The sequence below is a fragment of the Bradyrhizobium sp. PUT101 genome, from assembly GCF_052043945.1.
Taxonomy (GTDB): domain Bacteria; phylum Pseudomonadota; class Alphaproteobacteria; order Rhizobiales; family Xanthobacteraceae; genus Bradyrhizobium.
This window is the reverse complement of the sequence record NZ_CP197207.1, coordinates 2285740-2342858: the sequence shown is the minus strand read 5'-3', so window position 1 is coordinate 2342858 and position 57119 is coordinate 2285740. Positions and strand designations below refer to the sequence as shown.

49 protein-coding genes and 1 pseudogene (2 of these 50 only partly in view) are annotated in these 57119 nt (G+C 64.2%); 28 read left to right on the top strand and 22 right to left on the bottom strand.

Annotation, left to right across the window (positions count from 1 at the left end; all coding sequences use genetic code 11):
- Positions 1–512: the 3' portion of an ABC transporter permease gene (locus ACSHT2_RS11405; protein ID WP_319337608.1), read on the top strand. Its footprint begins 256 nt before the window's first position; 512 of the gene's 768 nt are visible here — the last part of the coding sequence; its start codon lies off the left edge, out of view; its stop codon occupies positions 510–512.
- 32 nt (positions 513–544) lie between these two features.
- The gene (locus ACSHT2_RS11400; RefSeq protein WP_440641651.1) at positions 545–1591 is read left to right on the top strand and encodes a peptidase M29; all 1047 of its coding nucleotides are present in this window, start codon (positions 545–547) and stop codon (positions 1589–1591) included.
- Here ACSHT2_RS11400 and ACSHT2_RS11395 read toward each other — a convergent pair.
- From ACSHT2_RS11395 to ACSHT2_RS11375, 5 genes are read right to left on the bottom strand one after another with little or no spacing between them, the layout of a single operon-like run.
- On the bottom strand, positions 1588–2580 hold the full coding sequence (locus tag ACSHT2_RS11395) for a 3-hydroxybutyryl-CoA dehydrogenase (protein ID WP_440641650.1): 993 nt from the start codon (positions 2578–2580) through the stop codon (positions 1588–1590). The genes ACSHT2_RS11400 and ACSHT2_RS11395 overlap by 4 nt on opposite strands.
- 3 nt (positions 2581–2583) lie before the next feature.
- Complete coding sequence (locus tag ACSHT2_RS11390) at positions 2584–3672, bottom strand: NAD/NADP octopine/nopaline dehydrogenase family protein (protein ID WP_440641649.1); 1089 nt, start codon at positions 3670–3672, stop codon at positions 2584–2586.
- A complete protein-coding gene (locus tag ACSHT2_RS11385; protein WP_440641648.1) occupies positions 3669–5204 on the bottom strand; it encodes a class I adenylate-forming enzyme family protein in 1536 nt (511 codons plus the stop codon). Before ACSHT2_RS11385 ends, ACSHT2_RS11390 begins: the two co-directional genes overlap by 4 nt.
- 2 nt (positions 5205–5206) lie before the next feature.
- Positions 5207–6496, bottom strand: a complete 1290-nt coding sequence (locus tag ACSHT2_RS11380) for an acyl-CoA dehydrogenase family protein (protein WP_440641647.1) — start codon at positions 6494–6496, stop codon at positions 5207–5209.
- A 12-nt stretch (positions 6497–6508) separates the two neighbouring features.
- Positions 6509–7324 (bottom strand): alpha/beta fold hydrolase, encoded by an 816-nt coding sequence (locus tag ACSHT2_RS11375; RefSeq protein ID WP_440641646.1) that lies wholly within the window; start codon positions 7322–7324, stop codon positions 6509–6511.
- 193 nt (positions 7325–7517) lie between these two features.
- Between ACSHT2_RS11375 and ACSHT2_RS11370 the strand changes: the two genes are divergently transcribed.
- From ACSHT2_RS11370 to ACSHT2_RS11355, 4 genes are all read left to right on the top strand, one after another.
- A complete protein-coding gene (locus ACSHT2_RS11370) occupies positions 7518–8279 on the top strand; it encodes an SDR family NAD(P)-dependent oxidoreductase (protein ID WP_440641645.1) in 762 nt (253 codons plus the stop codon).
- Between the two features lie 42 nt (positions 8280–8321).
- Positions 8322–9158, top strand: coding sequence for an enoyl-CoA hydratase family protein (locus tag ACSHT2_RS11365; protein WP_440641644.1), 837 nt, complete (start codon positions 8322–8324; stop codon positions 9156–9158).
- Between the two features lie 101 nt (positions 9159–9259).
- A complete protein-coding gene (locus ACSHT2_RS11360; RefSeq protein WP_440641643.1) occupies positions 9260–11611 on the top strand; it encodes a bifunctional salicylyl-CoA 5-hydroxylase/oxidoreductase in 2352 nt (783 codons plus the stop codon).
- A gap of 51 nt (positions 11612–11662) precedes the next feature.
- Positions 11663–12913: a flavin-dependent oxidoreductase gene (locus ACSHT2_RS11355; RefSeq protein WP_440641642.1), complete on the top strand. Its 1251-nt coding sequence runs from the start codon at positions 11663–11665 to the stop codon at positions 12911–12913.
- A 13-nt stretch (positions 12914–12926) separates the two neighbouring features.
- Here ACSHT2_RS11355 and ACSHT2_RS11350 read toward each other — a convergent pair whose 3' ends face one another.
- Together ACSHT2_RS11350 and ACSHT2_RS11345 are read right to left on the bottom strand one after the other, a co-directional pair.
- On the bottom strand, positions 12927–13379 hold the full coding sequence (locus ACSHT2_RS11350) for a cupin domain-containing protein (protein WP_440641641.1): 453 nt from the start codon (positions 13377–13379) through the stop codon (positions 12927–12929).
- A 30-nt stretch (positions 13380–13409) separates the two neighbouring features.
- On the bottom strand, positions 13410–14585 hold the full coding sequence (locus ACSHT2_RS11345; RefSeq protein WP_440641640.1) for an ABC transporter substrate-binding protein: 1176 nt from the start codon (positions 14583–14585) through the stop codon (positions 13410–13412).
- Between the two features lie 251 nt (positions 14586–14836).
- Between ACSHT2_RS11345 and ACSHT2_RS11340 the strand changes: the two genes are divergently transcribed.
- The 3 genes from ACSHT2_RS11340 to ACSHT2_RS11330 all read left to right on the top strand — a co-directional run bounded on the left by ACSHT2_RS11340 (position 14837) and on the right by ACSHT2_RS11330 (position 17674).
- Complete coding sequence (locus ACSHT2_RS11340) at positions 14837–15355, top strand: MarR family winged helix-turn-helix transcriptional regulator (RefSeq protein ID WP_440641639.1); 519 nt, start codon at positions 14837–14839, stop codon at positions 15353–15355.
- 147 nt (positions 15356–15502) lie between these two features.
- Positions 15503–17194, top strand: a complete 1692-nt coding sequence (locus tag ACSHT2_RS11335; protein WP_440641638.1) for a benzoate-CoA ligase family protein — start codon at positions 15503–15505, stop codon at positions 17192–17194.
- Positions 17195–17209: 15 nt separating this feature from the next.
- Positions 17210–17674 carry a RidA family protein gene (locus ACSHT2_RS11330; RefSeq protein WP_440641637.1) on the top strand — a complete coding sequence of 155 codons (465 nt, stop codon included), beginning with the start codon at positions 17210–17212 and terminating at the stop codon, positions 17672–17674.
- 40 nt (positions 17675–17714) lie between these two features.
- On the opposite strand, the gene ACSHT2_RS11325 is transcribed toward ACSHT2_RS11330, so the two are convergent.
- Positions 17715–18443, bottom strand: a complete 729-nt coding sequence (locus ACSHT2_RS11325) for a CBS domain-containing protein (protein WP_319337566.1) — start codon at positions 18441–18443, stop codon at positions 17715–17717.
- Between the two features lie 207 nt (positions 18444–18650).
- Here ACSHT2_RS11325 and ACSHT2_RS11320 point away from each other — a divergent pair, with 207 nt between their 5' ends.
- Positions 18651–20504: a PHA/PHB synthase family protein gene (locus ACSHT2_RS11320; protein WP_440641636.1), complete on the top strand. Its 1854-nt coding sequence runs from the start codon at positions 18651–18653 to the stop codon at positions 20502–20504.
- On the opposite strand, the gene ACSHT2_RS11315 is transcribed toward ACSHT2_RS11320, so the two are convergent.
- Genes ACSHT2_RS11315 through ACSHT2_RS11305 form a run of 3 tightly spaced genes read right to left on the bottom strand, consistent with a single transcriptional unit; the run spans position 20501 to position 24032 of the window.
- The gene (locus ACSHT2_RS11315; protein WP_440641635.1) at positions 20501–21475 is read right to left on the bottom strand and encodes a CHAD domain-containing protein; all 975 of its coding nucleotides are present in this window, start codon (positions 21473–21475) and stop codon (positions 20501–20503) included. The two genes, ACSHT2_RS11320 and ACSHT2_RS11315, sit on opposite strands and share 4 nt — an antisense overlap.
- A gap of 11 nt (positions 21476–21486) precedes the next feature.
- Positions 21487–23037 carry an AAA family ATPase gene (locus tag ACSHT2_RS11310; RefSeq protein ID WP_440641634.1) on the bottom strand — a complete coding sequence of 517 codons (1551 nt, stop codon included), beginning with the start codon at positions 23035–23037 and terminating at the stop codon, positions 21487–21489.
- 11 nt (positions 23038–23048) lie between these two features.
- Positions 23049–24032: a zinc-dependent alcohol dehydrogenase family protein gene (locus ACSHT2_RS11305; RefSeq protein ID WP_440641633.1), complete on the bottom strand. Its 984-nt coding sequence runs from the start codon at positions 24030–24032 to the stop codon at positions 23049–23051.
- A 177-nt stretch (positions 24033–24209) separates the two neighbouring features.
- Here ACSHT2_RS11305 and ACSHT2_RS11300 point away from each other — a divergent pair, with 177 nt between their 5' ends.
- The gene (locus ACSHT2_RS11300; protein WP_440641632.1) at positions 24210–25043 is read left to right on the top strand and encodes a universal stress protein; all 834 of its coding nucleotides are present in this window, start codon (positions 24210–24212) and stop codon (positions 25041–25043) included.
- A gap of 63 nt (positions 25044–25106) precedes the next feature.
- A complete protein-coding gene (locus ACSHT2_RS11295; RefSeq protein ID WP_440641631.1) occupies positions 25107–27800 on the top strand; it encodes a bifunctional acetate--CoA ligase family protein/GNAT family N-acetyltransferase in 2694 nt (897 codons plus the stop codon).
- A 58-nt stretch (positions 27801–27858) separates the two neighbouring features.
- On the opposite strand, the gene ACSHT2_RS11290 is transcribed toward ACSHT2_RS11295, so the two are convergent.
- On the bottom strand, positions 27859–28347 hold the full coding sequence (locus tag ACSHT2_RS11290) for a phage holin family protein (protein ID WP_440641630.1): 489 nt from the start codon (positions 28345–28347) through the stop codon (positions 27859–27861).
- Positions 28348–28623 (bottom strand): hypothetical protein, encoded by a 276-nt coding sequence (locus ACSHT2_RS11285; protein WP_440641629.1) that lies wholly within the window; start codon positions 28621–28623, stop codon positions 28348–28350.
- Positions 28624–28798: 175 nt separating this feature from the next.
- On the opposite strand from ACSHT2_RS11285, the gene ACSHT2_RS11280 reads away from it, so the two are divergent.
- Genes ACSHT2_RS11280 through ACSHT2_RS11270 form a run of 3 tightly spaced genes read left to right on the top strand, consistent with a single transcriptional unit; the run spans position 28799 to position 31812 of the window.
- On the top strand, positions 28799–29935 hold the full coding sequence (locus ACSHT2_RS11280) for an ABC transporter permease (protein ID WP_440641628.1): 1137 nt from the start codon (positions 28799–28801) through the stop codon (positions 29933–29935).
- Between the two features lie 2 nt (positions 29936–29937).
- On the top strand, positions 29938–30705 hold the full coding sequence (locus ACSHT2_RS11275; protein WP_199752408.1) for an ABC transporter ATP-binding protein: 768 nt from the start codon (positions 29938–29940) through the stop codon (positions 30703–30705).
- Positions 30706–30708: 3 nt separating this feature from the next.
- Positions 30709–31812: an ABC-type transport auxiliary lipoprotein family protein gene (locus ACSHT2_RS11270; protein WP_440641627.1), complete on the top strand. Its 1104-nt coding sequence runs from the start codon at positions 30709–30711 to the stop codon at positions 31810–31812.
- 6 nt (positions 31813–31818) lie between these two features.
- Here the strand turns inward: ACSHT2_RS11270 and ACSHT2_RS11265 are convergent, their stop codons facing one another.
- The gene (locus tag ACSHT2_RS11265) at positions 31819–32136 is read right to left on the bottom strand and encodes a c-type cytochrome (RefSeq protein WP_440641626.1); all 318 of its coding nucleotides are present in this window, start codon (positions 32134–32136) and stop codon (positions 31819–31821) included.
- A 150-nt stretch (positions 32137–32286) separates the two neighbouring features.
- Here ACSHT2_RS11265 and ACSHT2_RS11260 point away from each other — a divergent pair, with 150 nt between their 5' ends.
- From ACSHT2_RS11260 to ACSHT2_RS11250, 3 genes are all read left to right on the top strand, one after another.
- Positions 32287–33000 (top strand): helix-turn-helix domain-containing protein, encoded by a 714-nt coding sequence (locus ACSHT2_RS11260; protein ID WP_319337540.1) that lies wholly within the window; start codon positions 32287–32289, stop codon positions 32998–33000.
- Positions 33001–33092: 92 nt separating this feature from the next.
- Complete coding sequence (locus tag ACSHT2_RS11255) at positions 33093–33221, top strand: hypothetical protein (protein WP_271533768.1); 129 nt, start codon at positions 33093–33095, stop codon at positions 33219–33221.
- Positions 33222–33502: 281 nt separating this feature from the next.
- The gene (locus ACSHT2_RS11250) at positions 33503–34231 is read left to right on the top strand and encodes a Crp/Fnr family transcriptional regulator (protein WP_440641625.1); all 729 of its coding nucleotides are present in this window, start codon (positions 33503–33505) and stop codon (positions 34229–34231) included.
- A gap of 10 nt (positions 34232–34241) precedes the next feature.
- Here ACSHT2_RS11250 and ACSHT2_RS11245 read toward each other — a convergent pair whose 3' ends face one another.
- Positions 34242–35018, bottom strand: coding sequence for a cyclase family protein (locus tag ACSHT2_RS11245; protein ID WP_440641624.1), 777 nt, complete (start codon positions 35016–35018; stop codon positions 34242–34244).
- Between the two features lie 118 nt (positions 35019–35136).
- On the opposite strand from ACSHT2_RS11245, the pseudogene ACSHT2_RS11240 reads away from it, so the two are divergent.
- The 4 genes and pseudogenes from ACSHT2_RS11240 to ACSHT2_RS11225 all read left to right on the top strand — a co-directional run.
- Positions 35137–35616: pseudogene (locus tag ACSHT2_RS11240) on the top strand (TRAP transporter large permease subunit); the annotation flags it as partial.
- Between the two features lie 22 nt (positions 35617–35638).
- A complete protein-coding gene (locus tag ACSHT2_RS11235) occupies positions 35639–36445 on the top strand; it encodes an SDR family NAD(P)-dependent oxidoreductase (RefSeq protein ID WP_440641623.1) in 807 nt (268 codons plus the stop codon).
- Positions 36446–36647: 202 nt separating this feature from the next.
- Complete coding sequence (locus ACSHT2_RS11230) at positions 36648–38738, top strand: molybdopterin oxidoreductase family protein (protein ID WP_440641622.1); 2091 nt, start codon at positions 36648–36650, stop codon at positions 38736–38738.
- A gap of 129 nt (positions 38739–38867) precedes the next feature.
- Positions 38868–39650, top strand: a complete 783-nt coding sequence (locus tag ACSHT2_RS11225) for an enoyl-CoA hydratase/isomerase family protein (RefSeq protein ID WP_440641621.1) — start codon at positions 38868–38870, stop codon at positions 39648–39650.
- A gap of 311 nt (positions 39651–39961) precedes the next feature.
- On the opposite strand, the gene ACSHT2_RS11220 is transcribed toward ACSHT2_RS11225, so the two are convergent.
- Positions 39962–40390 carry a GlcG/HbpS family heme-binding protein gene (locus ACSHT2_RS11220; RefSeq protein ID WP_440641620.1) on the bottom strand — a complete coding sequence of 143 codons (429 nt, stop codon included), beginning with the start codon at positions 40388–40390 and terminating at the stop codon, positions 39962–39964.
- Positions 40383–43391 (bottom strand): FAD-binding and (Fe-S)-binding domain-containing protein, encoded by a 3009-nt coding sequence (locus ACSHT2_RS11215; protein ID WP_440641619.1) that lies wholly within the window; start codon positions 43389–43391, stop codon positions 40383–40385. Before ACSHT2_RS11215 ends, ACSHT2_RS11220 begins: the two co-directional genes overlap by 8 nt.
- A 204-nt stretch (positions 43392–43595) precedes the next feature.
- On the opposite strand from ACSHT2_RS11215, the gene ACSHT2_RS11210 reads away from it, so the two are divergent.
- From ACSHT2_RS11210 to ACSHT2_RS11190, 5 genes are all read left to right on the top strand, one after another.
- On the top strand, positions 43596–44795 hold the full coding sequence (locus tag ACSHT2_RS11210; RefSeq protein WP_440641618.1) for a pyridoxal-phosphate-dependent aminotransferase family protein: 1200 nt from the start codon (positions 43596–43598) through the stop codon (positions 44793–44795).
- A gap of 30 nt (positions 44796–44825) precedes the next feature.
- Positions 44826–45623 (top strand): enoyl-CoA hydratase/isomerase family protein, encoded by a 798-nt coding sequence (locus ACSHT2_RS11205; protein ID WP_440641617.1) that lies wholly within the window; start codon positions 44826–44828, stop codon positions 45621–45623.
- Between the two features lie 152 nt (positions 45624–45775).
- Positions 45776–46756 carry a tripartite tricarboxylate transporter substrate binding protein gene (locus tag ACSHT2_RS11200; protein WP_440642816.1) on the top strand — a complete coding sequence of 327 codons (981 nt, stop codon included), beginning with the start codon at positions 45776–45778 and terminating at the stop codon, positions 46754–46756.
- Between the two features lie 59 nt (positions 46757–46815).
- Positions 46816–47358 (top strand): tripartite tricarboxylate transporter TctB family protein, encoded by a 543-nt coding sequence (locus ACSHT2_RS11195; RefSeq protein ID WP_440641616.1) that lies wholly within the window; start codon positions 46816–46818, stop codon positions 47356–47358.
- A gap of 13 nt (positions 47359–47371) precedes the next feature.
- Complete coding sequence (locus tag ACSHT2_RS11190) at positions 47372–48889, top strand: tripartite tricarboxylate transporter permease (protein ID WP_440641615.1); 1518 nt, start codon at positions 47372–47374, stop codon at positions 48887–48889.
- Between the two features lie 202 nt (positions 48890–49091).
- On the opposite strand, the gene ACSHT2_RS11185 is transcribed toward ACSHT2_RS11190, so the two are convergent.
- Both ACSHT2_RS11185 and ACSHT2_RS11180 read right to left on the bottom strand, forming a co-directional pair.
- Positions 49092–50285 carry a CaiB/BaiF CoA transferase family protein gene (locus tag ACSHT2_RS11185; protein WP_440641614.1) on the bottom strand — a complete coding sequence of 398 codons (1194 nt, stop codon included), beginning with the start codon at positions 50283–50285 and terminating at the stop codon, positions 49092–49094.
- A gap of 131 nt (positions 50286–50416) precedes the next feature.
- The gene (locus ACSHT2_RS11180) at positions 50417–50641 is read right to left on the bottom strand and encodes a hypothetical protein (RefSeq protein WP_440641613.1); all 225 of its coding nucleotides are present in this window, start codon (positions 50639–50641) and stop codon (positions 50417–50419) included.
- A 289-nt stretch (positions 50642–50930) separates the two neighbouring features.
- On the opposite strand from ACSHT2_RS11180, the gene ACSHT2_RS11175 reads away from it, so the two are divergent.
- On the top strand, positions 50931–53867 hold the full coding sequence (locus ACSHT2_RS11175; protein ID WP_440641612.1) for a M10 family metallopeptidase C-terminal domain-containing protein: 2937 nt from the start codon (positions 50931–50933) through the stop codon (positions 53865–53867).
- A 121-nt stretch (positions 53868–53988) separates the two neighbouring features.
- On the opposite strand, the gene ACSHT2_RS11170 is transcribed toward ACSHT2_RS11175, so the two are convergent.
- From ACSHT2_RS11170 to ACSHT2_RS11160, 3 genes are all read right to left on the bottom strand, one after another.
- Positions 53989–54951, bottom strand: a complete 963-nt coding sequence (locus ACSHT2_RS11170; protein WP_440641611.1) for a UDP-glucuronic acid decarboxylase family protein — start codon at positions 54949–54951, stop codon at positions 53989–53991.
- Between the two features lie 167 nt (positions 54952–55118).
- Positions 55119–55868, bottom strand: a complete 750-nt coding sequence (locus tag ACSHT2_RS11165; protein WP_440641610.1) for a glycosyltransferase family 2 protein — start codon at positions 55866–55868, stop codon at positions 55119–55121.
- An 11-nt stretch (positions 55869–55879) separates the two neighbouring features.
- Positions 55880–57119, bottom strand: partial view of a capsular polysaccharide export protein, LipB/KpsS family gene (locus ACSHT2_RS11160; protein WP_440641609.1) — the 3' portion only. It continues 164 nt past the right edge of the window; only the last 1240 of its 1404 coding nucleotides appear in the window; the start codon falls outside the window, past its right edge — the gene reads right to left on this strand; it ends in the stop codon at positions 55880–55882.

The following is a 57119-nucleotide window of genomic DNA, read 5'->3' as shown; positions in this document are numbered from 1 at the left end:
CTGCCGCCAGTCCCGCGATCAACGCCGTGGTCCGTCCGATCGTCCGCGTGTTGGCGCCTTTGCCCAAGGTCGCGCTCTATCCGGCGCTTCTGCTTTTGCTCGGGTTCGGCCACGGATCGAAGATCACATTGGTGGCCGCGGACGCGCTCTTTCCCATTCTGCTCTCCACCTATTACGGTGCATCGACAGTCGAGCAGAAGCTGATCTGGTCGGCCATGGCGGCAGGAACGCCGCGCTATGAAATCCTCTTCAAAGTGGTGCTGCCGGCCGCGATGCCTTCGATTCTGACCGGATGCCGGATCGGCCTTGTCATTTCCTGCATCGTGGTGTTTCTAGCCGAGATGATCACGTCGACGGACGGATTGGGGCATGCGCTCGTGACGGCAGCCCGAACCTTTCAGGCGGTCGATATGTTCGTGCCGCTGATCACGATCTCACTGCTGGGATTGATCCTGAACGGCCTGTTGGGCGCCGTGCGCTCGTACTTGCTCAGGGGCTTCCCCGAAGCGTAACAAACAAGAATCTTGAAGACCGGGAGAGAACCATGCTGGCCGATCGCATCGAAGCAAAATGGATTGACGCATTTTGCGAGATCTTTGAACGTTGCGCCGTCAAGGCTGGCGATACCGCGGCGATCCTCTCGGAAACCCAGTCGCGTGCGTTGAACGTGCATCTGGCGGAGCTTGCGCTACTGCGGATGGGAGCGCGGCCATTTCATGTGGTGATGCCGACACCGCGTAACCGGAATATCGTTCCGGTTCGTTCGACCGGAGCGAGCGAGGCGATCCAGCGCCTTGGACCGGTGATCAGCGCACTGCAGCAAGCCGGTTTCGTGGTGGATTGCACCGTCGAGGGCTTGATGCATGCCGTTGAGACGCCCGAGATATTGAAGGCCGGGGCGCGGATTTTGGTGATTTCCAACGAGCATCCCGAAGCGCTCGAGCGCATGGTGCCGGATTCCGCGCTCGAGAAGCGCGTTCGTGCGGCGGCCAAGATGTTGCGCGCGACCAAGCGGATGCGGGTGACCTCGAAGGCCGGCACAGCGCTCGATGTTGATATGGTCGGCGCGTCCACGGTCGGCGTGTGGGGCTGGACCGACAAACCCGGCACGCTGGCGCATTGGCCCGGTGGAATCGTCGTCAGTTTCCCCAAGAGCGGGACCATCAACGGCACGCTGGTGATGGCGCCCGGCGACATAAATCTCACTTTCAAGCGCTATCTGACGTCGCCTGTGAAGATGACGTTGAAGGACGACTATGTCGTCGAGCTGGAAGGCGAGGGCACGGATGCCGCGATGATGCGTGCCTACCTCGCCGCCTGGGGCGATCGCGAGGCCTATGCCGTCTCGCATGTCGGCTTCGGCATGAACCCCGGTGCGCGCTATGAAGCGCTGTCGATGTACGACCAGCGCGACACCAACGGCACCGAGATTCGGGCCGTCTCCGGCAATTTCCTGTTCTCGACCGGCGCGAATGAATTTGCAGGGCGCTACACGGCGGGACATTTCGACCTGCCGATGATGGGAACGACCATCGAGCTCGACGGCATTGCGGTGGTCCGGGAGGGCGTGCTCCAGGATGTCTTCGGCTAGTCGCGGTCGAGCACCGGGGGGCGTGCCAGTCCGAAGTGCCGGAGCAGATCGACCATGGCCTGGAGCCGCTTCGCGCGATAAGCGTCGACGTCGAGCCCGGAATAATCGAGAAAGCCTGCGCCCGTGCGCAAGCCGATCCGGCCTTCATGCATGTTGCGTGAGATGACGTCCGGCGCCCGGTAGCGCTCGCTGCCGAGCGCGCCTTCCAGATACCTGCTCGCGTAGTAAAGGATGTCGCCGCCGCCCCAATCGATGAATTCGAGCAGCCCGAGCACGGCGTAGCGGAAGCCGAAACCATAGCGGATCGCCTTGTCGATCTCTTCCGCGCTGGCGACACCTTCTTCGACCATGCGAGCGGCCTCGTTCATCGCCAGCGCCTGGATGCGCGGGACGATGAAACCAGGTGTCGCCGCGCAGACCACGGGCACCTTACCGATGCCTTCGAGCTGTGCCTTGACTTCGTCGATGATGGCGGGGTCAGTGGCCTTGCCGGGGGAAATTTCGACCAGCGGGATCAGATAGGCCGGATTGAGCCAATGCACGTTGAGAAAGCGACGAGGGTTCACGATTGCGCCGGAGAGATCGTCCACGAGAATGGTCGATGTCGTCGATGCAATGATCGTGTCCGGGCCGACTTGCCTTGAGGCGGCCGCCAGCACCTCCCGCTTGAGTTCGACGACCTCAGGAACGCCCTCGAAGACCATGCCGGCCTCAGAGAGCGCTGGACCGCTTTCGCCTGCCGCGACCACCGAGACCTGCGCGATGAGCGGCTCGACATCTGCTTCGCTCAGTAGCCCCAGCTTCGACAGGCTGGCAAAGGTCTTCCTGACTTCGCCGAGCGCGTCCGCTTCCAGCTTGGTGAAATCCTCGGCGGAGCGCATCTTGACGTCGATCATCGTGACCCTGTGGCCGGCATAGGCGAATGCCACGGCGATGCCGCGCCCCATGCGGCCGGCGCCGAGGCAGGCGATATTGACGCGGTTGGTCATCGATCAGAATCCATTGCGAAGCAGCGTCTGCAATTCGGCCTTCCTGAGATTGCCGAGCCCCAGCGCTTCGAGCGTTCGGCCACCTTGCGCGAAATCCTCGCCGCAGACCGCACCGCCGATCGACAGGAACGCTTTGGCCAGCGGTGTGGCCACGCCAGCCAGGCCTGCGACGGAGACCAGCAGTGACAGCCCGAGCCGCAGATCCTCGCGCATGTAGCGGTGATCGGTCAGCACGATCCGTTCGCGCCAGTCGCCGGAATCGGTCAGCCGGTCGTGCGAGCCGCGGCCATACATCCAGATCTCGCCCTCCTTCGCATAATGGTGAGCGAGCGGGAAATGCGGTGCATCATAGCCGAGTGCCTCGCGCACCGCGATCCGTTCGGCATCGAGCGCGTCGGTGACCCGACGGATCGCGGATTGGGTGCCTTCCTTGTGTATGTCCCAACGTTCGAAATGTTCGATCGGCCCTGCGTTCATCACGATCAGCGGCGGATGGATCATGGGTCCTGCATTCATCAGCGCGCCTGACAGCGCATCCCCGCACGGTTCGATCACACCCGGGAAAGCGCGTCCAATGACTTCGAGCGCGTGCGGTGCTTGGTTGAGCGGGAACACGCCCACCGGAAGTCGCTTGGCGCGGATGGTGATCGCGACCTCGAACGGTCCGTGCTTGCGGGTGAGCCAGGGCAGCGTGCCGGTCTCGGCAAAGCTTGCCTTGGCATGGTTGCCGGCATCCCGCGCCGCTTGGGCGAAGACCATCGAGCCGAACGTCGCCGGCGGCAGAAACACGACGTGGCCGTCTCGCAGATGCGGGGCGAGCAGGCGGGCGATATCCGGCTGTGCGAAGGCAGGGGCGGGGCACAGGATCAGGTCCGTGCCGCTGACGGCTTCGGCGATATCGGTCGTGACCAGCGCGAGCTGCACGTCGTGGCGGCCGTTGTGATCCTTGACCAGGATGCGCGCCCCCGCGGCACGATGTGCCGCGACCTGATCGGCATCGCGGCGCCAAAGCCGCACCTCATGCCCCGACAGCGCAAAATCGCCCGCGGCCGCGAAAGAGCCGTTCCCCCCACCCAGAACCGCAATCTTCAAGATGCTTCTCCTTGCGTGCGGGACTGCGCATCAAGCTGCTTCAGCAGGAAATGCTGGACCTTGCCCAGCGCAGTCCGCGGCAGATCGGTGACGAAGACGATCTCGCGCGGAACCTTGTAGCGCGCGAGTTGCATTTGAAGATGCGTCCTCAATTCGTCCGCCTCGAGCCGGCAGCCGGATCTCGCAATGACATAGGCGATCGGCACCTCGTCCCAGCGCGGGTCCGGCCGGCCGATCACGGCGCATTCGCTGACATCAGGATGTTCGAGCAGGACGCGCTCGACCTCGGCCGGGTAGACGTTTTCCCCGCCGGATATGATCATGTTCTTCTTGCGGTCGCGGACCCAGAAATAGCCGTCGGCATCGCACAGGCCGATATCGCCGGTGCGATACCAGCCGTCGTGCAAGGCGTCGCGCGTTGCGGCCTCGTTGCCCCAATATTCAAAGAACACGTTGGGCCCGCGCACCGCGATCTCTCCCGGCGTGCCCGCGGGCAGTTCGTTGCCGGCCTGATCAATCACCTTTGCTTCACAGCACAGGCCGGCAAGGCCGGTCGATCCCAAGCGCGAAAGATCTCCGCCGATCCTTGTGTAGATTGCGATCGGGCAGGTCTCGGTCGAGCCGTAGACCTGAAGCACCGGGACATCGCGCGCGACAAAACGCTCGATCAGGTGCGGAGGCACGATGGTCGAGCCTGTTGCAACGGCCTTGAGTGACGAAAGATCGGTCGTCGCCCAGGCAGGGTGCTCGCTCACGGCCTGAATGATCGCCGGCACCATCACGGTCAGCGTCGGCCGCTCCCGTTCGATAGCGGAAAGCGCGGTATCCGGCGTGAAGCGGGCGTGGATCGTGACGGTTGCGCCGAGCTGGAGCGCGGGCGTAGTCTGGATATTGAGACCGCCGACGTGGAAGAACGGCAAAATCGTCAGCACATGATCGTCGGACGTCATGTTGTGCATGTGCTGGCTCATGACTCCGTTCCAGAACAACGCCTCCTGACGCAGCACTGCGCCTTTTGGTCGTCCAGTCGTTCCTGACGTGTAGACGATCAGGAGCGGGCAGGAGAGGTCGGTGTGCGGGTTGCGGTCGCTGCCCTGGCTGCGGTACAGCAGCCCTTCGAATGTCACCCCGCGGGGTGGCTCGAAATCAAGGCCGACGACAGATGTCCCCGGCGCGGTCTGCGCCAGTTCGGGAAGAACTCCCCCAAAAGTCTGCTCAAGCACGAGAACCTTGGCACCGGCATCGCTGAGAATGAACAGCTGCTCGGCGATGGCAAGCCGCCAGTTCAGCGGCACCAGGATAGCCCCGAGCCGCGCGCACGCGTAGAGCAGCACCAGATAATCGGGCCGGTTCAGGCTCAGGATCGCGACACGGTCGCCGCGGCCGACGCCAAGCTCCTGCTTCAAGGCGGTCGCGGTCCGTTCGATGCGTGCGGCGAATGCCGCATAGCTCAGCCGCTTTCCTTCGAAGGAAATGGCCGTCTTGTCTGGCGCGAACGCCGCGTTGCGGTCGATCAGGCTACAGAGGTCCACCGTCAGTCGTCCGTTTCGCCGGCCTCGTACAGCGCTTCGCGCCCGATCCGGTCGAGGCAGAGCTCGGCGGTCCAGGGCAGCATCAGCGAGCCGCAGCGGCTGTCGCGATAGATCCGCTCGAGCGGCAGCGACCTGAGCATGGCCTGACCGCCGCAGGTGCGGATCGCGAGCGCGGCGAGCTCATTGGCGCCCTCCATCACCGAATACTGCGCGGCGTAGGCGCGCAGAACCTGTTCCTTGCTCGGATTGGCGCGCGCTTCGGTCACAGCTTGAAACCAGATTGCCTTGATCTGCTCCAGCTTGATCTGCATCTGCGCGACCGCGATCTGCTTGGTCGGGTACATCCGCCGCTTGACCGGCGGCATGCCCGGAACCTCGCCGCGCAAGTAGCGCACGGTGAAGTCATAGGCCGCTTGCGCGAGGCCCATATAGGTCGGCGACAGCGTCAGGAACATGTGCGGCCAGCGCATCGCGGCCTGGAAATAGACGCCGCGCGGCATCAGCGCGGAATCCTCCGGCACGAAGACGTCCTTGAACAGAAGCGTCCGCGAGACCGTGCCCCGCATGCCGAGCGGATCCCAGTCGCCGACGACCGAGACGCCTTGCGATTTTGCGGGGATCGCGAGGTAAAGCGTGTTGCGGCGCGAGGCCTTCTCGCCTTCTTCGATCTCGGTGCAAAGCACGCCGTAATAGTCGGCGTGGCCGGAGAGCGAGGCAAAGATTTTCTTGCCGTTGACGATCCAGCCGCCTTCGACCGGCCGTGCTTCTGTGCCGAAAGCAACACCGCCCGCAGCCGCTGCACCACCTTCGGAGAAGGGTTGCGAATAGATCGCGCCGTTCTCGACGATGCGCTTGTAGTGGACCGCGCGCCGCCGCTCATGCTCCGCACGCGTCTCCGTATCCATGTCGAGATCGTCGGCGAGGGGGCCCGACCACAGGGTCGAGCAGACATGCATGTTCCAGGTGAGCGCGGTCGCGCCGCAATAGCGGCCGATCTCGGCGGCCGCCAAGGCATAGGTCTGGTAGTTCGCGCCAAGTCCGCCGTGCTTCTTCGGGACGGCAATGCCGAGCAGGCCGACGCGATGCAGGTCGCGATAATTCTCTGTCGGGAAGATCGCCTCGCGATCGTAGGTCGCGGCGCGAGCGGCGAACACACTCTGGCCGATCTCGCGAGCGCGCGTGATGATGCCGGCCTGCTCGTCGCTCAAGCGGAATGCGACGGGATCGAAGATTGGCGCATCGAGCGCGACGTTGTCGGTTGCGCTGATCGGCTTGCTGGCTTGCATGGTCATTGCGCAATCACCTTACGCTTTGGTCGTAACGGAGTTCAGGAAACGGCCGAGAGCTTCGTCGAAGGCATCAGGACGTTCCAGGTTGGCGAGATGGCCGACGCCGGCGAGTTCGACATATTCAGCCCCAGGAATATAGGTCGCCGTCTTTGCCATCATCGGCGCAGGCGCATTGTTGTCCCTGGAGCCGGACAGCAGCAGCGTCGGGACGGAAATATCCCCGAGTGTGCTACGCTGATCGAAGCCGATGAGAGCCAGCATCATGGCGCGATAGCTTGCCTCAGGCACGCTCCCCATACATTCGCGCGCCAGCTCCATCCCGTTCGGATCGGGATCATCGCCGACCAGCTCCTTCACCAGCGTTGGCGCCAGCGACTTCATCGTCTCCCCGCGATCAAGCGGCCCGAGCCGCGCCGCGATGAATGATTTCTGCCAGTCGCCATCGGTCTTGCCGAAGGCAGGGCTGGTCTGCGCCAGCACGACCGCACGTGCCAGTTTGGGGGACTGCACCAGCCACTTCTGGACGATCATGCCGCCGATGGAATGGCCGACCAGAATAGGCTTAACCGCACCAAGCTGCTCGATGAACTGCTGAAGCGCATCGGCCAGGGCAGCGATGCTGACGCTGGCGAGTGGCGCCGATCCGCCATAGCCCGGCATATCCCATGCGATCGCGCGGAAGCGGTCGCCGAATATGGCAAGCTGCCGCCTCCAGCTTCGCGCCGCGCCGCCAATGCCATGCAGGAAAATCAGGGGTATCGCGCCCGGATCGCCCGCGGCTTCATAGGCGAAGCGTCCGTCCTTTGTTATCATTGGCGCAGGCTGCGGCACGCGACATCCTTTTGCTTGGCCCATCGATGCTAACAGGCCTGTGGGGGATGGGAAGAGATAATTTTATACTTAAAGCAATTTCCGGGCCGCTTCTGTGCGGCGGCATTCCGGGGGCGAGCGCCGCTTTCGTTGCAAAAATTTGAAGGTTAAAATATATCGGAAGAACGATCACAAGATCCGAGGGAGTCGCCGCATGTCCGGATTGCCGCACTCGCCGCACGCGCTGGTGACCGGCGGCGGTCGCGGCATCGGCCGTGCGATAGCTGCCTCTCTCGTCGGCGCCGGCGCGACCGTAACCGTCCTTGGCCGCAATGCGGCGGTTCTCGAAGAGGCGGTGAATGCAGGTGCCGCGCACTTTACGGCTATCGCTGATGTCTCGAATGAAGCGTCTCTGAAAGCCGCCATCGCCGAAGCGAGTGCGCGCAAGCCGATCGACATCCTGATTGCCAACGCGGGCAGCGCTGAATCGGCGCCGTTTGCGAAATCGGACGCCGCTCTTTTTGCGCGCATGATGGATGTCAATTTCATGGGCGTTGTGCATGCCGTCCAGGCTGTGCTGCCGGGCATGAAGGATCGCCCCTATGGCCGTATTGTCGCGGTCGCGTCGACGGCCGGGCTCAAGGGCTATGCCTACGTCAGCGCGTACGCTGCTGCCAAGCACGCCGTAGTCGGTCTCGTGCGTTCGCTCGCTCTCGAGATTGCCGGAAGCAATGTCACCGTGAATGCGGTGTGTCCCGGCTTCGCCGACACCGATCTCGTTGCAGGAAGCATCGAGAACATCATCAAGAAGACAGGCCGAACCCGCGAGCAGGCGGTCGCAGAGCTCGCGAAACACAATCCGCAAGGACGCCTGATCACGCCCCAGGAGGTGGCAGACGCGGTTCTCTGGCTGTGCGGTGAGGGCGCTAGCGCAATCACAGGGCAGGCGATTGCCGTGGCTGGGGGCGAGGTCTAGCGTGCCTGGTGCAGTCGCGGAAAAAGAAGCCAAGGAGATCGCATGAGCAGACCCGCCAATCCCGTCACCGTGCCGCTTGCAGACTACTCGCCGCAACACTTTATGCTGGCTGTGGTCGACGGCGTTGCGACGGTCACGCTCAACCGCCCCGAGCGAAAGAATCCGCTGACCTTCGAAAGCTACCGGGAGCTGACCGATTTCTTCCGTGCCTGCGCCTTCGACGATGCAGTCAAATCCATCGTCGTCACCGGTGCCGGCGGCAATTTCTCGTCGGGCGGCGACGTGTTCGAGATCATCGGCCCGCTCGTGAAGATGGACACCAAGGGGTTGACCGCCTTCACGCGGATGACCGGCGAGCTCGTCAAGGCGATGCGGGCCTGTCCGCAGCCGATCGTGGCCGCGGTCGAGGGCATCTGCGCCGGGGCCGGGGCGATCATCGCCATGGCATCTGACATGCGCCTTGCGGCGAGCGGGGCCAAGGTGGCGTTCCTGTTCAACAAGGTGGGGCTGGCCGGCTGCGACATGGGTGCCTGCGCAATCCTGCCGCGGATCATCGGGCAGTCGCGCGCCTCCGAGCTGCTCTACACCGGCCGGTTCATGACCGCGGAAGAGGGCGAACGCTGGGGCTTCTTCAGCCGCATCGTCACGCCGGAGCAGGTGCTGCCTCAGGCGCAAATTCTGGCGAAGCAGATCGCGGAAGGGCCGACTTTCGCCAACACCATGACCAAGCGGATGCTGGCCATGGAATGGGCGATGTCGGTGGAGGAGGCGATCGAGGCGGAGGCCGTTGCCCAAGCGTTGTGCATGACCACGGCGGATTTCGAGCGGGCCTTCGAGGCATTCGCCAACAAGGTCAAGCCGGTCTTCCGGGGCGACTAGGCCGATCGCCTTGACGCCGGCCAGGCCAGCAACGAGGACTTGCGCCAAATTATTTTAGGCTTAAAATAGTTTCCATGGCCGGGTGAATTGGCGAGGCTCCCATGAAAGTCGCGATCATCGGTGGCGGACCTGCGGGTCTCTATGCTGCGATCCTGCTCAAGAAGCAGCGCCCGGCCGCCGACATCACGGTGTACGAGCGCAATCGGGCCGACGACACTTTCGGCTTCGGCGTGGTGTTCTCGGATGCGACGCTCGATAACTTCGAGAAGCACGATCTTCCGAGCTACCGCCGCATCACCCAGGAATTTGCCTACTGGGACGACATTGCCGTGCATTTCCGCGGCACGGTGCACCGGGTCGGCGGCAACGGCTTTTGCGGCTGCTCGCGACGCAAGCTGCTTCTGATCCTTCAGGAGCGGGCTCGCGAGCTTGGTGTCGTCCTGCATTTCGAGGTGGACATCGACGACGAGTCCCGCTTCGCCGATGCCGATCTCATTCTCATCGCCGACGGCATCAACAGCCGCTTCCGCGAGAAATACGTCGACCATTTCCAGCCTGAGGTCGACATCCGCTCCAACAAATTCGCCTGGATGGGATCGACCAGGCCGCTCGATGCCTTCACTTTCATCTTCCAGGAGACCGAGTGGGGGCCGTTCATCGCCCATGCCTATCAGTATGAGGCCGGGCATTCGACCTGGATCTTCGAGACCGATCCGGAGACGTTCGAGCGGGCGGGGCTGACGGGGCTGGACGAAGTTCAGTCCGCCGCGCGGATGGCAGACATCTTCGGCTGGTTCCTCGGCGGGCATCAATTGCTGACCAACCGCTCGATGTGGCGCAACTTCCCCATGATCCGCAGCAAGCGCTGGTTCAAGGATAACATGGTTCTGCTCGGCGACGCCAAGGCCAGCGCACATTTCTCCATCGGCTCAGGCACCAAGCTCGCGATGGAAGACGCGATCGCGCTGGCCGAAGCCATGGAGAAGGCGCCCAGCATCGAGGCGGCGCTGGACGTTTATGAGCACGGCCGCCGCGAGGAGGTCGAGAAGACGCAGCATGCCGCCGACGTCTCGCTGGTCTGGTTCGAGCATGTCGACCGCTTCTGGGATTTTGACCCCGTGCAGTTCGCCTTCGGAGTCATGACGCGCTCGAAGGCGATCACCTATGACAATCTGAAGCTCCGCGCGCCGGATTTCGTGGCGGAGGTCGAGAGGTCGTTTGCCAGGCAGGTGCGCAGCAGCGGCTTCGATGTCGATACCGATCGACCGATGGTGCCGCTGTTCCAGCCGTTCCGCTTGCGTGAGATGAAGCTCGCCAATCGCGCGGTGATGTCGCCGATGTGCATGTATTCGGCGAAGGAAGGCGTGCCGACGGACTTCCACCTCGTGCATTACGGCTCCCGTGCGATCGGCGGCGCCGGGCTGATCTTCACCGAGATGACCTGCGTTAGCCGCGATGCCCGGATCACGCCCGGCTGCGCCGGCCTGTGGAACGACGAGCAGGAAGCCGCATGGCTGCGCATCGTGGACTTCGTCCACGGCAACTCGGCCGCAAAGATCTGCCTTCAGTTGGGGCACGCCGGTCGCAAGGGCGCGACCAAGCTGATGTGGGACGGTATGGACCGGCCTCTGGACGAAGGCGGCTGGGAAACCGTTTCGGCATCGCCGCTGCCCTATTTCCCCGACAGCCAAGTGCCGCGCGAGCTCGACCGTTCCGGCATGAATGCGGTGAGGGATGCTTTCGTCGCGGCGGCCGAGCGCGGCGAGCGCTGCGGTTTCGACATGCTCGAATTGCACTGCGCCCACGGCTATCTGCTCGCCAGCTTCATCTCGCCTCTGACCAACACCCGCACGGACGAGTATGGCGGCTCGCTCGCCAACCGTCTGCGGTTCCCGCTCGAAATCTTCGAGGCTCTACGTGCGGTATGGCCGTCGCACAAGCCGATGTCGGTGCGGATCTCCGCCACCGACTGGGCTGACGGTGGCATCACCGGCGATGATGCCGTCGCCATCGGGCGCGCCTTCGCCGAGGCGGGTGTCGATCTCGTCGACGTCTCGACCGGCCAGACCGTGCGCGATGCACAGCCGGTCTACGGGCGCATGTTCCAGACGCCGTTCTCCGATCAGGTCCGCAACGAGGCGCGCGTGGCCACCATGTGCGTCGGCAACATCACCACGGCGGACCAGGCCAACACCATTTTGGCCGCCGGCCGTGCGGATCTCGTGGCGCTCGGCCGTCCGCATCTCGTCGACCCGTTCTTCACCATGAAGGCGGCGGCCTGGTACGGGGCAAACGACGCCTTCTGTCCGCCGCAATACCTGCCCGGAAAAGAGCAAATTTTCCGCAACAGCGTGCGCGACCGGCAGGATCTCGAGGAGCTGAGAATTAAGGCTAAGCCCAAGACCCGGGCCGAGCTCAAGGCAGAGGCGACAAAGCCGCTTGCGGCGGAGTGACCGCCCGTGCGACGTTGACCCATTGCCTGTGTTTCGAGTGGAGTTAGGGCGATGAAGGCGATTATCGTCGGTGGCGGTATCGGTGGTCTCACCACGGCATTGATGTTCCGCTCGCGCGGCCTGGATTGCGAGATCTACGAACAGGCCGACACCATTCGCGAGCTCGGTGTCGGCATCAACACGCTACCGCATGCGATGCGCGAGTTGGCCGGGCTCGGTCTGTTGCAGAGGCTCGACGACGTCGCGATCCGCACCGATCAGCTCTATTACCTCAACCGCCACGGCCAGGAGGTCTGGCGCGAAGCCCGCGGCATCGACGCCGGTCACGATGTGCCGCAATTCTCGATCCATCGTGGGCGCCTTCAGGGCGTCATTCATCGCGCGGTCGAGGAGCGGCTCGGGCTGGACGCAATTCACACCGGCTGCCGGCTTGGTGCGTTCACGCAGGATGAGGGCGGCGTCACCGCTTACTTCTTCGATCGTGCCGGCACGCACGTCCACACCGCGCGTGGCGATATCCTGATCGGCGCTGACGGTATCCACTCACGCGTCCGGGAGACGCTGTTCCCGAACGAGGGGCCGCCGTGCTGGAACGGCTTGATGCTGTGGCGCGGCGCCCGCGACTGGCCGCTGTTCCTCACCGGCAAATCGATGATCGTGGCCGGCGGTCTCAATGCCAAGGTGGTGATCTATCCGATCGCGGAAGGATCGAGCCCGGCGAGCCGCCTGACCAATTGGGCGGTGCTGGTGAAGGTGGGCGAAGGCAATGCGCCGCCGCCGCGGAAAGAAGACTGGTCGCGGCCGGGGCGGCGTGAGGAACTGATGCCGCATGTGGCACGCTTCTCCGTGCCGTATATTGACGTCAAGAGCCTGATCTCGGCGACGCCCGAATTCTACGAGTATCCGACCTGCGACCGCGATCCCTTGCCCTATTGGTCGTCCGGGCGCGTCACGCTACTCGGCGATGCCGCGCATCCCATGTATCCGGTCGGCTCGAACGGCGCCTCGCAGGCGATCCTCGACGCGCGCTGCCTTGCGGATGCGCTGGTGCGTGCCGAGCATCCGCGCCAGGCGCTGCTGGAATACGAGAAGAAGCGCCTACCGATGACGGCGGATATCGTTCGCTCCAACCGGCGCGGCGGCCCTGAGGGCGTCATCGACGCCGTCGAGCAGCTTGCGCCTGACGGCTTCGACAATGTCGACAACGTCCTGAGCTATTCCCAGCGCGAGGCGATCGTGCGCGGCTACGCCACCAAGGCCGGTTTTGCCGCTGTCCCGGGACTTGCGGCGGTACGAGCCTGACGCGCGCCGTTAGCTAGCCGGGCGGCGGCGGCAGGAAGTGGATGTTGAACTCGGCCGCCAGCGCAACCACGTCCTCGGGCTTCTGCTCCTTCATGTTGTGAAGGCCCCAGAACAGGTCGAACAGCTTCCGGCTTGGCGAGACCCAGAACAGCACTTTTGCGGTCTGCTCCGACTTGTTGAAGATGCCGTGCGGCACGCCCATGCCGAGGCGGATCAGGTCGCCGGCGGTTGCCTGCGCCTCCGAATTGCCGAGCATGAAATCGAGCTTTCCCTCCAGCATGTAGAGATACTCATCCTGGTCGGGATGGATGTGCGGCGGCACGAACGTGCCCGGCGGCAGCGTCGCATGCCAGGAGAAGCTGTGTTCGGCGTAGCTCTTCGGCACGTAGGTCTGGCCCAGGATGTTCCATGAAATGCCCTGGATGCCTTCATTGGCCCGGGTAATGCCGGTGATTTCGCTCTTCATTGCAGTCCTCCCGTAACGCGATACACGGCCTCACTTCGCCGCCTTGCAGTCCTTGGCATAGCGGTCGCCGTAATTCTCAAACACCTTCTGCACGATCTCGGTCTGGAACTTGCCGTCCGGACGCTTGGCGACCTTGGTCAAGTAGAAATCCTGGATCGGATAGCCGTTGGTGTTGAACTTGAAGGTCCCGCGCAGCGAGGTGAAGTCGGCTTTCTTCAGAGCGGCGGCGACTGCGTCCTTGTTGGAGAGGTCGCCCTTCACGGACTTGACCGCGCTGTCGATCAGCATCGCGGCATCGTAGGCTTGGAAGGCGTAGGTGCCGGGAACGCTCTTATAGGCGGCTTCATAGGCGGCGACGAACTTCTTGTTCTGAGGGTTGTCGAGATTGGGCGCCCAGTTCGCGCCGCCGAACATGCCGACCGCGGCGTCCTGCTGCGCCGGCAGGGTCGATTCATCCACCGTGAAGGCCGAGAGCACCGGGATGGTGTCGGCAAGGCCGGCCTGCCGGTATTGCTTGACGAGATTGACGCCGAGGCCGCCGGGCATGAACGTGAAGAGAGCATCGGGCTTCTGCGAGGAGATCTTGGACAATTCCGGCTGGAAATCCAGCGTGTTCAGCGGCATGTAGGATTCCTCGACGATCTCGCCCTTGTAGTCGAGCTTGAAGCCCGCCACCGAATCCTTGCCGGCCTGATAGTTCGGGACCATCAGGTACATGCGCTTGTAGCCGCGATCCTGCGCGACCTTGCCGAGGATCTCGTGAACCTGATCGTTCTGATACGACGTCACGTAGAAGAACGGGTTGCAATCCTTGCCGGCAAAGGTCGACGGCCCGGCATTGGGGCTGATCAGGAAGGTTTTCGATTCCGTGATGGGCCGGTGGATCGCCTGGAGGATGTTGGAGAAGATCGGTCCGACCACGAAATCGACCTTCTCGCGCTCAAGAAGGCCCTTGACCTTGGTCACGGCTGCGTCCGGCTTCAACTCGTCGTCGACGACGACGACCTCGACATCGCGGCCGCCCATCTTGTTGCCGAGATCCTTCACTGCGAGCGTGAAACCGTCGCGAACCTGTTGGCCAAGCGCGGCGGCAGGTCCCGACAGGGTCACGATCACACCCAGCTTGATTTTTTCCTGGGCGAGGGCAGGGGTCACCACAGTACCGAGCACCACGGCGGCTGCGGCCAAGGTCATTTGCGTCTTCATGATCTGTCCCTCGTAACGATCGGCTTGCGCTGCAAGCCTCGTACTCCAATCCAAGCTTATGCCGATGATGACCGCCGCGGCAAGCCGAGCTCGAGGCGTCGCATCCTGCGGGCAGCTGCGCATGCAAGCAGCGCGCCAATTATTTGAAGCCTAAAGAAATTGGTGGTGCGGTCGATTGTTGCAGCTTTGGACTTGCAGCCGGCTCCGATTTACTTGAAGCTCAAAACGTTGGGGAATCCGTGCCGGCGCCAATGCCGGCCGTGAGTGACTGCATCAACATGCTCGATTCCGAGACCAAGGCCGTCGAAACGCCGGAGGACCACGCCGAAGAGCTTCGGCTGTGGCTGCGTCTTCTGACCTGTACGACGCTGATCGAGGGCGAGGTTCGCGGTCGGCTGCGGCAGCGGTTCGAGGTCACCTTGCCGCGTTTCGATCTGATGGCACAGCTCGATAAGGCTCCGGACGGCATGACGCTGTCCGATGTCTCCAAGCGCATGATGGTGTCGAACGGCAACGTGACCGGCCTGGTCGAGCGTCTCGTGGAATCCGGCCATCTCGACCGGCGGACCTCGGAGACGGACCGCCGCGTCCAGGTGATCCGCCTCACAAAGCTCGGACGTGCCGAGTTTCGCAGGATGGCTGCGGAGCACGAAACCTGGATCGCCGATCTCTTCGCCGACCTGACGCCGAAGGATGTGCGCGAATTGATGCGGCTGCTGGCCAAGACCAAGGCCTCGGCGCAGAAATCGGCCGCGCGCCGCCGGCCATAAGAAGGCCGGCCGAGCAGGCCGCCGATCCCCTTTGCCGCACGAAAAAGCACGGCATGCCCAAAATCCACTATTGCGCCGAATTGTTTTAAGCATAAAATGATTCCAGATCGTGCTGCCGGGTGCAATCCATGCTGAAAGGAGCGTGCGATGGCCAACGCCGCCAAGATTCAAGTGACGGGCTCGCATGACGGCAACGCCGCGACGGCCCATGTGGACACGTTCGCGCTGGAGAATCTGCCGCCGCGCGAGCTCTGGCCCGAATTCGTTTTTGCGCGGCCGGAGTTGCGCTATCCGCCGCGATTGAACTGTGTCAGCTATTTTCTCGACCGCTGGGTGGAGCAGGGCCATGGCGACGCCCCTTGCGTCATCAGCCCCGTCGTCAGCTACACTTATCGCGAGCTGCAAGCACTCGTGAACCGCATCGCCAATGTGCTGGTCGGCCAGCTGGGTCTCGTCACGGGCGGGCGCGTGCTGCTGCGCTCGGCCAACAATCCGATGATGGTTGCGACCTATCTGGCCGTGATCAAGGCGGGCGGAATTTGCGTCGCGACGATGCCGCTGTTGCGCGCGAAGGAGCTGTCCTATCCGATTCAGAAGGCGGAGATCACGCTGGCGCTGTGCGACGGAAAACTGTCCGAGGAGATGGAAAAGGCGAAAGCTGAGGCGCCCAAGCTCGGCCGCGTCGTGTATTGGGGTAACGGCGCGACCGACTCGCTCGAGGCGCTCATCGCCGACGTCAGTTCGGAGTTCAAGGCCGTCGATACCGCCGCCGACGACGTTTGCCTGATCGCATTCACGTCGGGCACGACAGGCGATCCCAAGGGAACCATGCATTTCCACCGCGACATGCTCGCGGTCTGCGACGGCTATGCGCGCAACATCTTGCGCGCCGAGCAGCAGGATCGTTTCATCGGCTCGGCCCCGCTCGCCTTCACCTTCGGCTTCGGCGGCGTGCTGTTTCCGATGCATATCGGCGCCTCCTTCGTCGTGCTTGAGAAGACGACGCCGGACGACTTGCTGTCGGCGATCGAGCAATACAAGACCACAGTCTGCTTCACGGCGCCGACCGCATACCGCGCCATGATCGGCAAGCTTTCGGGTCGGGACATTTCTTCGCTACGCAAATGCGTCTCCGCGGGCGAGACACTGCCCAAGCCGACATTCGATGCCTGGCTCAAGGCCACCGGCATCAAGCTGATGGATGGCATCGGTTCGACCGAGATGCTGCACATCTTCATCAGCGCGACCGAGGACGAGATCCGCCCCGGCGCCACCGGAAAGCCCGTGCCGGGCTATGAAGCCAAGATCGTCGACGATGAGGGCCGCGACCTGCCGCCTGGAACGATGGGCCGTCTCGCCGTGCGCGGGCCGACCGGCTGCCGCTATCTGGCCGACGAGCGGCAGAGGAAGTACGTCCAGAACGGCTGGAACATCACCGGCGACACCTATCTGATGGATAGCGACGGCTATTTCTGGTACCAGTCGCGCTCCGACGACATGATCGTGTCGGCCGGTTACAACATCGCGGGCACGGATGTCGAAGCGGCGCTGCTCACGCATCCGGCGGTCGCTGAGTGCGGTGTGGTCGGCGCTCCGGACGAGGCGCGCGGCATGATCGTGAAGGCCTATGTCATCGCCGCACCTGGCGTGACGCCTGACGCTCAGCTCGTGGCCGAGCTGCAGGAGCATGTCAAACGCGAGATCGCGCCGTACAAATATCCGCGCGCCATCGAGTTCGTGACGCAATTGCCGAAGACCGAGACCGGCAAGCTGAAGCGCTTTGCCCTGCGGCAAGTGGCGCACGCCGCCGTGGCGTCCTCGGGCGTCGCGGCGGAATGAGAAAAGGATAGAGAATTGTCCGTGACGACCCCGGAAGGCCCGCAGCTCACGGTACTGCCGACCGTCGATGAGAGTGACGTCCGGTCGGTGGCGCAGATCCTCCAGCCGTCAGGCTGGCCGGCGCCGAAAGGCTATGCCAACGGCATGGCTGCCGAAGGGCGCATCGTCGTCACCGGCGGGGTGATCGGCTGGGACGCGAAAGAGCGCCTCGCGGAAGGCTTCGTCGCGCAGGTGCGTCAGACCTTGAGCAACATCGCCGCGATCCTGGCCGAGGCCGGTGCCCGGCCCGAGCACCTCGTGCGCCTGACCTGGTACGTCGTCGACATGGACGAGTACCAGGCCAACCTGAAGGAACTGGGCAGGGTCTATCGCGACGTCTTCGGAGCGCACTATCCTGCGATGGCGCTGGTTCAGGTGGTCCGCCTCGTGGAGAAGGCGGCGCGCGTCGAAATCGAAGCCACCGCCGTCATTCCTCGCTGAACTCTGCCGCGATCGGCTCGCCTTGATCAGCTCGCCTTGGTTAGCTCGCCTTGGCGAGCTCGTCGTCCTCGGGCGAGTTCAGATAGACGCCGGACATGGTGTCGACCCAGCACAGGTGGTCGTGCACCTTCTTCACGCCCTCGACGTTCTCCGCGGCGACGATCGCGGCCTGCCGTGCCCGCTCTTCGGTGATGACGCCGCTGAGATGAACGATACCGTTGCGCACGATCACGTTCAGCCCGAATGGGCACCAGTCGTTCTTCTCCATGGTATCGATGATGCGGCTGCGAATGTGGTCGTCATCCGCGGTGGGATCCGGCACTTCGCGGGCGAGCCCCGCCACCGCCTGCAGCAGATTGGCGCGGGATACGATCCCGACGACCTTGTCACCGCGCACGACCGGCAGCCGCTTGATGTTGTTCCGCTCCATGAGAGCGACGATCTCCGCGAGCGCCGTATCCTCCGTGATCGTCACGGGCGAGTCGGTCATCACTTCCGAGACCTTGCGGCCGTGCTCGTGGACGAAGTCGCTGGCGGATTTGCCGGGACCAAGGATGAACCGCAGCCAACGCCCGCGCTTGCGCCCGGTGCCGATTTCGCTGCGGCGGATGAAGTCTCCTTCCGACACGACACCGAGCAGCTTGCCGGTCTCGTCGACCACCGTGAGTCCGCTGACATGCCGCTTCAGCATGATATTTGCCGCTTCGACGATGCTGGTGTCGGGGGTTACCGAGATGACCGACCGGGTCATGATCTGGTGGGCGCGCATGGATAGCTCCGCTGGCTTGTTGAATTTCGATGCGCGAAAACTAACTCGGGTATCGAGGTGCGGTTTGACTCAAGTCAATCGGGCGAACATCGATCGAGCCCGATTGAGCAATTGTGATCCGGACCGGATTTGATGCAGCTCAACACGTCGTCGAGGCCGAGCCGTATCCTGCTGCCGACGTTGAACTGAAGCCCGCAGGATTTGACCATGAGCGTCGTGCAGATATTTCCACGGGCAGAAGAGCCGTCGGTTCAGGTTCTCCCCGCCCACCCCGTTGCCGGTCCGGAAGCCTCGACGGCGAGCCCCGAAAGGCGCGAACACATGCCGGTCGCCGCCGGTGCTCTGCCTGGATCGGAGCAATATCCTTTTGACCGCGCTTTTCACGCGATGCTGGCGCGGTTCACGGGCGGGATTTCGCCGCTTGCCTTGTCGCTCGCCTGGCTCGATTGGAGCTCGCATCTGGCCGCGGCGCCGCAGCGCCAGCTGGAGATTTCCCGCAACATCGTTCGCGACACCGGCCGGCTCGCGGAAGCCGCTGTGCACGCGACGTCACCGGGGCAAAAGCCGTGGTCCGTGATCCAGCCGCAGGAACGCGATCGCCGCTTCAGGGGGCCGCAATGGGAGCTCGCGCCGTTCAACCTGCTGGCGCAGGCGTTTCTGCTCGGAGAGCGCTGGTGGCGCGATGCTGCGACGGGCGTACGCGGCGTATCGCACGCAAATGAAGCCATCGTCGAGTTCTCGATGCGACAGATGCTCGACATGCTGGCGCCGTCGAACTTCGCTGCGACCAATCCGAAGGTGCTGGAGAAGGCGTTCCAGAGCGGCGGGGAGAATTTCGTCTTCGGCTGGCAGAACTGGTGCAGCGACTTGATGCGCCTGCTTTCCAACTCGAAATTGACGGACGACGGGCAGTTCGTGGTCGGCAAGACGGTGGCGGTTTCACCCGGCAAGGTCGTCTACCGCAACGAGCTGATCGAGCTGATTCAGTACTATCCGACCACCGCGCAAGTGCGGCCCGAGCCGATTCTGATCGTGCCGGCCTGGATCATGAAGTACTACATCCTCGATCTGTCGCCGCATAACTCGCTGGTCAAATTTCTGACCGGTCAAGGCTTCACCGTGTTCGCGATCTCCTGGCGCAACCCGGATGCGAGGGATCGGGATCTCGCCTTTGATGATTATCGCAGGCTGGGCGTCATGGCGGCCCTGGACGTGATCGGCCTGATCATGCCGGGTCGGAAGACCCATGCGCTCGGCTATTGTCTGGGAGGCACATTGCTGTCCATCGCCGCCGCCGCGATGGAGCGGGACGGTGATAGCCGCTTCGGCACCGTTACTCTCCTGGCAGCCCAGACCGACTTCACCGAGGCCGGGGAGCTGACGCTCTTCATCAACGAGAGCCAGGTGGCCTTTCTCGAAGACATGATGTGGCAGCGCGGCTATCTCGACACGACGCAGATGGCCGGCGCCTTCCAGTTGCTGCGCTCCAACGAACTGATCTGGTCGCGGCTGTCACATGACTATCTGATGGGCGAGAGCGTACCGCCGAGCGACCTGATGGCCTGGAACGCCGACGCCACGCGGCTGCCTTATCGCATGCATTCGGAGTATCTGCGCAAGCTGTTCCTCGACAACGATCTGGCGGGAGGGCGCTATCTCGTCGGAGGCAGGAGCATTTCGCTCTCCGATATCCACGCGCCGATGTTCGTGGTCGGCACGCTCGCCGATCACGTGGCGCCATGGCGATCCGTCTACAAGGTCCATTATCAGGTCGATGCCGACGTGACGTTCCTGTTGACCAGCGGCGGTCACAATGCCGGTGTCGTTGCGCCTCCACAGGAGCCCGGCCACAGCTATCAGGTGCTGACCAAGGCTGCTGATGCGCCCTATGTCGGTGCGGATGAATGGCTGAAGTTGGCTCCGCGAGTTGAAGGATCGTGGTGGCCGGAATGGGCCAGATGGCTGGCCGCGCGCTCCGGCGCACCCTGCGATCCGCCGCAGATCGGGCTTGGAGACGTCCCCGGCCTCCCGGATGCGCCGGGAGACTACGTCCACACCTAAACCTCCGGCTCGGAGCTCGGCGCGAGGTCCGAGGAGCGGAAGGGCTTGGCCTTGTCCAGCTTCCGATACGCCTCCGAGGCCGTTCGCAGCAGCTTCTTTTCCCGCTGGCGATCATGGAAGCGACTACTGACATCGAGGCCGGCGCCGTTCAACGACGCTGCCAGCGCTTGTCCTCGTGCATCGTCGTTCAATTGGCCGAGCGACCGCTGCGCCCTGCGCAATTGCTTGAGAATGGACTTCTGTTTCGTCAGCGTTTCCTCGGCGAACAGGTCCTGGAGCGACTCGATCGAATAGGTCAGCCGCTTGTTGAGAAGCCGCAGCTTGTGGCGTTTCTCGGCGTCGAGCTTGCGGAGCTTTCGTGCTCTCTTGAGCAGCCTCGTCCCCCACTCGGTCAGCCGCTCCGTCGCGTGGTTGGCGAGCGTGCAGCGGCGCAATCGAATGGCTTCCTTGCTGCGCCGGGTCGACCAGGGTCCGCTTTCGATCCATGTCGAGGTCAGCTCGACCAGGCGGCGGTACCGTGCCGATTGCAGCGCACGCGCCAGCAGCCGGTGGCTCTCGGCGCGTTTCTCGTCCCAGTGCTGAAGCTCGGCGACCACGGCGAGCTCGTCGCCACTCTCGGCGACGACCCGCTCGATCGCGACGTCGAGGTCCCGCACCATGCCGAGCTGACTGTTCAGCCATTTCAGTTCGGCCCAGACGTTCGGCCGCAGGGCATCGTCGACCATCGGCGAGAAGAAGCGGACGGCAGTACGCAGATGCGTCAATGCGATCCGGATCTGGTGCAGGGCTTCGGGATCGCCGCGGCACGTGCCGTCGTGCTGAGCGATCACGGCATCGAGGTGACGACGGGCGATGATCCGGAAGGCCGTGTCGCAGGCCATGCCGGGGCTGAGGCGCCCGGGCAGGGCATTGCGCCGCGTTGCCGGCTTTGCATGCGTGGTCGCCCTGGAGCTTGTGGTGGGTCGCGACATCCTTGCCCGCGTCAATCAGATTGCCTTGTTTGTTCCTCAGCGATCGCGTTCCGGCAGTTCTGGAGCGTCTGCTCTTCTGTCCCGGATGCATCGATGGTCGCCCAGCCGACATGGCCGATATTATAGTGCTCTTGCAGCGCGGCAACCTCTTGCGTGGCGTCCGACGCGTCTCCCCTGCGGCTTCCGATCCGCGCCTGCCGGGTCGCGAGGTCTGCGACCAGGAATAGACCGTTCAGCGACACGTTGCGCTCGCGCGCCAGCGCGGCGATCGCGTCGCGTTCGTCCTCGCGGGCGAATACGCCGTCGATGATCGCCGAATGGCCTTGCGCCAGCACCCGCCGGGCGTGCTGAGCCAGCGTGTTATAAACGCGGGCCGTGACCTCCGGCGTATAGGCGGATGGCGGCAGGCGGTGCGCGTCCTCGACCGCGAACATCTGCTTGCGGACGAGATCGCTGCGCAGCACGACGGCTCCCGGCTGCGGCGCGACGAACGGCGCGAGCGCGTATGCCAGAACGGTCTTTCCGGTGCCGGACAGTCCCCCGACCGCAATCAGACGCGGAGCAGGAGGACGGATCAGCATCCCGGCGAGGTCAAAATAGCGCTGTGCCTGGTCGAGAATGCCGGAACCATCGGAATGCGGCCGCTTTAGCCGCGCCAGGGCCACCTGGGCGCGGATCGCCGCACGCATGGACATGAACAGCGGCAGGGTCGAGAGCGCGTCGAGATTGTCGGCCGGCGTCGTGGCGAGATAGCGGTTCAGGACGATATTGGCCGCGCGTGGTTGATCGTACTGCAACAGGTCCATGAGGGTGAACGCGAGATCGTAGAGTACGTCGACCGTTGCCATCTGCGCATCGAACTCGATGGCGTCGAACAGCACAGGCCGATCATCGATCAGAACGATGTTTGCAAGATGCAGATCGCCATGACAGCGGCGCACGAAGCCCTGGCTGCCGCGCTCTGCAAGCAGGGGCCGAATACGTAGAAATGCCTCGTGCGAGGCCTTGCCGAGCTTTTCGATGTCTTCCGCGTTGAAATGTCCGCCGGCCAGAAGACCGTCACTGTTGCCTTCGATCAGGGCCGGGATGGATGAGACCCAGGCTTTTCCATCGGCGCGTGTCGCCGCCGCGTGCGACGCCACGATTGCGTCAGCGGTAGCCGAGGCGAGCTTCGCCTCCAGCGGGCCGGCCTTTGCCAGATGATCCAGCGTCCTGTTTTCGTCGAAGCGCGACATGTCGACCGCATACTCGATCGGCCGGCCGGCGCCGTCGACCTTGAGAGATCCATCCGGCTCTTCCGTGATCGCCACGACGCCGTGATAGATCTGCGGCGCCAGCGGCCGGTTGATCCTGATCTCCTCCTCGCAGGCCGCCTTGCGCTTCTCGAGTGTCGAATAATCGAGGAACGGAAACCGGACGGCGCGCTTGATCTTCAGCGCGCGCTTTGCGTCCAGGAACACCGAGGCTCCATGCGTGTCGATCCGCGTCACGCCGGGATGGCTGGTCAGCATCTGGAAGATGCGCTCCTGGGCCGCTGTTTCATCATTGATCGAAGCGGGCATCCGAAGCACCATCACGGCGTCAGCACGGCTGCGCCGAGGATCTGGCCATTCCGCAGCATGGCCAGAACCTCGTTGGCCTGATCGAGCGGAAACGCCGTCGTCTCGGTGCGCACGCCGGCTTGCGGGGCGACCTTTAGAAAATCGAGGCCATCCTGCCGGGTCAGATTGGCGACCGAGACCAACTGCCGTTCCTGCCAGAGCAAGTCATACGGAAAGCTTGGAATGTCGGTCATGTGGATGCCGGCGCACACGACGCGACCGCCTTTGCGGACGGCGCGCAACGCGGCCGGGACAAGCTCGCCGGCTGGTGCGTAGATGATGGCGGCATCGAGCGGCTCGTCGGGCACTTCGTCCGATGACCCCGCCCAGACCGCGCCGAGACGGCGTGCAAGGTCTTGTGCAGCGGCGTCGCCGCGCCGCGTGAATGCATGGACGGATCGTCCCTGCCAAACCGCGACCTGCGCAATGATGTGGCCGGCCGCGCCAAAGCCGTAGAGGCCGAGCCGGTCGGCGGGGCCGGCCAGGACCAGCGAGCGCCAGCCGATCAGCCCTGCGCACAGCAGAGGCGCAATCTCCACGTCGCTGCCGGCCTCACCGAGCGGAAAAGCGTAGCGTGCATCGGCGATGGTGTGGGTTGCGTAGCCGCCGTCGCGCGTGTAGCCGGTGAACAGCGGTGCGTCACACAGGTTTTCCATGCCCTGCTGGCAGAAGCGACACTTTCCGCAGGTAAAGCCTAGCCAGGGAATGCCGACCCGGTCACCAGGCGCATGTGTTGCCACATTCGGGCCCACGAGGTCGACCCGGCCGACGATCTCGTGGCCAGGCACGATCGGATAGCGAATATCGGGCAGCTCGGCATCGACGAGATGAAGATCGGTCCGGCATACGCCGCAGGCGCTGATCTTCACCCGGAGCTGACCCTCGCCCGGAATCGGGTCAGGCCGCTCCTCCATCTGGAGCCGCGCTCGTGGGGCCGGCAACACCATCGCACGCATGAGTCTCTCCGGGGCGAACCGCTCCGATTGAACTATTCATAGAATGACCAGGCGGCCAGTCCTTGACGTCGGTCAACGCTTGTTTCCCCCGGGTGATCGGACCGAGCTTCCCTGTCTTGACGAGGATCAACCGTCTCGACGAGAGCCGGCCTATTGTAGCGACTGAGGAGAATTCGAATGGCCATTAATGACGTCTTTCTGCCCCTCGTCGGCCAGCCGCGCGGACCGACCCTGGTCGCGATAGAGAAATGTGTGGCCGTTGCCGCCGATCTCGGCGCCAGGATCACCGCGCTCGCGCTCGAGGAAGAAGTCTTCGAGCGGCCGGAGGTGATGCTGCCTTACGATCGCGATTCCGGGGACGCCAGCCCCGAGGCCGGCGACATGCAGCAGCTCCTGAATGCCTTCACCAATGCAGCTTCCCGCGCCAACATTCGCGCCCAGAGTCGATCGGGCAAGGTGCCTGCTGATCAGATCGGGGCAATCCTGGCCGAGCATGCCCGCTTCAGCGACCTCACGCTGGTTCCCGTGAAGCCGCACGACAGCCGAACAGAAGGCGTTGTCGAAGCCTTCTTGTTCGGATCGGGCCGGCCGCTTCTGCTCTGTCCCGAACATCTCGCGGACGAACTTCGGCCTGAATTCGAGAACGTCATGATTGCCTGGGATCACTCTGCTCGCGCCGCGCGTGCGGTCGGCGACGCGTTGCCCATTCTTAGGGCTGCCACCTCGGTTCACGTGGTGACCGTGGCGGAGGATAAGACTGAGGCGGTCGTGCAATCCGGAACGGCTCTCGTCGATCATTTGAGGGAACATGGGGTCTATGCCTCGTTCGAAACGACGAAGGGCGGCGGCAGCTCGATCGGCAAGGTACTGGGAAGCTGGGCCAATTCCCATGGAATCGATGCGATCGTCATGGGCTCCTATCATCATTCGCGCCTGAACGAGATCATTTGGGGCGGTGTGACAAAGACCGTCATTGGCCAGCCACCCTGCTGGGTTATGATCTCACACTAGGCTCCTTCTTTCGGCTTGATCGTCAACCATCGGAACCGCCGCTGACCCGGCGCATTTTCTTTCATGTCAATCTATCGTCTGAACAACCTGCTGTCGCCGCGCTCGGTCGCGCTCGTCGGGGCGAGCGCCCGTCCGGCGTCCGTGGGACGCGCCGTCCTGGAGAATATTCGCAAGGCCGGATTCAAGGGGCAGTTTGGCCTCGTCAATCCGCGCCATGCCGAGATCGGCGGCTTCGCGGCGGTGAAGAGCCTGGACAGGCTGGACTTCGTGCCGGAGCTCGTGGTCATCACCGCCCCCGCGGGCGAGATTCCGGGCATTGTCGATCAGGCCGGGCGTCACGGATCTGCGGGCGCGCTGATCGTCTCGGCCGGGCTCGGCCAGGGACCGGGATCGCTGCACGAGGCGACGAGCACTGCTGCCCGAAAACACGGCATGCGGCTGATCGGGCCGAACTGCCTCGGCATCATGATGCCCGGCGTCAGCCTGAATGCCAGTTTCGCCGCGCATATGCCGGGGGCGGGTAACCTCGCGCTGATCTCGCAATCGGGCGCAATTGCCGCCGGCATGGTGGATTGGGCCGCGCCGCGCGGCGTCGGCTTCTCTGGCATCGTCTCGATCGGCGATCAGATCGACGTCGATATTGGCGATCTGCTCGACTATTTCGCGATGGATCACAGGACCCGTGCGATCCTGCTCTACATCGAGGCCATCAAGGACGCGCGCAAGTTCATGTCGGCGGCGCGCGCCGCCGCGCGCGTGAAGCCCGTCGTCGTGGTGAAGTCAGGCCGCATGGCGCAGGGCGCCAAGGCGGCGGCCACCCACACCGGTGCGCTCGCCGGCGCCGACGCTGTCTACGACGCAGCGTTCCGCCGCGCGGGTGTCCTGCGGGTCTCCGATCTGCGTGAGCTGTTCGATTGTGCCGAGACACTCGGCCGTGTCGAGTCGCCGGCGGGAAAGCGTCTCGCCATCCTGACGAACGGTGGCGGCATCGGCGTCCTTGCTATCGATCGATTGGTCGACCTCGGAGGAATTCCGGCAACCATCTCGGCCGAGGCGCGCAAGAAGCTCGATGCAGCGCTGCCGCCGACCTGGTCCGGTGCAAATCCCGTTGACATCGTCGGCGATGCCGATGCCTCGCGCTACGCGGTGGCGCTGGAGGAACTGCTGGCCGATCGTGACAACGACGCAGTCCTGGTCCTCAACGTGCAAACGGCGATTGCCTCGGCCGCCGAGATCGCCACGACCGTGACGGAGCTCGTCAGAAAATACCGCGAGCAGCACCGCAGCTGGGCGAAGCCCGTATTGGCGGCCTGGGTTGGAGCCGATCAACACATCATTCAGACACTCTCCAGCGCCGGTGTGCCGAACTATCCGACCGAGGACGACGCCGTGCGCGGCTTCATGCATCTGGTCCGGCACCGCGAAGTGGTGGAGGAGCTGAGTCAGGTTCCTCCCGCGATGCCTGATACTTTCGTTCCGGACGCCCGGGGAGCGAGGCAGATCGTCACCGCCGCGATCGCGGACGGCCGTGAATGGCTCGAGCCTGTCGAGATCAAGCACCTGCTCGAAGCCTACGACATCGCGATGGTGCCGACCTATGCGGCGACCGATGTCGAGCAGGCGGTGGCCTATGCGAACGACATCTTCGCACAGGGCGATACCGTCGTGCTGAAGATCATGTCACGGGACATCATCCACAAATCCGACGTCGGCGGCGTCGTTCTTAACCTGACCACGCCTGAAGCAGTCCGAGGGGCAGCCACAGGCATTATCGCGCGTGCGAAAAAGCTGCGTCCGGAGGCGCGCATCGGCGGCGTCATCGTCCAGGCGATGGTCGTCAAGGCAAAAGCGCGCGAGCTGATCCTGGGCCTCGCCGACGATCCGACCTTCGGCACGGTCGTCGTTTTCGGCCGGGGCGGGACGGCGGTGGAGATCATCAACGACAAGGCGCTTGCGCTGCCGCCGCTGGATCTGCAGCTGGCCCGCGACCTGATCGAGCGCACGCGCGTCTCGCGGCTGCTCCGCGCTTACCGGGACGTGCCGGCAGTGAAGCCGGACGCCGTCGCCATGGTGCTGGTCAAGCTGGCGCAGATGGCGGCCGACATTCCCGAGATCCACGAATTCGACATCAACCCGCTGCTCGCGGATGAAACCGGCGTGACCGCGGTCGATGCCCGCGTCGCCGTCGGGCCACCGCAGCGGAAGTTTGCCGGTTCCGGCGCGGCCAATTTCGCCGTTCGCGCCTATCCGTCGCAATGGGAGCGCCGCCTCAAGCTCAAGGACGATTGGCGCATCTTCGCGCGGCCCATGCGGCCCGAGGACGAGCCGACCATCCACGAATTCCTGCGCCACGTCACGGCGCATGACCTTCGTCTGCGGTTCTTCGCACCGATGAAGGAATTCACCCACGAGTTCATCGCACGCCTGACGCAGCTCGACTATGCGCGCGCGATGGCCTTCATCGCATACGACGAGTCCACCGGCGAAATGGTCGGCGCGGTCCGGCTCCATTCGGACTCGATCTACGAGAGCGGCGAATACGCGATCATGCTGCGGTCCGATCTCAAGGGCAGGGGACTTGGCTGGGCCCTCATGCAGCTGATCATCGACTACGCGCGGTCGGAAGGATTGAAGACCATATCGGGCGACGTGCTCCAGGAGAACACCGTGATGCTCGATATGTGCCGGCAGCTCGGCTTCGAGGTCAAGCCGGATCCGGCCGAACCTGATATTTGCCATGTCAAGTTGAAGCTCTGAGCGGGCGCTGGAGCATGATCCGGACCCAGAGGGCTGCGTCAGCGCAAGGTGTGGGACTTCAAGAGCGCGCCTCAGCCGATTTCGCATCGGCGGACGTCTTGGCCGTCGCCCGCAAGTTCTTGATGATGATCGCGATCAGCGGCAGCAGCACCGGAACGATCGTGCTGAGCGGATGATGCACCGCGCCTGACACCTGGGCCTGGAGCGCGCGCGCCTCGAGCTGGAGGGCTTCGATCGAGGCGCCGTGAATTTCGTTGGCAAGCTCGATGTCACGTCCTGAAGGAGCGCGGCCGGCGATCACGAAGAGAACGGCCGCGATGACAAAATTGACGGCGCCGAGGATGGCAGCCGCGGCAATGGCGCTCCAGATCTGCACCAACGCGAAATAGGCAGACAACTCCAGCATCAGAAGCCCGAACGCCGCGATCAGCGCCGCGAAGGCGCGCAGGCCGAGACCGATCAGCAGATGGCGCAGCCTGATGTCCGCGATGATTCTGTCGGTGCGCCACAGCACGCGCAGATGTTTGACGACATTCTCGGTATTCACCTAGTGTCTCCTCAACATGAAGCCGACAACCACGCCCAGCGCGAAGGCGGAGGCGAGCGATGTGATCGGACGCTCCGCAACGAGGCCCTGGAGCTGCTCCTGCTCTTGTTCGACGGTCTCGCCGAGCTCGGTGAGCGCGGCCCTGATCTGATCGGCGAGCGCCTCGGCGCGGTCTTTCGAGCTCTCGAACATCTCCTCGCCGGCGACGCTGAGCAGGCGTGTGACGTCAACCTTCAGTGCCCGCAATTCTTCGCCCATCCTGTCAGTGTCGAACATGGATCTGGTATCCTCGTTAAATTGAGGTGAGTCTAAGACCCGGCCGTGCGATCGCGCTTGATTTGCGTCAAGAGGCAGGGCGTGTTCGGGTCTTGAGACAGGTCAAACCGGCCGCCACATGCTGGCCTAGAAATGCCGGCTGAATGGGGACCGATTGTCCCGATGAGGTGGAAGCGTGAACCACGAACCGCTGTTGCTCGCGACGCCGTCCGGCGACGAGCTGAAATTGCGCCCTGAAGGGCCTTGGACTGCCGCCAATGTGGTGATGCTCGAAACCTTGTCCCGGTCGGTCGGAGCCGACGTCGATCGGTCGCGGGCTGTCACCCTGGACATGTCGGGCGTCAGTGCGCTCGACACGCTCGGCGCCTGGGTCCTGGAAAAGTTGTCGCGCAGGGCCACATCATCCGGCCGATCGGCCGAGTTCGTCGGCGTCGCCGATCATTTCAGCGGGCTGTTGGACGAGGTGCGCCAGGTCAACCGCCACACACCGGCCCCGGCGGCTGCGCCCAACCCGGTTCTGGCGAGGCTGGGCGATCTCGGCAAGTCCACGGTCGGGGCGCGGGAAGACATCACGATCTTTCTCCAGATGCTCGGCGCATTGTTCATGGCCGTGATCGGCGTGCTGCGCCGGCCGCGTTCGCTGCGGCTGACGTCGCTGGTCTATCAGCTCTACCGCATCGGGTGGCAGGCGATCCCCATCGTCGCGCTGATCACCTTCCTGATCGGCGCCATCATCGCGCAGCAGGGCTTTTTCCACTTCCGCAGATTCGGCGCGGAGTCGTATACCGTCGACATGGTCGGCATCCTGGTGCTGCGCGAGCTTGGCGTGCTGATCGTCGCCATCATGGTCGCGGGACGGTCGGGAAGCGCCTACACCGCCGAGCTCGGCTCGATGAAGATGCGCGAGGAGATCGACGCGCTCTCAACCATGGGGCTCGATCCGGTCGACGTCCTGATCCTGCCGCGCGTCGCGGCCCTGGTCATTGCCCTGCCGATCCTCACCTTCATCGGATCCGTTGCCGCGCTCTATGGCGGCGGCCTCGTTGCCCAGTTCTATGGCGACATGGGGCCGGCGATCTACATCGCGCGGCTGCATGAGGCCATTTCGGTCACCCACTTCGAGGTGGGCATCCTGAAGGCGCCGTTCATGGCGCTGGTGATCGGGATCGTGGCCTGCAGCGAGGGATTGCGCGTCAAGGGCAGCGCGGAGTCACTGGGGCGGCAGACCACGACGTCGGTCGTGAAGTCGATTTTCCTGGTGATCGTGCTCGACGGCCTGTTCGCTGTCTTCTTTGCCTCGATCGGAATGTGACGATGGACGGACCGCAAGACGAGTTCGCGATTCGCGTCCGTGACCTCGTGGTCGGCTTCGGTCGTCAGACCGTGCTCGACCATCTGTCGCTCGACGTTCGCCGGGGCGAGATCCTCGGGCTTGTGGGGGCGTCCGGCGGCGGCAAGTCGGTGTTGATGCGGACCATCATCGGCCTCATCCCGCGCCGCGGCGGAACCATCGAGGTCATGGGGCAATCCGCGGGCGGCGACGGTCGAGGCGCAGCGATGGCATGGGGCATCCTGTTCCAGCAGGGCGCGCTGTTCTCGTCGCTGACGGTGCGCCAGAACGTCCAGTTTCCGCTCCGTGAGAATCTCGTCCTGTCGCAGGAGCTGATGGACGAGATCGCGATCGCCAAGCTCGAAATGGTCGGCCTGCGCGCCGAGGACGCCGACAAATATCCGGCGGAGCTGTCCGGCGGCATGACCAAGCGCGTGGCGCTGGCGCGCGCGCTCGCGCTCGATCCGCCGATCCTGTTCCTGGACGAGCCGACCTCAGGCCTCGATCCGATCGCCGCCGGCGAATTCGACGTGCTGATCAAGACGCTACAAAGGACGCTGGAGCTCACCGTGTTCATGGTGACCCATGACCTCGCGAGCCTGACCACGGTCTGCGACCGCGTCGCCGCGCTCGCCGACGGCAAGATCGTGGCGATCGGCCCGATGCGCCAATTGCTGCAATCCGAGCATCCCTGGGTGCGCGCCTATTTCCACGGCAAGCGCTCGCAGATGCTGCAACACGAGATGAGATGAGAGATGGAAACCCGCGCTCCCTACGTGCTGATCGGCAGTTTCGTGCTGGCCGCGATCCTCGCGGTGTTCGGCTTCGTCTATTGGCTGAACAACACCGGCGGCATCGGGCCGCGCACGAACTACCACGTGCAATTCCAGGGGCCGGTGCCCGGCCTCCTGGTCGGTGCCGGCGTGCTGTTCAACGGCATTCGCGTCGGTGAGGTGACCCAGCTCGGGCTCGCGCCGGACAACCCGCGCTTCGTCAATGCGACGATCTCGGTTGCCACTGCGACCCCGGTCCGTTCCGACACCAAGGTCGGCCTCGAATTCCAGGGCCTCACCGGCGTGCCGGTGGTGACGTTGGAGGGCGGCGTGATCGTCGCCAAATCCGGCGAGCCCCTGACCTTGATTGCGGAAGCTGGCGCCGGCCAGAGCATGACGCAGGCGGCGCGCGACGCGCTGCGGCGGGTCGACACGGTGCTTCAGGACAATTCCGGCCCCCTGAAGGACACCATTGCGAATTTCAAGACCTTCTCCGACGGGCTCGCGCGCAACACCGGCAAGATCGACGGCATTCTGGCGGGCCTCGAGAAGATGACCGGCGGCGGCACGCCCGCGCAGAAGGTCACCTACGACCTGCGCACGCCGCAGAACCTCGGCCCGGCCGGCAAGACGCTGGCCGCTTCACTGGCGATTCCCGAGCCGACAGCGGTCGCAATGCTGCAGACCCAGCGGATGCTGTTCGCGCCCGCCGGGGACAGGCCGGGCTTTGGGGATTTCCTCTGGGCTGACAGCATTCCGAAACTGGTGCAGGCGCGCCTGATCGATAGCTTCGAGAACTACGACATCGCCCACGCCCCGCTACGCACGACGGACCTCGGGCAGGCGGATTACCAGCTTCTGATCGATATCCGGCGCTTCCGGATCGCCACGGAGGGTGAGACTCGGGCCGAGATCGGACTGTCGGCGCGGATCGTCGACAAGAACGGCAAGGTGATCGCCTCGCGCCTCATTGAGACCAGCGAAAAGCTCGACAAGGTCGAGCCGGCCGCGGCCGTCGCCGCCTTCGATGCGGCCTTCGCGCGCATCGTAAAGGAGCTGATCGGTTGGACCGTGCAAGCTGTGTGAGGCCGACTATTCCAGCGTCTTGAGGTAGGACAGGAGATCGTGGATCTGGTCCGGATTGAGCTCGAAGACCGGCATTTCGGCATGACCGGCGTAGATACCCTCGGCCAGCGCCTCGCCAAGGCTGTCGATCGGATAGCGGCGATGCAGGGTGCGCAGCGGAGGCGCGATCTCGACCGGACTTTTGGAGACGCGGTCGATGGCGTGACAGCGCGCGCAATTGGCCCGAGCAAAGGCCTTGCCGCGCTGTTCGGCCGTGGGGGCCGCCAGCGCAGGCGTAGCCAGAAGCAGCCCGATCAGGCCGTGACGCAGAGCGCTTTGCAGCATGGAAGGTGATCCCGTCGAACCGTGGAGGCAGAATAAGACGGGGATGCCACTCAAATTTGATCTGAGTCAATCAGCTTTGGCGCGATGCAGTAAAATGCAACAGCGCGGTGGACTCGGCCTGGTGTGGGCAGCCCGCGCGAGGAGCGGTGGATGAAGCCTTCCGTGGTCACGATTGAGCCGAACGGACATTTTTGCGACGATTGCGCCGTGCGCGGAGCTGCGGTTTGTTCGTCGCTGGATACGGCCGAACTCAGGGAATTCGAGCATCTCGGCCGCCGCGTCCATTTTAGCTCGGGCGAGACCGTGTTTTCCGAGGAGGATATCACGACCTCGTTCTACAACGTTCTCGAAGGCGTCATGCGGCTGTACAAGCTGCTGCCCGACGGCCGGCGGCAGATCGTCGGTTTTGCCTTGCCCGGTGACTTCCTGGGGATGAATCTATCCGGCCGGCACAACTTCTCGGCCGATGCCATCGGCGCGGTGACCGTGTGCCAATTCGCAAAAGCGCCCTTCACCCGTTTCATCGAGGATCGGCCGCAGCTGCTCAGGCGAATCAATGAGCTGGCGATTCGCGAGTTGAGCCAGGCTCGCGACCATATGGTCCTGCTCGGCCGGCGCTCGGCCGACGAGAAGGTCGCGACCTTTCTGCTCGGCTGGCGTGAGCGGCTGGTCGCGCTCAAGGGGCTCTCCGACACGGTGCCGCTTCCGATGAGCCGTCAGGACATCGCCGATTATCTCGGCCTGACCATCGAAACGGTCAGTCGCACCTTCACCAAGCTGGAGCGTCAGGGCGTGATCGAGATCATTCACGGCGGCATCAGCCTGCTCGATCCGGCTCGCGTCGAGGCCATGGCTGCAGCCTGACCTCCTGTCCACGACGCCCTCGGGCATTTGATCCCGATCAATGACGCCGGCCGGGCGCGGCAAGATCATGCCGCAAATAATCCGGGAGGAGCATGATGCCCGCTGACGCGTTGCTGGTGACCATCGTCGTCGTCGCGATCTTCGTCGCATTCGCCGCAGTTCTGGCTTGGGCAGACCGGCAAACCAGCGCGGGCCGGCTCGATCCTGATTCCAAGCGCTGAAGCGCCTCAGGTCTTCGTCCGCTTTCTCGCGAGCCGACCGCCGACCGCCGACTCCTGCTCGGCCGGCGCTGGCCCTCTGCGGTAGCTCGACGCAGCTTGCGCTGCCTGCAACTCTGCATGGATCGATGCACATCCGCGCATCCTTTGGATGTAAATTTTCGGCTGTACCCGGCCTTTTCGTGGCATTTACCTCAAATCGCGCGCGTGCTTTCCGGTTGAAAAGCCTGATAACGTTGACTACGCAGGAACCCAGTGCCTCGCAGTCTTAGGAGCCCCGCGGCGTGCCTCAGGACAAGACCGGCGATGCCCGACAGTCGGTGGGCAACAAATTATCGGTTCTGCGCAAGCACCCGATCTTCGCGGATCTGGAGCCGGACGCGCTCGATCAGCTCTGCCGCTACGCCAAGCACACCACCGTCAAGCGCGGCGCAACGATCGCCGCCAAGGGCGATCCCGGCAACAGCCTGTTCGCGGTGGTCGCGGGGACAGTGAAGATCTCGTCCTCGTCGCCCGACGGACGGAACGCCATCCTCAATCTGATCGGTCCGGGCGAAATCTTCGGCGAGATCGCGGTGCTCGACGGCGCTCCCAGGTCGGCGGATGCGACCGCCAACACCAATTGCGAGCTCTACGTCATCGATCGCCGGGACTTCCTGCCCTTCGTCAAGAGCCAGCCGGCGCTGGCGATGAAATTCATCGAGCTGCTGTGCGCGCGTCTGCGATGGACCAGTCAGCAGGTCGAGCAGGTGATCCTCCAGAATCTGCCGGGCCGGCTCGCGAGTGCGCTGCTCGGTCTCACCGAAGAGCGCAAGCTCGATTCCGGTAGCGGCACGCTCGCCATCACGCAGCAGGAAATCAGCGAGATGGTGGGGATGACGCGCGAGAGCATTAACAAGCAATTGCGCGCCTGGGCCGGACGTAACTGGGTTCGCCTCGAGCACGGCGCCATCGTGGTGCTGGATACGAACGCGCTGCGCGAGCTCGCCGAGAGCGGCCTCCACGGCGAGTGACGCCCCTCAGCTAATTGTCGATGATGGCGACCGCGCGGGTCCAGCCCGCAGACGCGCGCTCGATCTTCACCGGAAAGCACGAGATCGTGAAGCCGGTCGATGGCAGCTGGTCGAGATTGTGCAGCTTCTCGAGATGGCAATAGCCGATGTGCCGTCCCGCCTTGTGGCCCTCCCAGATCAAGCCGGCATCTTTTGTTTCGGCGTATTTTTTCGCGGTGTAGACGAACGGCGCGTCCCAGCTCCAGCCGTCGGTGCCGGTCAGCCGCACGCCGCGTTCGAGCAGGTACATGGTGGCTTCATAGCCCATGCCGCAGCCGGAATTGACGTACTCGGTCTTGCCGAATTTTGCGCCGGCGCTGGTGTTGACGACGACGATCTCCAGCGGCGACAGCGTATGCCCGATGCGCTTCAGCTCCGTCTCGACGTCGGCCGCACTTGCCACATAGCCGTCGGGCAGATGCCGGAAGTCGAGCTTCACGCCGGGCTGCAAGCACCAATCGAGCGGTACCTCGTCGATCGTCCATGACGGCTCGCCGCGGTTCATGGTCGGATGGAAGTGCCAGGGCGCATCGAGATGCGTCCCGTTGTGGGTCGACAGCGAGACCTGCTCGACGGCCCAACCCTGACCATCAGGCAGATCCTGCGCCTTGAGGCCATCGAAGAACTGCAGCATGCGCGGCAGCCCCTGCTGGTGATCGATATACTGGATCGTCGGGTGATTGCCCGGCGGATCGGCGGTCACGTCGTTTGTGAGCGGCACCGAGATATCGATCAGCTTCCGCGGCATGGGCATTCCTCGAGATGGTCCGGAGTTTCCGGCATCTTGAGGGGCTTCCATTGGTTGGGTCAAGTCACGTGCCGGCGACGTCAACCCGGTCCGTCTTCTCCATGAATTGCGCCAGATCGCGGTTAAAACGACGGGCGCGGTGCTGCTGCTGATCGGCGTCTCCACCATGTTCCAGTATCTGATGGGACTTTACGAGGTTGCCGACCTCGCCGGCGAAATGATGAGCAAGGTCTCCACGCAACCCTGGATGATCTTCCTGCTCATCAACGTCATTCTGTTCGTGCTCGGCACGTTCATGGACATGGCGGCGACCATCCTGATCTGCACCCCGATCTTCCTGCCGATCGCGATGAAGGCGGGCATGGACCCGGTGCAGTTCGGCATGCTGATGCTGATCAACTGCGCCCTCGGGCTCAACACGCCTCCGGTTGGGACCACGCAATTCGTCGGCTGCGCCATCGGCGGCATCTCGGTCGGTGCCGTGATGCGCACCATCCTGCCATTCTATGCCGCGCTGATCGCAGCACTGATGTTCGTGACCTATGTCCCTGCATTCTCGCTGTGGCTGCCGCGCCTCTTGATGGGCTACAAGGGCTAGCAGTGCCAAGGAGACATCGTCAGTGACTGATTATCGCAAGCTCTTCGATCTCACCGGCAAGACGGCCGTGGTGCTCGGCGCCGCTTCCGGCATCGGCAAATCGTCGGCCGAGGCGCTGGCCGGACTCGGCGCCCGCGTCGTTTGCGCCGATCGCGCGCTTGATGCGGCGGAGGCGACCGCCGCCGGCATTCGCGACAAGGGCGGCTGGGCGGACGCGGCCAGCTGCGACGCCGCCAGCGCTGCGGAGGTCAACGCGCTCGCCCAGACCGTGATGCAGAAGTTTCCGCGGCTCGACATCGCCGTGACGACGCCCGGGCTCAACATTCGCAAGACCATTCTCGACTACACCGAGGAGGATCTCGATCGCGTCCTCAACCTCAACGTCAAGGGCACGGTCTGGTTCTTCCAGGCCTTTGGTCGCATCATGGTCGAGCAGAAGGGTGGCAGCATCATCGCCTGCTCCTCGGTGCGCGCGGTCACCATCGAGCCGGGCCTCGGCGTCTACGGCTCGACCAAGGCGGCGATCGGCCTGCTGGTGAAGGGCTTTGCCTCCGAGGTCGGGCACGCAGGCGTGCGCGTCAACGCGATCGCGCCGAGCATCGCCGAGACCGCGCTGACCGGCCCGTTCAAGCAGCGCCCCGACATCTACGATCTCTACGCCCGCCATACCGTGTTCAACCGCTGGAGCAGCGCCGACGAGGTCGCCACCGCCGTCGCCTATCTCGCCTCGGATGCCGCGAGCTATGTCAGCGGCAGCACACTGTTCGTCGACGGCGGCTGGACGGCGGTTGACGGCCCACCGACTGGTCTCACCCAGCTGCACAAATAGGGAGGGCATTCGCATCTGGCCGTATAGCTGGCGGCGCGCGTCCGTCGGAAATCGGCCGGCGCGCAACCTCCGCTTCTTTCCCTGACCAAGCCGTCTTCGCGGTTGCAGCAGGAACCCGGCGCGTGCGCTTTGAGCAAATCGCATGGGCCTTGCCGGATAAATGCGCTCGGCTGGCCGGTATTTTGGTGTTACGAACTGGGACATGAACCAGCACGCCAAGATCGAAATCCGCCATTCGACCTGTCCGCATGACTGCCCCTCGGCCTGCGCCCTCGATGTCGAGGTGATCGAAGGCCGCAGCATCGGCCGCGTCCGCGGTTCGAAAAAGCAGACCTACACGGCCGGCGTCGTCTGCGCCAAGGTCGCCCGCTATGCCGAGCGCATCCATCACCCCGAACGGCTGATGTATCCGATGCGCCGAACGGGTGCGAAGGGCTCAGGGCAATTCGTGCGGATCTCGTGGGACGAAGCGCTGGATGAGATCGCGCACCGCTTCAACGAGGCCGAGCGCGAGTTCGGTGCGGAATCGATCTGGCCCTATTACTACGCCGGCACGATGGGCCTCGTAATGCGCGACGGCCTCAACCGCCTCACCCATGTGAAGAAATATTCGCGCTTCTATCAGACCATCTGCGCCAATGTCGCGCGCATCGGGTTCGCGATCGGCACCGGCAAGATCGCCGGCGTCGATCCGCGCGAGATGGCGCTGTCCGACCTCGTCGTGATCTGGGGCACCAATCCCGTCAACACCCAGGTCAACGTGATGACGCACGCCTCCCGTGCGCGCAAGGAGCGGGGCGCCAGAATCGCGGCGGTCGACATCTACGACAACGAGACCATGAAGCAGGCTGACATCAAGATCATCCTGCGTCCGGGCACCGACGGCGCCTTCGCCTGCGGCGTGATGCATGTGCTGTTCCGCGACGGCTATGCCGACCGCGCCTACATGGACAAGTACACCGATTGCCCTGCCGAGCTCGAGGCGCATCTGAAGACGCGCACGCCGGAATGGGCGTCTGCCATCTGCGGCGTTCCGGTGGCGGAAATCGAGGCCTTTGCCAAGGCCGTCGGCGAGACCAAGCGGACCTTCCTGCGCCTTGGTTACGGCTTCACCCGCTCGCGCAACGGCGCGACGCAGATGCATGCGGCGTTGTGCATTCCCGCGGTGACGGGCGCCTGGCAATACGAAGGCGGCGGTGCGTTCTTCAACAATTACGCGCTGTGGCACTTCAACGAATCCATCATCGAAGCCCACGACGCCATCGACAAGTCGACGCGTGCGCTCGACCAGTCGCAGATCGGACGCATCCTCACCGGCGATGCCGAAGCGCTGCAGGGCAAGGGCCCGGTCAAGGCGATGCTGATTCAGAACACCAACCCGATGACCGTTGCGCCTGAGCAGGCGCTGGTTCGGCAGGGCTTTGCACGCGAGGATCTGTTCGTCGCGGTGCATGAGCAGTTCATGACCGAGACGGCCCAGATGGCTGACATCGTGCTGCCGGCGACCATGTTCATGGAGCATGACGATCTCTATTACGGCGGCGGCCACCAGCACATCTCGGTCGGGCCGAAGCTGATCGATCCCCCCGGCGAATGCCGCTCCAACCATGAGGTTTTGCAGGCGCTGGCGCCGCGGCTCGGCGCGAAGCATCCGGGTTTCGAGATGACTCCGCGCCAATTGATCGATGCGACGCTGAAGCTGAGCCATCACGGCGACATCGCCGGCCTCGAGGCCGATATCTGGCGCGACCTGCAGCCGGATTTCCGCACCTCGCATTATCTCGATGGCTTTGCCCATGCCGACGGGAAATTCCATTTCAAGGCGGATTGGGCGCACCCGCCGTTCGGTGTGACCATGGGCGATGTCGACAAGATGCCTGATCTCCCGGACCATTGGGCGGCGATCGAGCACACCGATCAGGCCCACCCATTCCGGCTCGCGACCAGCCCCTCGCGGAGCTTCCTCAACACCACCTTCAACGAGACGCCGTCCTCGCAGGCGCGCGAAGGCAGAGCCAGCGTGATGATCCATCCCCTGGATGCGGCCGCGCTCGACATCGCCGATGGCGACGCCGTGACGCTCGGCAACGGCCGCGGCGAGACCACGCTGGTCGCAACGCTGTTCGAGGGCGTGCGGCGCGGTGTGCTGATCGCGGAGTCCGTTCATCCCAACAAGAACCACATCGGCGGCCGCGGCATCAACATGCTGACGGGCGCGGACACGATCGCGCCGATCGGCGGGGCCGCCTTCCACGACAACAAGGTCTGGATCAGGAAAGCGGTCGCCGCCTGAGCGCGCACGGCGATCGGCTCGCAATTTGTGTCGAGGCGCTAAAGCAGCGGCGCGCCGCAGTTTGCGCTTGCACCTCCTGCCCGAGCTGCCGCAAATGGCTGCAAGCGGAGCCAGGGAAGCGAGCGTGCCATGACCGACACCACAGCCGTCATCACCGAGAAGCGCGGGCAGGCGTTCTGGATCACCATCAACCGGCCGGAGAAGCGCAACGCGCTGAACGGCGACGTGATCGCCGGCATCAGCAAAGGCTATCGCGACGCGCATGACGACAAGGATGTCCGCGTCATCGTGCTGACGGGCGCGGGCGACAAGGCGTTCTGCGCCGGCGCCGACTTGCAGAACTCCGGCGCGGCTTTCGCGATGGATCATTCCAAGCCAAATGTCGACTATGCCGATCTGTTGCGTCTCTCACAGAACGCGACCAAGCCGGCGATTGCGCGGGTCGGCGGCGTCTGCATGGCCGGCGGCATGGGCCTTTTGTGCATGACCGACATGGCGGTCGCGGCCGATCACGTCATCTTCGGCCTTCCGGAGGTGAAGGTCGGCGTCTTCCCGATGCAGGTGCTGAGCCTGCTCCAGAGCATCGCGCCGCCGCGCCTCGTCAACGAATGGGCGCTCACGGGCGAGCCGTTCGACGCCAAGGCCGCACAGGCCGCGGGCCTCCTCAATTACGTCGTGCCCAGCGCCGAGTTAGATGCCAAGGTCGACTGGCTGATCGGGCGCATCGTGGACAAATCGCCGACCGCGATCCGCCGCGGCAAGTACGCCATGCGGGCGATCGCTTCGATGTCGTTCGACGAGAGCATCGCGTACACCGAAAGCCAGATCGCGCTGCTGGCGATGACCGAGGACGCCAAGGAGGGGCTCAAGGCGTTCAGCGAGAAGCGCAAGCCCGTCTGGACGGGACGGTGAGGGGGCTCGATCTCGTGTCCCGGACGCGCTGCAACGCGTGAGCGTTGCTGCGCAAAGCCGGGACCGAAGGGCGGTACGGGACATCCGGTGAGATGGGCCCCGGCTCTGCAGCGCACCGCTAAGGCGCTGCGCTGCGTCCGGGGCACGAGCAGAGTTTACCACCTCAGTTCGATTTCAACGTGAATGTAGCCTCATCCTCCGCCGTCATTCCGGGGCGCGCGTAGCGCGAGCCCGGAATCCATCGTGCAACAAGCAATACGGAGAAATGGATTCCGGGCTCGCGCCAAGTGGGCGCGCCCGGAATGACAATCTCACCCCGCGTTTGCCTTCAGCCCCGCCGCGTGGATACCCGCCACCGCGCAGGCCTCGTCATTGTCGGAAGTGTCGCCGGAGACGCCGACGGCGCCGAGCAGCGTCGTGCCGTCCATGATCAGCACACCGCCGGGCACCGGAACCAGCGCACCCTTCGCGATGGTGTTCACGGCGTCGATAAAATAGGCCTGCTCCTGCGCACGCTGGAACAGGGCCCGCGAGCCCATGCCCATCGCGAGGGCGCCATAGGCCTTGCCGTTCGCGATCTCGGCGCGCATCAGGCTGGTGCCATCCTGCGCGGCTGCGAGCTTGAGCACGCCGCGCGCGTCCAGGATGGTGACGACCAGCGGCTTCAGCTTGAGCTCGCCGGCTTTCGCGAAGGCGGCGTCGAGGATCTTGCGGGCGGTATCGAGCGTGAGGTCAGCCATGGCTGGTTTCCTTTGCAGCTTGGGAGGTGGAACGGGCTTCGGCGCGATCGAGGCTCATCGCCAGCACGCGCGCGACGTGAAGCGCCTCGCGTTGCGTGCCATCATGGATCTGGTGCCGGCACGAGGTGCCGTCGGCGACGACGAGCGTGTCTGGGTCCGCACGCCGCACAGCCGGCAGCAGCGACAGCTCGGCCATCTCGATCGAGGCTTCATAGGTGTCCGCGCCGTAACCGAAGGCGCCCGCCATGCCGCAGCAGCTGGACTCGATGGTCTCGACCTTCAGGCCGGGGACGAGGCGCAGCACCTGCTCGACCGGCTTGAAGGCGCCGAAGGATTTCTGGTGGCAATGGCCGTGCACAATGGCTTTGTCGGCGACGGTCCCGAGCGGCAGTTGCAGACGGCCGGCCTCTGCCTCGCGCACCAGAAATTCCTCGAAGGTGAGTGCATGGGCGCCGACGGCCTTGGCGTCGTTGTCCTTGCGCAGGGAAGCGAGCTCGTCGCGCAGCGTCAGGAGGCAGCTCGGCTCGAGGCCGACGATCGGCACGCCCCGCGCGGCGAAGGGCGCGAAGGCGGCCACCAGCCGGTCGAGCTCGGCCCTGGCTTCGTCGACGAGGCCGGCGGAGAGAAACGTGCGGCCGCAACAGAGCGGCCGGCCGCCGCTTGCAGGCTTCGGCAGATGTACGCGATAGCCGCCGGCCACCAGAACGCGCAGCGCCGCGTCGAGATTTTCGCGCTCATAGATGCGGTTGAACGTGTCGGTGAACAGCACGACTTCGCGACCGGCGCCCGGGCCGACCGCTTCAGCCGGCGGCACGAACACGTCGCTGCGGAAGGCGGGCAGGGCCCGGCGCGCGCTGATGCCGGCGAAGCGCTCGAACAGCTTTCGCAACAGCGGGCTGCGGTTGCGTAAATTTGCAAGCGGCGAAAAGCGCGACGCGAGCCCGGCATAGCGCGGGAGGTAGCCTACAAGACGATCCCGCAACGTCAGGCCGTGCGTGGCAGCGCGCGCAGCCAGCACTTCGATCTTCATCTTGGCCATGTCGACCCCGGTCGGGCACTCGTGGCGACAGGCCTTGCAGGAGACGCAGAGCTTCAGCGTCTCCATCATCTCGTCCGACGCCAACGCGTCGGGGCCGAGCTGGCCCGAGATCGCAAGGCGCAGCGTGTTCGCACGCCCTCGCGTGACATCCTTCTCGTTGCGCGTCGCGCGGTAGGACGGGCACATCACGCCGCCCTCGAGCTTGCGGCAGGCGCCGTTGTTGTTGCACATCTCGACCGCGCCCTGGAAACCGCCGCCGGCGCCGGGATAAGCCGACCAGTCGAGCCTTGTCTCCATCTCGCCGATGCGATAGTCGGGCCGATAGCGGAACAGAGAGCGGTCGTCCATTTTGGGCGCATCGACGATCTTGCCGGGATTGAGGACGCCCTCGGGATCGAACCGCCGCTTCACCTCCCTGAAATCGGCGACGAGGCGCTCGCCGAACATGGTCTCGTGAAATTCCGAGCGCACCAGGCCGTCGCCATGCTCGCCGGAATGCGAGCCCTTGTACTCGCGCACCAGAGCAAAGGCTTCCTCGGCGATGGCGCGCATCGCCTTGACGTCCTTCTCCAGCTTCAGGTTCAGCACCGGACGCACATGCAGGCAACCCTCCGAGGCGTGCGCATACATCGTGCCGCTGGTGCCGTGCCTGGCAAACACTTCGTTCAACCGCGCAGTGTAGTCGGCAAGGTGCGGCAGCGGCACGGCGCAGTCCTCGACGAAGGAGACCGGCTTGCCCTCCTGCTTCATCGACATCATGACGTTGAGGCCGGCGGCGCGGAAGTCGGCAATGCCACTCTGCAGCGCGGGCTCGATGATCTCCACCACGCCGCCCCATTTGCGCTTGTCGTTATTCCAGCCGAAGCCGAGGTCCCCCATCAGTTCGCCGAGCTGCTTGAGCCGCGCCAGATTGTCCGCCTGGTCCTCCTCCGCGAATTCAACCACCAGCACGGCGTCCGGATCGCCCTTGATGGCGGCCGAGATAATGGGCCGGAACATCGCGATGTCGCGGCCGAGCGAGATCATGGTGCGGTCGACCAGCTCGACCGCGATCGGCTTGAGCTTCACCAGATGCTGGGCCGTATCCATCGCCTCGTAAAAGCTGCCGAAGTGACAGACGCCGAGCGCCTTGTTGCGGATCACGGGCCAAAGCTTCAGCTCGACCTTGGTGGTGAAGGCGAGGGTGCCTTCGGAGCCGACCAGGAGATGTGCCATGTTGTTCGGCGCATTGCGCGGCACCAAGGCGTCGAGATTGTAGCCGCCGACGCGGCGCTGCACTTTTGGAAAGCGTGTCGCGATCTCGTCGGCCTCGCGGGCTCCGAGATCGAGCATGTCGCGGAACAAGGCGTGGGTGCCGTCCCCGGCCTTGAGATCGGAGAGATCGCGCGACACCTCGCCGAAGCGGCTCAGCGTGCCGTCGGCGAGGGCGGCCTCCATCGACAACGTGTTGTCGCGCATCGTGCCGTAGCGCAAGCTGCGGCCGCCGCAGGAATTGTTGCCGGCCATGCCGCCGATGGTGGCGCGCGAGGCGGTGGAGACGTCGACCGGAAACCACAGGCCGTGCTTCTTGAGCTGGCGGTTGAGGTCGTCGAGCACGATGCCGGGCTCGACCACGCAGGTGCGGCCTTCGACGTCGAGCGACAGGATCTGGTTGAGGTGCTTGGAGAGATCGATCACGAGCCCGTCATTGACGGTCTGGCCGCACTGCGAGGTGCCGCCGCCGCGGGGGGTGACCTTCAGCCCCTCGTCGCGAGCGATCGCCAGGGCCCGCAGCGCCTCGTCCATGCTGCGCGGCACCACCACGCCGGCCGGCATGATCTGGTAAAACGAGGCGTCGGTGGCGTAGCGGCCGCGGCTGAAGGGGTCGAACAAGACGTCGCCGGTGATGTCCCGGGCCAGACGTGCCGCCAGACCGTCCTTTTGGACCGATTTCGGTGATTTTCCAGCTACTTCCGCCGCCATGGTCCGCTCTTGCCTGTTCGCCGGCACCGTCTTGCCTCCCGTCACGGTCCTTTGCAAGCGAGCCCCGCTTCTTGTGCATTGACGGACTCCGCCGGGCGAGGGACAAGCCCGGCGAATAGTGATATGCGAGCGGCTCGCCGGAGCCCTCAATGCGGGCTGACGGACGCGGAGCCAAGACAGCCTCAACGACCGGGAAGGACGCCGATGACCGTGCATAGTGGAAGGCATTTCCTACAGATTCCAGGACCGACCAACGTGCCCGACCGGGTGCTGCGGGCGATGGACATGCCGACGCTGGACCATCGCGGTCCGGAGTTCGCCGAACTCGGTTTCGCCGTTCTCGCTGCGATGCAGCGCGTGTTCCGCACCAAGCAGCCCGTGATCATCTTCCCCTCGTCGGGCACCGGCGCCTGGGAAGCAGCGATGGTCAATGTGTTCGCGCCCGGCGACAAGATTTTGATGTGCGAGACCGGCCAGTTCGCCGTGCTGTGGCGCGGCATCGCCGACAAGTTCAAGCTCGACGTCGACTTCATTCCGAGCGACTGGCGCCATGGCGCCGACCTCGCCGAGATCGAGAAGCGCCTTGCCGCCGACAAGCAGCACGCGATCAAGGCGGTCTGCGTCGTCCACAACGAGACCTCGACCGGCTGCGTGACGCCGCCGCTGGAGGTGCGCAAGCTGCTCGACCGCGTCAAGCATCCGGCGCTGTTGATGGTCGACACCATCTCCGGCCTCGGCTCGATGGAATATGAGCACGATGCCTGGGGCATCGACGTCTCGGTGGCGGGCTCGCAGAAGGGCCTGATGCTGCCGCCGGGGCTCGGCTTCAACGCCGTCTCCGAGAAGGCGCTTGCCGCGGCCAAGGCCAATCCCGGCATGCGCTCCTATTGGGACTGGCAGGAGGTCATCAACTTCAACAAGCTCGGAACCTTCCCCTACACGCCCGCGACCAACCTGCTCTATGGCCTGCGTGAAGCGGTCAAGATGCTGGAAGAGGAGGGGCTAGAGAACGTCTGGACCCGCCACAAGCGCCACAGCGCGGCAACGCGCGCCGCGGTCAAGGTCTGGGGCCTGGAGACGCAATGTGCCGATCCCGCCGCGCATTCGCCCGCGCTGACCGGCGTGCGCGTGCCGGAAGGACACGACGCCGACGCCTTCCGCAAGGTCGTGCTGGAAAACTTCGACATGTCGCTCGGCACCGGCCTGAACAAGGTCAAGGGCAAGGTGTTCCGCATCGGCCATATCGGCCATTTCAACGATCTGATGCTGATGGGCACGCTTGCCGGCGTCGAGATGGGCCTCGATCTTGCAAAGATCCCGCACCGGAGCGGCGGCGTGCTCGCGGCCATGGACGTCCTGAAGGGACGCGACGCCGTGCCGATGGCCAAGGCCCAGGTGGCTTGATCCATCTAACTTGAAGAAAGAGATTGCGCGATGAACGCACCGACGACCGCCAACGAAGACCTGCTCTACTCCGTCCAGGACGGCATCGCGCGGATCACCTTCAACCGCCCGCAGGCGCGCAACGCAATGACCTTCGCCATGTATGACCGCATGGCGGAGATTTGCCTGGAGATCAACGCCGATCGCTCGATCAAGGCGCTGATCCTGACCGGCGCCGGCGACAAGGCGTTCGCCTCCGGCACCGACATCTCGCAATTCCGTGCCTTCAAGACCGCGCAGGATGCGCTCGACTACGAGGCGCGGATCGACCGCGTGCTCGGCACGCTCGAGCAGTGCCGCGTGCCGGTGATCGCGGCCATTGCGGGGGCCTGCACCGGCGGCGGCGCCGGCATCGCGGCCTGTTGCGACCTCCGCATCGGCACCGAGACGACGCGGATGGGCTTTCCGATCGCGCGTACGCTCGGCAACTGCCTGTCGATGTCCAACATCAGCCGCGTCGTCGCGCTGGTTGGTCCCGCCCGTACCAAGGATATGATCTTCAAGGCGCGCCTCGTCGAGGCGCAGGAAGCGCTGGCGCTCGGCCTGCTCAACGAGGTCGTGCCCGACGTCGAGACGCTGCAACGCCGCGCCGACGAGACCGCAAAGCTCATTGCCAGCCACGCGCCGCTCACGCTGGAGGCGACCAAGGAGGCGGTGCGCCGCATCCGTCGCACGCTATCGCGCGAGGAGGGCGAGGACCTGATCCTCAAGGCCTATATGAGCGAAGATTTCCGCGAGGGCATGGACGCCTTCCTCAACAAGCGGACGCCCGTCTGGAAGGGCAGGTAGAAGCGTCATGAGCTTTCGGCTTCGTCAGTCGAAAGTCATGTGCGTTGAATTGCCAGTCTGCTTGAACTCGTCAATATTAGTCCGCACAATGCAGGGATAGAATTCTCCGCACTACAAAGCCAAAAAAACAACAGGGGGCGAAACTCGTGCGAATTCCAGTGAAAGCCGTCGGCGCCGCGGCGGCGCTGTTGTTGAGCACGCCGGCCCTCGCCGGCTGGGAACCGACGAAGCCCGTCGAGATCGTGGTTGCGGCGGGCGCGGGCGGCGCCTCCGACCAGATGGCGCGGATGATGCAGGCCGCGATCCAGAAGAACAATCTGATGAAGCAGCCGATGGTCGTCTCGCTCAAGGGCGGCGCCTCGGGCGCGGAAGCGCTGATGTACATGAAATCCAGCGAGGGCGACCCGAACAAGGTTCTGATCGCCTATTCGCTGATCTACATGCTGCCGCTGTCGGCCAAGATCCCGTTCAACTGGCGTGAGCTGACCCCGGTCTCCGTGGTCGCGCTCGACCAGTTCGTTCTCTGGGACAACAGCGCAGGCCCCAAGACGGTGAAGGAGTTCGTTGCAGCCGCGAAAGCCGCGAGCGCGCCGTTCAAGATGGGCGGCACCGGCTCCAGGCGCGAGGACCACGTGCTGACCGTGTTCCTTGAGCAGAAGACCGGCGCGAAATTCTCCTATCTGCCGTACAAGTCCGGCGGCGAGGCCGCGACCCAGCTGGTCGGCAAGCACACCGAAGCCAACGTCAACAATCCGTCTGAAAATCTCGAAGTCTGGCGTGCGGGCCAGGTGCGCCCGCTCTGCGTGTTCGACAAGGAGCGCATCTCCTACACCAGCAAGGTGACGGACACCCAGTCCTGGGCCGACATCCCGACCTGCAAGGAGGAGGGCGTCGACGTGCAGTATCTGATGCTGCGCGCGATGTTCCTGCCTGGCAAGGTCACGCCGGAGCAGCAGGCGTTCTATGTCGATCTGTTCCACAACGTGACGCAGACCGCGGAATACAAGGAGTACATGGAGAAGCAGGCGCTGAAGCCGATCTTCCTCACCGGCAAGGACATGCTGCAGTTCCTCGAGGAGGACGATGCGCTGAACAAGTCGCTGATGACGGAAGCCGGTTTCGTCGCGAAGTAGCTGGTCATCACCTCTCCCAGCAAGCGGGGAGAGGTCATGGACCACAGCATTTGCTCACCATGTCCCAAACCGAACTTGAAATCGTCGTCGACGATCCGACCGCCCCTGAAGACGACTCCCCCTCCGTCGTTTCTTCCGGGACGATCGAGATCGTCGTCTGTCTCCTGCTGCTCGCGCTCGCCGTCACGCTCGGCTACGACAATTGGCGTACCGGCGCGTCCTGGGATGCGACCGGGCCGGAGCCGGGCTATTTCCCATTCTACCTGGCCATTGTCCTCGGTGGCGGCAGCCTCTACGGCCTGATCACGGCGCTCCTCGCGCGGCGCGCGGCGCGTGAGACCTTTGTCACGCGGGCGCAGGCCCGCCGCGTGATGGCTGTGTTCGTGCCGACGCTGCTGTTCTGCGCGGCGACACAGTTCCTCGGCCTCTATGTCGCGAGCTTCCTCCTGATCGCGGGCTTCATGCGCCTTGTCGGCAGGATCGCGTTGTGGAAGTCGCTGCTCACCGCCTTCGTGTTCACGGCGATCATGTTCGTCACCTTCGACATCGCCTTCGACGTCATCATGCCGAAAGGGCCGCTCGAAGCGGCCCTCGGCCGCTAGGCGGGCCCGCGCGATGGAAGCTTTCGGGCTCCTGCTCCACGGCTTTGCCGTCCTGCTGACGTGGAAGACGCTTGTGCTGATGATGGTGGGGCTGGTGCTCGGCATCTTCGTCGGCGTGCTGCCAGGGCTCGGCGGCCCCAATGGCGTCGCGATCCTGTTGCCGCTCACCTTCACGATGGACCCGACCTCGGCGATCGTGATGCTGTCCTGCATCTATTGGGGCGCGCTGTTCGGCGGTGCCATCACCTCGATCCTGTTCAACATCCCGGGCGAAGCCTGGTCGGTCGCGACCACCTTCGACGGCTATCCGATGGCGCAGCAGGGTCGGGCGGCGGAGGCGCTGACCGCGGCGTTCACCTCCTCCTTCATCGGCTCGCTGGTCGCGGTGCTCCTGATCACCTTTCTCGCGCCGATGATCTCCTCCTTCGCATTGAAGTTCGGCCCGCCCGAGTTCTTCGCGGTCTATCTCTTGACCTTCTGCTCCTTTGTCGGCCTCGGGCGCGAGGCCAAGCACAAGACGGTCATCTCGATGTCGCTGGGGCTGCTGCTCGCCGGCATCGGCATGGATACCGTGTCCGGCAATCTCCGCATGACCTTCGGCTCGCCGGAACTGCTTCGTGGCATCAACTTCCTGGTCGCCGTCATCGGCCTGTTCGGCATCAGCGAGATCCTGCTGACGATGGAGGAGCGGCTGGCGCTGCGGGGGCATGCGGCGGGCATTTCGCTCCGCGTCGTGCTCGGCGTCTGGAGGGACCTGCCGAAATACTGGGTGACGCTGCTGCGCTCCTCCTTCATCGGCTGCTGGCTCGGCATCACCCCCGGCGGCGCGATCGCGGCCTCCTTCATGGGCTACAACCTTGCCAAGCGCTTCGCCAAGGAACCAGAGAGCTTCGGCAAGGGCCGCATCGAGGGCGTGTTCGCGCCGGAGACGGCGGCGCATGCCTCCGGCACCTCGGCCCTGCTGCCGATGCTGGCGCTCGGCATCCCCGGCTCGGGCACTGCGGCGATCCTGCTCGGCGGGCTGATGGTGTGGGGGCTCAATCCGGGGCCGCTGCTGTTCGTCGAACACAAGGACTTCGTCTGGGGCCTGATCGCTTCGATGTATCTCGGCAACGTCGTCGGCCTCGTGCTGGTGCTGACGACAGTGCCGATCTTCGCCTCGATCCTGCGCGTGCCGTTCGCCGCGGTGGCGCCGATGATCGTGGTGTCCTGCGCGATCGGCGCCTATGCGATCCAGAACGCGATGTTCGACATCTGGCTGATGCTCGGCTTCGGAATCGTCGGCTACGTCTTCAAGAAGATCGGTATTCCGCTGGCGCCGTTCACCCTCGCGCTCGTGCTCGGCAACCGCGCCGAGGATGCCTTTCGCCTGTCGATGATCGGCTCCGGTGGCGACCTCAAGGTGTTCTGGTCGAACGGCCTCGTCGGTTCGATCACGACGCTGGCGATCCTGCTGCTGTTCTGGCCGGTGATCGACGGCCTGCTCGGGCGCGTCGGATGGACTCAGCGGGCCAGGGCGATCTCGCAATGAGCGGCGCGTCGGGTTCCACGATCGGTGCCAACGTCTCGTCCCGCTTCAGCGATCACATCCTGTGCGTCGGCATCAACTATCAGTTCGCTGGTCCGGTGGTCGGCAAGTACTGAGCAAGTACTGAAATCGACGGACGGCGTCTAACGAGAAGCAAAGCCCGGCTCGCGCCGGGCTTTGTCGTTGGAGACGGTATGCGTGAGGCTCACACCACCTTGGCGTCCCGCAGCCTCGCGATCTCGTCCGCGCCGAAACCGAACTCCTTCAGCAGCTCGTCGGTCTGCTCACCGAATTCCGGCGGCCGCGCCACCATGCGGCTCGGCGTGCGCGACAGCGTCACGGGCTGGCCGACCAGGCGGATATGGCGGCCCTCGTCGTTCGGCACGTCCTGCGCAATGCCGAGATGCTTGACCTGCGGGTCGTCGAACATCTGGTCGATGGCATAGATGGGACCGCAGGGCACACCGGCGTCGTTGAGTTCGCGGACCCAGGTCTCGGTCGACTTCGTCACGGTGCGCTTCTCGATCTCGGCGTTGAGGGCATCACGGTTCTTGGAGCGGGCAGGGGCTGTCGCGTAGTCGGGATGGCCAAAGAGCTCCGGCGCACCGATCGCCTGCGCGCAACGCTCCCAGATCCGCCCGCCGGTGGTCGCGATGTTGATGTAGCCGTCGGAGGTCCTGAACACGCCGGTGGGGATGCTGGTCGGGTGGTTGTTGCCGGCCTGCCTGGCGACCTCCTTCTCCATCAGCCAGCGTGCGGCCTGGAAGTCGAGCATGAAGATCTGGGCCTGGAGCAGCGAAGTCTGCACCCACTGGCCCTTGCCGGAGACCTCGCGCTCGAGCAGCGCGGTGAGGATGCCCATGGCGCAGAACAGGCCGGCGGTGAGGTCGGCGACGGGAATGCCGACCCGCATCGGGCCTTCGCCCGGCGCGCCGGTGATCGACATCAGCCCACCCATGCCTTGCGCGATCTGATCGAAGCCGGGGCGCTTATGGTAGGGGCCGTCCTGGCCGAAGCCGGAGATGCTGCCATAAACGATGCGCGGGTTGATCGCGGCGAGGCTGTCATAGTCGATGCCGAGCTTCTTCTTCACGTCGGGACGGAAGTTCTCGACCACGACGTCGGCCTTGGCGGCCAGGCGCTTGAATGCGGCGAGCCCGCGCTCGTCCTTCAGGTTCAGCGTCATCGCCCGCTTGTTGCGGTGCAAATTCTGGAAGTCGGAACCCCGCCGGGGGCCGCCCGGCTGCTCGCCGCCGGCGTCCTCGGTCAGCGCGTCGATCTTGACGACATTGGCGCCCCAGTCCGCGAGCTGCCGCACGCAGGTCGGCCCGGAGCGGACGCGGGTCAGATCGAGCACGGTGAAGCGCGACAGGGCTTCCGAGGCATGCGGAAAGGGCATCTTGAGAGGCTCCGGGACAGATTGCGGGGCTACCATAGTGCCGAAAGCCTTTGCGGCAACCCTGGTCCAATGCGGATGCCGCCTGCCGAAATGCCATGCCTGAAGCGGCTTTGCTGCGGTGCGTAGAGGGCTCAGCGCGACAGGCGCTTCAATTCCGCGCGCGCTTGCTCGGCCAGGGGATCATCGCCGTGGCGCGCAATGAAGAGCTCGAACGCTTCCCGCGTTCCCTTCCGGCGGGCGGCTTCGTATTCCTCTGCCACCGCGACGGCAGGATCGCGGGCGATGGGCATGGAGGGTGCGCGGCCTGCCTTGCCGCTCTCCTTCCTGTCGTCATCCGCTTTGGCTTTCCCGACCATGGCAGGCTGATCTCCATTGGACAGATGATCCGATCCCGCGAACGTCGCGAGGACACCGATCAGACCGGCTGACAATGCGCCTCGTTTCATAATATCGTCTCTGGGACATGACAGGGGACCGGAAACGGTATCCCATTGGTGTCCGTATGACTACGGAATTTGACGCCTAACAAGGTCTTACGGAAGGGAGCGGACGCCGCGGCCCAAATTAAACCAAACGTTCAACTCTCAGGCTAGAATCATGCGTCTCCGCCGCGAATCTGGCGAGAGCGTTGCTCTGGAGAGTCAATTGGCTACCGCTGTGAATGTCAGTGCCACCAACAACGCCGAGATCGACGGCCTGCTGTCGGGCGCCAAATGGTCGGGCACCATCACCTACAGTTTTCCCGACGCGCCGAGCGACTACGCCAATCCCTATAGCGGCGGCTACAGCGAGCCGACCACCTCGGGCTTTGCCTCGGCGCCCACGCAGATACAGGCGGCGATCAACTACGCGGTCGGGCTGATTCTCAGCTACACCAACGCCGACATCCAGTACGCAGGCACGAACGGCGCCGACATCATGATCGCGCAGTCGCCGGCGGCCAATCCGACTGCCTACGCCTACTATCCCGGCAACTATGCGCCCGGCGGCGACATCTGGTTCGGCACCCAATACAATTTCTCGCTGGCCAAGCTCGGCAATTACTACTTCACCACCGCGCTGCACGAACTCGGCCATGCCCTCGGCCTCAAGCACAGCCAGGAGGCCGGCGGGCCCGCCAACGTCGCGGTGCCGAGCGCGCATGACAGTAGCGAATACACCGTCATGAGCTATCGCAGCTATGTCGGCGCTTCGACCACGGGCGGCTACACCAACGAAGCCTACGGATATTCGCAGACCTACATGGCCAACGATATCCTCGCGCTCCAGACGATGTACGGCGCGGACTACACGACGCAGAGCAGCAACACCGTCTACACCTGGAATTCGACCACCGGACAGCAGTTCATCAACGGCGTCGGTCAGCTCGCGCCGGGCGGCGGCGTCGGCGGCTCGGCCAACCGCATCTACGAGACCGTCTGGGACGGCGGCGGCGTCGATACCTACGACCTGTCGAACTACACGACGAGCCTGAGCATCAACCTCAATCCCGGCGCTTCGTCGGTGTTCTCCTCCGTGCAGTTGGCCTATCTCGGCAACGGCCATTATGCATCGGGCAACGTCTACAACGCCTATCTCTACAACGGGGACACGCGCTCCTACATCGACAACGCCATCGGCGGGTCCGGCAACGACACGATCGTCGGCAACGCCATCGCCAATACGCTGAACGGTGGAGGCGGCAACGACACCATCACGGGCGGTGCGGGCAACGACAGTATAAATGGCGGCACCGGCACGGACACTTCGGTGTATTCGGGCAGCCGGGCCAACTACCTGATTTCGTACGACGTGGCGACGCAGATATTCACAATCGTCGACCAACGTTCCGGCCTGCCCGACGGAACCGACACTGCCGTGGGTGTAGAGTACTTCCAATTCGCCGATGGTACCTTCGCAAGCTCCAGCTTGGTGACAACCACGATCGAGGCGCTTGGATCGACGCGTCTGGTTTTATCCGGCGGCAACTACCATCTCGAGAGCATCGCCACCGGGACCGGGCCCACCTTGAAATATGCGGGCTCTGCGGTGATCGCAGCGAACTGGGGCACCTGGTCGGTGATTGGCGCCGAGCAGGTATCTGGCGGCGGCTATGATGTGGTCTGGAAGGAAGGGGCCAGCGGGCAATATTCCGTGTGGAGCACGGACAGCAACGGCAACTTCCTGACCACGCTGGGTTCGGCCCCGCAAATGCTGGGAACCGATCCGTCCCTGAAGACGCTCGAGCCGACCCTGCAGCAAGATCTGAACGGTGACGGTATGATCGGCTTCCCTGTTGCCGTCACGATCGAGGCGCTTGGATCGACGCGCGTCGTTTCATCCGGCGGCAACTACCATCTCGAGAGCATCGCCACCGGTACCGGGCCGACCTTGAAATATGCAGGCTCTGCGGTGATCGCAGCGAACTGGAGCACCTGGTCGGTGATCGGCGCCGAGCAGGTATCCGGCGGCGGCTATGACGTGGTCTGGAAGAACTCGGCGAATGCCCATTATTCCGTCTGGAGCACGGACGCGAACGGCAATTTCCTGACGACCCTTGCCGCGGCCCCGGAAGTGCTCGGGTCCGATCCGTCTCTGAAAGCGCTGGAGCCGACGCTGCAGCAAGATCTGAACGGTGACGGCATGATCGGCGTCGCTGCTGCCGTCACCACCACGATTGAGGCGCTTGGATCGACTCGTCTGGTTTTATCCGGCGGCAACTACCATCTCGAGAGCGTCGCGTCGGGTACCGGGCCGATCTTGAAATACGCGGGCTCTGCGGTGATCGCAGCGAACTGGGGCACATGGTCGGTGATTGGTGCCGAGCAGGTGTCGGGCGGCGGCTACGACGTGGTCTGGAAGGATTCGGCAGGCGGGCAATACTCCGTGTGGAGCACGGACAGCAACGGCAACTTCCTGACCACGCTGGGTTCGGCTCCCCAAATGCTGGGAACCGATCCATCGCTGATGACGCTGGAGCCGACGCTGCAGCAAGATCTGAACGGTGACGGCATGATCGGCGTCGCTGCTGCCGGCAGCACCACGATCGAGGCGTTTGGATCGACGCGCGTCGTTTCATCTGGCGGCAACTACCATCTTGAGAGCATCGCGACAGGTACCGGGCCGACCTTGAAGTATGCAGGCTCTGCGGTGATCACAGCGAACTGGGGCACCTGGTCGGTGATCGGCGCCGAGAAGGTGTCGGGCGGTGGCTACGACGTGGTCTGGAAGAACTCGGCGAACGCCCATTATTCGGTCTGGAGCACGGACGCGAACGGCAATTTCCTGACGACCCTTGCCGCGGCCCCGGAAGTGCTCGGGTCCGATCCGTCTCTGAAAGCGCTGGAGCCGACGCTGCAGCAGGATCTCAACGGCGACGGCACCGTGGGCGCTGCGCCGACATCCGGCGACGGTTTCGCGTTCGATTTCACCCCCTCGTTGACCGCTCCGTCCGAGCCGCCGGACCTTATCCCGGCACCCGCCGATCCGTGGACCGCGTCGGATCAGTTGACTCCACCGGCGGACAGTCACGGCACGACTGCAATCGACATTCTGGCCGACTTTCTCCAGGCCCGTCACGATTTCGATTTCCAGCTGACCTGAAGGCGTGGTCATTTTCCGCAAGGCTTCTCCGGCAAACATCTTTGTCTTGGTTCGCCGGTGTCCTATCCTGTCGGCTACATCGCAGCTATCCGCAACCACGGGAATGGCCCCGCGAGCCGGATCAGGCGATATCGAGCGAGTGCTTGAAATAGGCGATGGTCTCCTTCAGGCCGTCCTCGAGCGCGACCTTCGGCTCCCAGTTCAGGACAGCCTTCGCCTTGGTGAGGTCGGGCTGGCGCTGGCGCGGATCGTCCTGCGGCAGCGGCTTGAACTCCAGCCGGGAGCGCGAGCCGGTGAGCTTGATGACCTTCTCGGCGAGCTCGCGGATGGTGAACTCGGAATTGTTGCCGAGATTGATCGGGCCGGTGACGTCTTCGGCACTCACCATCAACCGCATGATGGCCTCGACGAGGTCGTCGACATAGCAGAACGAGCGGGTCTGACCGCCGTCGCCGAACACGGTGATCGGCTCGCCCTTGAGCGCCTGGACGATGAAGGACGATACCACGCGACCGTCATTTGGCTGCATGCGCGGGCCGTAAGTGTTGAAGATGCGCGCGACCTTGATCGGCAGGCTGTGCTGGCGCCAATAGTCGAAGAACAGCGTCTCGGCGCAGCGTTTGCCCTCGTCGTAGCAGGAACGGATGCCGATCGGGTTGACGTTGCCCCAGTAATCCTCGGTCTGCGGATGGATCAGCGGATCGCCATAGACCTCGCTGGTGGAGGCCTGGAAGATGCGCGCCTTGAGCCGCTTGGCGAGCCCCAGCATATTGATGGCGCCATGCACCGAGGTCTTGGTGGTCTGCACCGGATCGCGCTGGTAGTGGATCGGCGAGGCCGGGCAGGCCAGGTTGAAGATCGCGTCCACCTCGATGTAGAGCGGGAAGGTGACGTCGTGCCGGACCGCCTCGAACAGCGGATTTGCGATCAGATGGGCAATGTTGCGCCGGCTGCCGGTGAAATAGTTGTCCGCGGAGACCACCTCGGCCCCCGACTCGAGCAGTCGCTCGCAGAGGTGCGATCCGATGAACCCGGCTCCCCCGGTCACGAGGATGCGGCTGTTCCTGTAGTTTTCAAACGGCATGATCGGTTCCAGACTGTTCGCAGGAGAGCGGGCTGAGTGGTATCGGCAACGGCTGGACTCGCCAATAGCCAGATGGCTTGGATTGAGGTATTTTAACACCTCTACTGTGCATGGGGTTGTTTTCGCGTTTTTTCAGGGTGGGCAGCGCCGGCTGCCCGGCGATCAGTCTAGAACTCCCGCCGCTTCAACCAGGCCCGCGCCCCCCAATAGCCGAAGCACCAGGCCGATCGGACCAAGGAGAGGTGCTCGACATTGCGGTAAATCTGCCAGACCCATTTGGCCGAGCGCACCGGACGGCTGGAGACAGAGGAGCCCCTGACGCGGTAGCGCGCAAGATCCTCGTTGAGACCGTATGCGGTATGGCCGCGCTTGAGGATCGAGAGCCACAGGCAGAAATCGTCATACCCCTCGTTCTTCATCGCGATGGGGCCGGCGATTTCGCGGTCGACCATCGCGGTCAGCGTCGCGATCGCGGTGTTTTTCAGGAGCTGCCCATAGCTGAGCGAGGCCGGCACCTCGATCAGCCGTCCGGTGACCGTGCTGGTCTCGTTGATGCGGCGGAAAGCGGTGTAGCTCAGCGCGGCCTGCTTCGCCTTCGCGAAGGCGAGCTGCCGCTCCAGCTTCTCGGGCAGCCACAGATCGTCGCTGTCGAGAAAGGCGAGATAGCGGCCCTGCGCCCGGTCGATCGCGGCCTGGCGCGCCAGCGCCGGCCCGCCGTTCTTCGCCTGCCGGATCAGCTTGACGCGAGGATCGCGCTCGCCGATGTCAGCGATGATCTGCGGTGTCCTATCGGTCGAGCAGTCGTCGGCGATCAGGAGCTCCCAATCGGAGAAGCTCTGGTTCTGCACCGAGCGGATGGTCTCCTCGATCAGACCTTCGACGTTCCAGGATGGGGTGATGATCGAGACGAGCGGCATGACGAATCCGTTCAATTCGCGCGAGCGGGCTCAGCGATCGCGGCGCGCAAGGAGGCCGCGAAAGTGTCGAGCAGCTTGGGATCGCTGATATAGAGTTCGCCCGGATAAGACCTGCGCCAGGCCGATTCGAAATAGGGCGCACCCTTGGTCGGATCGAATGGCCCGGCGGAGAGCGCCTCGCGCAGCCGCGCGGGCACGTCCGCCAGTCGGTCGACCGCGTAGACCAGCGGGCAGGAGCGATAGAACGCATCGCCCATCACCACGACGGGCTTGCCGAGCAGCAAGGCCTCGGCGCCCGACTTGCTGTTGACGGAGATGACCGCATCGGCGCGGCTGAGCACTGTGTAATTGTTGGTCTGTGGCGGCAGCAACACCAAATTGTCGAAGCGGCGCGCCAGCTCGAACAGGCGATCGGCCGAGATCGCGCCGATCTGGGCGGGGTGTTCCTTCACCACCAGCACATGCGAGTCCGGGATCGTCCGCAGCAGGAAGTCGACGGTTGCGACCTGGTCGAGATAATCGGGCGAGCGCAGCGTCAGCGCCATGTCGGCCGGAACGTGGAAAGGATAGTAGACGAAGGGCGCCCCGGGAATCGGCTTGTAGAGCTTGCGCAGCCGCGTCGCATTGAGCGCCATCGCCGCGTGCACGCGGGCGTGGCGCAGATTGTGTCCGAACTCCTGATGCTTGCCGAGCGCGAACTGGTCCCACAGCTTTTCGGTGAGGCGGCGGGCGTTGCGCAGGTTCACGACCTTCTTGAAAGCCGCCGAATAATGATGCTGGTCTTTTTTGGGGATGACGATCGCGCGCTGGGTCAGGGTGTCGTCGAGATAGGCGCGTACATCTGACGACACCGAATCTGCCGGCGTCGGCATCACGTCGGGCGCAGCGAGACTGTCCGGCGTGAAATACATCCGGCCGCGAAAGAACGAGGGCTCGATGAACCAGTTGCGGATGTCGCGACGCCTGGCGGCGTAGAAGCTCGCGATGACGGAGAGGAAGCCGCCGAGTTCCTGAACCAGTTCGACGCGCTTGCCCTGCGTCTCCAGGCGGTCGAGCAACGCCTCCATCGCGTTGGCATAGATCATGAACCGCCGGCGAAGCGCGGCGGTGTCGCGGATGCCGAACGTGAACCGCTCGTGGCTGAACAGGAAATTGGTCCCGTCGAGTCCGTAGGCGGCGACGCGCGCGTCGAACGCGCGGCGATCGTCGGGCGACGGACCGGTCTTGAGACCGTCGCGATACATGTTCGTG

What these genes read in the sequence shown, in the direction of transcription:
- ACSHT2_RS11165 (WP_440641610.1), bottom strand. Translation starts at nt 55,868, where the DNA reads ATGCCGCTCGTCTCGATCATCACCCCATCCTGGAACGTCGAAGGTCTG.
- ACSHT2_RS11350 (WP_440641641.1), bottom strand. Translation starts at nt 13,379, where the DNA reads ATGAAGAGCGAAATCACCGGCATTACCCGGGCCAATGAAGGCATCCAG.
- ACSHT2_RS11365 (WP_440641644.1), top strand. Translation starts at nt 8,322, where the DNA reads ATGAGCAGACCCGCCAATCCCGTCACCGTGCCGCTTGCAGACTACTCG.
- ACSHT2_RS11190 (WP_440641615.1), top strand. Translation starts at nt 47,372, where the DNA reads ATGGAAGCTTTCGGGCTCCTGCTCCACGGCTTTGCCGTCCTGCTGACG.
- ACSHT2_RS11215 (WP_440641619.1), bottom strand. Translation starts at nt 43,391, where the DNA reads ATGGCGGCGGAAGTAGCTGGAAAATCACCGAAATCGGTCCAAAAGGAC.
- ACSHT2_RS11355 (WP_440641642.1), top strand. Translation starts at nt 11,663, where the DNA reads ATGAAGGCGATTATCGTCGGTGGCGGTATCGGTGGTCTCACCACGGCA.
- ACSHT2_RS11170 (WP_440641611.1), bottom strand. Translation starts at nt 54,951, where the DNA reads ATGCCGTTTGAAAACTACAGGAACAGCCGCATCCTCGTGACCGGGGGA.
- ACSHT2_RS11255 (WP_271533768.1), top strand. Translation starts at nt 33,093, where the DNA reads ATGATGCCCGCTGACGCGTTGCTGGTGACCATCGTCGTCGTCGCGATC.
- ACSHT2_RS11230 (WP_440641622.1), top strand. Translation starts at nt 36,648, where the DNA reads ATGAACCAGCACGCCAAGATCGAAATCCGCCATTCGACCTGTCCGCAT.
- ACSHT2_RS11320 (WP_440641636.1), top strand. Translation starts at nt 18,651, where the DNA reads ATGAGCGTCGTGCAGATATTTCCACGGGCAGAAGAGCCGTCGGTTCAG.
- ACSHT2_RS11345 (WP_440641640.1), bottom strand. Translation starts at nt 14,585, where the DNA reads ATGAAGACGCAAATGACCTTGGCCGCAGCCGCCGTGGTGCTCGGTACT.
- ACSHT2_RS11305 (WP_440641633.1), bottom strand. Translation starts at nt 24,032, where the DNA reads ATGCGTGCGATGGTGTTGCCGGCCCCACGAGCGCGGCTCCAGATGGAG.
- ACSHT2_RS11335 (WP_440641638.1), top strand. Translation starts at nt 15,503, where the DNA reads ATGGCCAACGCCGCCAAGATTCAAGTGACGGGCTCGCATGACGGCAAC.
- ACSHT2_RS11270 (WP_440641627.1), top strand. Translation starts at nt 30,709, where the DNA reads ATGGAAACCCGCGCTCCCTACGTGCTGATCGGCAGTTTCGTGCTGGCC.
- ACSHT2_RS11265 (WP_440641626.1), bottom strand. Translation starts at nt 32,136, where the DNA reads ATGCTGCAAAGCGCTCTGCGTCACGGCCTGATCGGGCTGCTTCTGGCT.
- ACSHT2_RS11180 (WP_440641613.1), bottom strand. Translation starts at nt 50,641, where the DNA reads ATGGTCGGGAAAGCCAAAGCGGATGACGACAGGAAGGAGAGCGGCAAG.
- ACSHT2_RS11205 (WP_440641617.1), top strand. Translation starts at nt 44,826, where the DNA reads ATGAACGCACCGACGACCGCCAACGAAGACCTGCTCTACTCCGTCCAG.
- ACSHT2_RS11210 (WP_440641618.1), top strand. Translation starts at nt 43,596, where the DNA reads ATGACCGTGCATAGTGGAAGGCATTTCCTACAGATTCCAGGACCGACC.
- ACSHT2_RS11340 (WP_440641639.1), top strand. Translation starts at nt 14,837, where the DNA reads ATGCCGGCCGTGAGTGACTGCATCAACATGCTCGATTCCGAGACCAAG.
- ACSHT2_RS11310 (WP_440641634.1), bottom strand. Translation starts at nt 23,037, where the DNA reads ATGCCCGCTTCGATCAATGATGAAACAGCGGCCCAGGAGCGCATCTTC.
- ACSHT2_RS11245 (WP_440641624.1), bottom strand. Translation starts at nt 35,018, where the DNA reads ATGCCGCGGAAGCTGATCGATATCTCGGTGCCGCTCACAAACGACGTG.
- ACSHT2_RS11395 (WP_440641650.1), bottom strand. Translation starts at nt 2,580, where the DNA reads ATGACCAACCGCGTCAATATCGCCTGCCTCGGCGCCGGCCGCATGGGG.
- ACSHT2_RS11380 (WP_440641647.1), bottom strand. Translation starts at nt 6,496, where the DNA reads ATGACCATGCAAGCCAGCAAGCCGATCAGCGCAACCGACAACGTCGCG.
- ACSHT2_RS11195 (WP_440641616.1), top strand. Translation starts at nt 46,816, where the DNA reads ATGTCCCAAACCGAACTTGAAATCGTCGTCGACGATCCGACCGCCCCT.
- ACSHT2_RS11295 (WP_440641631.1), top strand. Translation starts at nt 25,107, where the DNA reads ATGTCAATCTATCGTCTGAACAACCTGCTGTCGCCGCGCTCGGTCGCG.
- ACSHT2_RS11285 (WP_440641629.1), bottom strand. Translation starts at nt 28,623, where the DNA reads ATGTTCGACACTGACAGGATGGGCGAAGAATTGCGGGCACTGAAGGTT.
- ACSHT2_RS11220 (WP_440641620.1), bottom strand. Translation starts at nt 40,390, where the DNA reads ATGGCTGACCTCACGCTCGATACCGCCCGCAAGATCCTCGACGCCGCC.
- ACSHT2_RS11315 (WP_440641635.1), bottom strand. Translation starts at nt 21,475, where the DNA reads ATGTCGCGACCCACCACAAGCTCCAGGGCGACCACGCATGCAAAGCCG.
- ACSHT2_RS11325 (WP_319337566.1), bottom strand. Translation starts at nt 18,443, where the DNA reads ATGCGCGCCCACCAGATCATGACCCGGTCGGTCATCTCGGTAACCCCC.
- ACSHT2_RS11400 (WP_440641651.1), top strand. Translation starts at nt 545, where the DNA reads ATGCTGGCCGATCGCATCGAAGCAAAATGGATTGACGCATTTTGCGAG.
- ACSHT2_RS11275 (WP_199752408.1), top strand. Translation starts at nt 29,938, where the DNA reads ATGGACGGACCGCAAGACGAGTTCGCGATTCGCGTCCGTGACCTCGTG.
- ACSHT2_RS11185 (WP_440641614.1), bottom strand. Translation starts at nt 50,285, where the DNA reads ATGCCCTTTCCGCATGCCTCGGAAGCCCTGTCGCGCTTCACCGTGCTC.
- ACSHT2_RS11300 (WP_440641632.1), top strand. Translation starts at nt 24,210, where the DNA reads ATGGCCATTAATGACGTCTTTCTGCCCCTCGTCGGCCAGCCGCGCGGA.
- ACSHT2_RS11370 (WP_440641645.1), top strand. Translation starts at nt 7,518, where the DNA reads ATGTCCGGATTGCCGCACTCGCCGCACGCGCTGGTGACCGGCGGCGGT.
- ACSHT2_RS11360 (WP_440641643.1), top strand. Translation starts at nt 9,260, where the DNA reads ATGAAAGTCGCGATCATCGGTGGCGGACCTGCGGGTCTCTATGCTGCG.
- ACSHT2_RS11260 (WP_319337540.1), top strand. Translation starts at nt 32,287, where the DNA reads ATGAAGCCTTCCGTGGTCACGATTGAGCCGAACGGACATTTTTGCGAC.
- ACSHT2_RS11225 (WP_440641621.1), top strand. Translation starts at nt 38,868, where the DNA reads ATGACCGACACCACAGCCGTCATCACCGAGAAGCGCGGGCAGGCGTTC.